The organism is Martinezella lusitana (genome assembly GCF_900094565.1).
Taxonomy (GTDB): Bacteria; Pseudomonadota; Alphaproteobacteria; order Rhizobiales; family Rhizobiaceae; genus Rhizobium; species Rhizobium lusitanum.
Window position 1 is genome coordinate 1 of sequence record NZ_FMAF01000038.1, and the last position, 47,035, is coordinate 47,035.

Genomic DNA, 47,035 nt, shown 5'->3' on the forward strand with positions numbered 1-47,035 from the left:
CTCCAATGAAAGAACACAAGGGGCAAAACACCAGCATTTGCAGGCTTTTCCTTGGGTTCATTTGTTATTTGACCGGCATTTTCGCCGATCGGCTAAAGGTCTATCTTCCGCAGGACAAAGATGTCCTTCGGTTCTCGAACCATGCTCCAATTCGTGATCCTGATGCCTCTCGGCTTCGGTCACAGAGTGGCGTTCGGCTCCCGGTTTCCCATTCTCCTTGAAGAGCGCAGCCCAGTCCTGCCGGGCTCGCTAGCACGACATCAGGACAACCGGGATATCGTCGACGCGCCTTCCGTGGTGCTGGTGCCGCGCGGCTCGTAAGCGCGCTGGTCACGCAGGATCTGGAAGGCGATCGTCAAAAGCTTGCGCGCAATCGCCACGCGCGCCTTGTTGGTTCCTTTGATCTTCAGGTGGTCGTATTGGGTTCGAAGCTGCGCATCTGTAGCGATGGCGGGAGAAACCGCTTCCACGAAGGCCCAGCGCAGCCACTTGTTGCCCTGCTTGATGATCTTGCCGTGGAAGGTCTTGCCGCCGCTCGAATAGGTCGACGGCACAAGCCCGGCATAGGCGGCAAGCTTCTTCGGGTTACGGAAGCGGGATATATCGTCAATCTCCGCGTCGATCAGCCGGGCGAAGAACTCGCCAATGCCGGGGATTGTCTTCAACACCTTCACATTGGCATTGGCCTTGGTCATCGTCCGGATCGTTGCGTCCGACTGCTTGATGCGCACGTCAATGTCGCCGATGAAGTCGAGGCCACGATCGATCTGGACGCGGTCGATCTCTGAGACGTTGACCTGCGCCAGCTGAATGCGGCCGGCCTTGCCGAACAGATCGCCGAGCTTCTTCAGCTGTGCCGTCTGCTCCGGATAGCGGTCGAACACCGTGACGATGCGGTTCTTCGTCATCGTGCGTAGTCGCACGTAAAACATCCGCTCGCGCAGCGCGACACGCAGCTCTCGGGCCTCGTCGCTCGGAGCCCAGGCCTCCGGAACAAGGTCGGCTCGAAGCAGATGCGCCAGCACCGTCGCATCGATCTTGTCGGTCTTGATCTTGGCGTCGGCGATCGCCTTGACCTTCAACGGATGGGCGAGAACGACATCATCACAAATTTCGTCGAGCCAGTCGTACATCACCATCCAGTTGCGGGTCGCCTCGACAACCGCATGCGAGTTCTCGCGGTAGCGTTCCAGAAACCCGCCCAGCGACTGGCGCTCGTTCTTCACCCGGCCGGAGCGTAGCGTCTTGCCGCTGCTGTCCTGCACCACCAGGTGGCTATAGGATTTGTGGTAGTCGACGCCGATATGGTAATCATAAGAGGCAGTCATGCTTCCAACTCCTTTGTTGAGATTTTCGAAACCCCAATAAGGTAAGCCGAAAGGCTGGAGGTGCGACTGTCCCTCGATCATCACTTGCATCTGAGTGATCCGTTCTCTCAATGGGCGCCGCCTCTTTCATGCCACCTCCTTTCGATGGCGGGGTAACACTTCAGACATCAGACGGTTCCGATAGGCGCCTGGAGGGAAAGATGTCGGTCTCTGTTCTCACCGTCCGGTAGACTGTGAGTCGGAGCCGAGGCTGACCCCTCGTGACGTGAGTCTAAGGCTTTGATCTACAGACAGAAAATGACAATTGGGTGGGGTCATGATCGGCGCCGATGATGACTCCACCCATGCTATGGATTTGCCAGCAAATTCATGTAGTTAATGGTAGTCGGGGCGCGCCCCAAAGTGTGTTTATCACGTTTGTCCAGCATCCGGATCCCACGCGGCTTCATCGAGGATCTCCTATTCCGGTGCGCACCCTCGCGGAATGCCATGTCGGAGCCATCACGGCGCGGGCTTCCAAGAACTATGCGGAATTAGGTAGCAACTGCCACCAGACTTCCTGTCGGTGAAAAAGCAGGCAGAGATCGGTCTTCGCCAACATCGCTTCAATTGGTTCGCAGCTATTGAGCCTTGCGTGATGCCTGCGTCTAATTAGTGTGTTGCAAATACAGCAAATTAGTGCGAGACAAATACGTCTAATTAGTGTTGGCGCAAAGCGCCGGATTAGTGCCGTCGTCGCACCTGTAGGATTTACGAAATGTCAGGACGCCCGCCAAATGACTTGCTTGCCTCATCGCTTCGGGAGCTTCGAGGTGCAACCGAACAAGGGGCTCGATCAGTTCTGAAGAGCGACCTCTTGAGCAGGGTTCATCGCGAGCGTCTCGCCAAGGCGGGATTTGTGGAAGAGATAATGCGCGGGTGGCTCGCGGTTAATTCCCGACCTTCCGATAGGCGTCGGATCGACTCCGAGTGGAGCACCGTCTACTGGGAATTCGTACGGAGCTATCTTGACGATCGCTTCGGAAGCGATTGGTGCTTCTCGCCGGAAACGTCGGTGACTTTGTGGGCCGAAAACTGGTCTGTCGCGCCGCAGATTGTCGTTCGCAGTCCTGCAGCCAATAATCAGGTTCTTCCAATGCCGGGCGGAACGTCCCTTTACTTGTTGCGGGTTCCACAACCCGACCAATCTGTCGTTCACAATGGTGTCCGGGTGCTCACCAAGGAAGAGGCGATCATCAACAGTGCAAAGAATAGCTGGACCGCAATACCGACCAACATGATCGCCGTCATGGGGTCTATTCGCGGTTCTGCATCGCTTCTTCGCGTTCTCCTTTCCGGCGCAAGAAGCACCATGGCCGGAAGGATAGCCGGTGCCCTGCGCCATCTTGGAAGGATCCGCGACGCCGATAGCATCCTGTCAACGATGAGCGCGGCCGGATATGTCGTTCACGAAGACGACCCATTTGACGACAGTGGCCACGCTCTGCTTGACGAACGAAGAGCGGCGACACCTGCGGCCACCCGCATCAAGAATCTGTGGGCGAAAATGAGCCGGGATGCTCTGGACAGCATCGATATAGAAGGCACGCGTTTCAACGACATCGACGCCTACATGGAGGAGATCGAAGAACGATATGTCGCGGATGCGCTGAATTCCCTTTCAATCGAAGGTTATCAGGTGTCGGAAGAACTCATTCAGAGGGTTCAGTCGGGTACCTGGAACCCCGAAGAGCATGCAGGGGATGCCGATGCCCGGAACGCCTTGGCTGCGAAAGGCTACCGCCTCGCGTACGAAGAGGTAAGAAAGGATATCCGGTCGATCCTTGAGGGAGAACCATCGGGACCTCTTCTATCGCACCGACATCAGGACTGGTTCAGGGAGATGTTCCGGCCATCAGTGCAAGCTGGCATCATAGAAGCGTACAAGCTCGCGGGTTATAGGAGTAACAACGTGTATCTGCGGGGTTCCTCTCATGTCCCCCTACCACCGCATGCGATAGCTGATGCCATGGACGCTCTGTTCGAGTGCATCGAGGATGAATCCGATCCACGGGCCAAGGCTATTGTTGCCCCTTTCCTCTTCACCTACATTCACCCCTTTCCAGCTGGAAATGGACGCTCAGGTCGCTTCCTCATGAATGCACTGCTGGCTGAATCCGGACTACCTTGGACGGTAGTACCTGTCGATCAACGCGACAGGTATATGTCATGTCTTGAGGAGGCCAGCCGGAACGAGAATATCCGCCCGCTTGCACTCTTTATTGAGGAACTGGCCAAAGCACCACCGCCGCCACGCCCACGAACGACAGCATGGGCGAGCAAAAAATAGGAGATCTGAACTCGGGCAGACGAAGCCTCGTTTTCGCGACCAACGCTTCTCGAGTGCGGGCCGCCGACGGCCTCCGCGACAACCCACCTTCTCCCAGACATATACTGGTGGCCGTTGCTACCTAATTCCGGAACTATGCGGGTTGGCGCTGTTGAAAGGATCTGAACCGGCGACCACTCTGTTGCTGATCAACTGAAATCCCGTGTCTTCACCTTGATGATGGCATCGAGATGCAGATAAGGATCGACGATATCCCGCGCCCGCGGCCCCTTCGGAATCCCGCGCGGATCCGGCACCGGCGATCCATGATGAAACTCATCCCCTCGTCCATGCGGCAACGGAAACGCCACCCCGACACTTGCCACCTCCGCCGGCAGATCGGCGAGCCGATGTGCCACAAGATGCACGACCTCCCCTGCCCGCCGGATGCGTACATGGACGCGGATCATCCCGGCCCCGAGCACCACACGGCGGTATTTTTTGAAGGTTTTTAGCCAGACGAAGAGGTTGGCGATGCCGGTCTCGTCCTCGATGGCGATGAACATCACACCCTTGGCCGAACCGGGCCGCTAGCGAACGAGCACAGGGCCCCGCAGCCTCGAGAGCCATGTGCCATCGCTGGCCCGCATCGCCTTGCGACAGGTGACGATACGGCCCCTCCCCAGATCCGCGCTCAGGAAGGAAAGCGGATGGCTGCGCAGGGTCAATCCGACATGACCGTAGTCCTCGGCCATCTCGCCATTTCCCAAAATCGAATACAAACGCGCTTGGGCAACCTGGATTTCGTGAAGATTGGGGACCATGGCATCTACCGTTCCGGAGGACCCTATCACGATTGCTTGTGACGGTTTGGCCTACTGCAGCAGCCGTAATAGCTTCCTGGTTCAGCATCATCATCCGCACTGTCGCCAAACCGCTGGCGGTCAGGCTACATCCCCCTCCGGAAAATGCGCGTGCCTTGAGTTGAGTCAAAGTCAATGAATCCTAAGTGCTATAATAAATGCATTACTCCCTGCGTCTCGGCCGCAGCGAGCAGTTGTTCCGCGGACCTGAAGGAGAAGCATGATGGAAATCGAAGATACCAAGGGTGACCTGACCACGCGTAGCGGATTTCACTTTCACGTTCGGGGCGCCGAGCCGAAGGATGAGGCAATTGTCGCTGATTTTTTCAATCATGTGACACCAGAGGACGTCAGATTTCGTTTCCTATCCGGAATGAAATCCGTTTCTCATGAAAGGCTCGTTGAAATGACAAGCGCTGGCGATGACAAGCGCGTCAACTTCCTTGCCTTTTCACCCGATCAGACTTTGCTGGCGGTGGCAATGCTGGCGGTCGGCAAGGATGCTCAACGCGGAGAGGTCGCGCTGACCATTCGTGAAGACTACAAGCATCAGGGTATAAGTTGGGAAATGCTCGCGCACATCTGCCGCTATGCGGAACGACATAATTTCAAAAGCATCGAATCCATAGAAAGCCGCGAAAACCATGCCGCAATCGAGCTGGAGCGCGACATGGCTTTCCAGGCCCATGACGACAAAGACGATCCTACGATCGTCGTGCTGCGGCGAGATTTTGGATGATGACCGTCGGTGTTCATCATCTAAACATGGTTGATCGCCGTCATTGGTTGGTCGAGACCATATGCCGCTCAGACGGCCGCGGGCTTGCCCCTTTGCCTTGATCCCGGCCAGAGATGACAATGCGATTGTCCACCGTTTCACGACTTGCTTCCGAAGTCACGAGCTGGGACATGTCGCCGGTTGGCCAATTTTGGTGTCGTATCCGTTTTTTCCTTGCATTCGATCGCCGTCGAGAGGTCAAAATCTTGGAGACAAGGCAAAGACATATGGGGTTCCATTCGTAGGAACGATCGGACATGAAGAAGAGCGCCGGCATCCTAATGTATAAAAAGGCGCAGGACGGTATTTTGGTTCTGCTTGTCCATCCAGGCGGCCCATTCTGGCGCAAACGTGATGACGGCGCGTGGTCCATTCCCAAGGGCGAATACGGCGAGGCTGAAGCACCTGAAGCGGCCGCTCGACGGGAATTCGCCGAGGAAACAGGTTCCGCGCCTGAAGGTGCGCTGCAGCCTCTTGGCGAATTGCGCCAGAAGAGCGGAAAGACCGTCACCGCCTTTGCCCTTGAGGGGGTATTCGACACATCCTGCTTGCACAGCAACCTGTTTGAAATCGAGTGGCCGCCACGAAGCGGACGCTTCGAGTCCTTCCCCGAGATCGATCGTGCCGAATGGTTCACCCTTTCCGAGGCGGGCCAAAAGATCGTCGGCGGTCAACGTCCCTTCCTGGAACGTCTGGAGAGACTGCATTGCCCGGGCGCGCAAGGTACTGTCAGCCAGACGGACGGTAGGTGATGCCCGCATTGTAGCTGCGGCGAGCTCCGCGATCGTCGGCCAACATTCTAGCGGTGCTGTGTCCAAGCCTGCGAAAAATGACAACCGTCTTGACCAGGATCAAGGTTTGTCGCCGCCTCCCGGTGTCCAGTGTCTCCCATAGATATTTTCGATCCTTGGGAGAAGACGATGACTTCGATCGGCATAAAGCTTGTCACCTCGACCGAGCCGGTGGCGGTTAGCAGGAAATTGCGGCTGGGTTCGTTAACGGCGTTAGTCATCGGCTCGATGATCGGCTCCGGCGTCTTCAGCCTGCCGCAGAACATGGCGGCAGGCGCCGGCCCGTTGGCCATCGCAATCGGCTGGGGGATTACGGCGATCGGCATGCTGGCGCTGGTCTTCGTATATCAGTCCCTGGCCACCCGCAAACCAGACCTTAACGTCGGCCCCTATGCCTATGCAAAAGCCGGGTTCGGTCCATTTATCGGCTTCAACAGTGCATGGGGCTACTGGCTGAGCGCATGGATCGGCAATGTCTCCTATGCGGTTATCGTCTTCAGCGCGCTATCCTATTTCTTTCCGTCCTTCGGCGACGGAAACACCTGGCAGGCCGTGCTTGGTGCGTCCATCTTGCTGTGGTTGATTCATGCTATTGTGCTGGCGGGCATTCGCGAAGCGGCGGTCGTGAACCTTATCGTCACCGTCGCAAAAATCGCACCGATTCTATTATTCATCGGCGTCGGCGTCGTCGCCTTCAAGCTGAACGTCTTCTCGCTCGATTTTACCGGTCTGGGCAACGCAAGCCTCGGCTCGATCACCACGCAGGTCAAGAGCACCATGTTGGTCACGCTCTGGGTGTTCATCGGCATAGAAGGCGCCAGCGTGTTCTCCGCCCGCGCCGAGCGGCGGCGCGACATTGCGACGGCAACGGTCCTTGGCTTTTTCACCTGCCTTGCTTTCTACGCGCTCGTGTCCCTGCTTTCGCTCGGCATTCTGAACCAACCTGAACTTGCTGCCCTGAAAAATCCTTCCATGGCTGGGGTACTTGAGGTGGTGGTCGGTCCCTGGGGTGCGGCTCTCATCAACATCGCGCTTGTCATCTCGGTGATCGGTGCCTTTCTGAGTTGGACGCTTCTGGCAGCCGAGATTCCCTTCGCGGCGGCGAAGGACGGGACCATGCCGAAATTCCTCGCCTCGGAAAGTGAACGGGGCGTCCCATGGGCCTCGCTCCTGATCACCAATCTTCTCGTCCAGGCGTTCCTTGTCGTTACCCTCTACGCCCACAGCACCTATCAGGCGTTGTTTTCCATCGCATCAACCGCGATCCTCGTGCCCTACATCTTCTCGGGCGCCTATGCCGCAAAGCTGGCCATAACCGGAGAAGGCTATGCACCGGACGAACAGCGAACAGCTCCGATGCTGGTCGGGCTTCTGGCAACGCTTTACGGGCTGTGGCTCGTCTATGCCGCCGGCCCGGCTTACCTGTTCATGTGTGCGATCCTCTATGCGCCGGGCATTCTGTTCTTTTTTCTTGCGCGTCGAGAAGCGGGGCAAAGACCCTTCCAGCCGTTCGAGGCGCTCCTGGCCGTCGCGCTTGTCGCGGTAGCCTTCCTTGCTGCCTACGAAATGTGGGCCGGCATTGTCAGCCCGTTTTAACAGGGATCAGCGTCATGAATATTCTTGGGGTTCATTCGGAAGTTGGTCGTCTTCGCGAAGTCATGGTTCACCGCCCTGACCTAAGCCTGCAGCGCCTGACACCGGACAATTGCAAGGCCTTGCTTTTCGACGACGTGCTGTGGGTCAAGCGTGCCCGGCAGGAGCACGACATCTTCGTTGATGCCTTGCGCGAACGCGGCGTGGTTGTGCAGTCGTTGGGCGAATTGCTCACGGAAACGATGGCTTTGCCCAAGGCGCGCCGCTGGCTGCTTGATCGCCGCGTCGAATCCGCGGTTGTCGGAGGTGACATGGTCGATGAACTGCGCGGCTGGCTGAACGAGATGCCGGCGGATCGTCTGGCAACCTACCTCGTGGGCGGCATTGCTCGTGCCGAATTGCCATTCGAGCCCCTCGGGCTGACCGGACGCACGCTGGCACCGCAGGATTTCGTGCTACCGCCGCTGCCGAACCAGCTCTTTACCCGCGACAGTTCCTGCTGGATCTATGGTGGCGTTTCGGTCAATGCCATGTATTGGCAGGCGCGACGGCCAGAGGCTGCAAATGTCGAGGCGATCTATCGTTTTCATCCTCGCTTCGACGCCGCCGACTTCACATTCGTCTCGCCTGAGAACCCGGTCACCGGAACCAGTCTTGAAGGTGGGGACGTCATGCCAGTTGGCGACGGGGTCGTCCTGATCGGCATGGGTGAACGCACCACCCCGCAGGCGGTCGGCGCGCTGGCCCGAAGTCTTTTTGCCGCTGGTATCGCGAAACGCATTATCGCGGCACTAATGCCGCGCGATCGCAGCTTCATGCATCTCGATACCGTGTTTACCTTCTGCGACCGGGATCTGGTGACGATGTATCCTCCCGTCGTCGATCGGTTGCGGAGCTTCTCGCTGCGACCAGGTGATGTCGAAGGTTCGGTGGACACCCGGGAGGAGACATCTCCATTTACGGACGTGGTTGCGCAAGCGCTTGGATTGAAGAGCTTGCGTATCATTGCGACTGGCGGCGACCGCTACGAAGCCGAACGCGAGCAGTGGGATGACGGCAACAATGTGATCGCCGTCGAGCCCGGCGTCGTCATCGCCTACGACCGCAACGTCTACACCAATACGCTGCTGCGCCGCGCAGGCGTCGAGGTGATCACCATCGAAGGGGCAGAACTCAGCCGTGGCCGTGGTGGCGGACACTGCATGACGTGCCCGATTGATCGCGCCCCCCTTTAGCTACAGAGGAACTTGTCATGCCTATCAATCTCCATGGTCGCAGCGTTCTGTCCCTCGATGATCTGGAAGCCGAGGAGATCCGCCACCTGCTGCGCCTTGCGGCCGATCTCAAGGTCGCAAAACTAGGCGGATACGAAGTGCCGCGCCTGACACGAAAGAATATCGCACTTATCTTCGAAAAGGATTCGACCCGCACCCGAACCGGGTTCGAGGTGGCAGCCTATGATCAGGGTGCACACGTCACCTACATGGGTCCCACCGGCAGTCATATCGGCCACAAGGAATCGATGAAGGATACCGCGCGTGTTCTCGGCCGCATTTATGATGCCATCGAGTATCGCGGTTTCGCGCAGAGTGCGGTCGAGACCCTGAAAACCTATTCCGGCGTGCCGGTCTATAATGGGCTCACCGACGTTTCTCATCCGACGCAAATTCTCGCGGATCTCATGACGATGCGCGAATTCACCCACAAGCACCTGTCGGACATGGTCGTGACCTTCCTTGGCGACGGGCGCGACAATGTGGCGATGTCGCTTGCGCTCGGCGCTGCCAAGGTCGGAATCGATTTTCGTCTCGTCTCGCCGACGGCCCTGTGGCCGGACCAAGCTTTTGTCGATCATGTGAAGTCGCAAGCCTGGAAAAGCGGCGGCAAGTTCGCTTTGATGGAACATGTCGGCTCCGGAGTGCTGGGAGCCGATTTTATCTACACGGATGTCTGGCTTTCAATGGGCGAGAATGAATCGGCTTGGGCGGAGCGCATCCGGCTTCTTTCTCCCTTCCGGGTCACCGCCCAGGTGATCGAGGCGACCGAAAATCCCTATGTGAAATTCATGCATTGTCTTCCGGCGTTTCACAACACCGAGACGGAAGTCGGTGCCCGCATCGCCAAGGAATACGGCATCGATTGCATGGAGGTGACGGACCAGGTTTTCGAGTCCCACGCCTCCATTGTCTTCGATCAGGCCGAAAACAGAATGCATACGATCAAGGCGCTGCTCGTTGCGACGATCGGAAGCTGAGATGTTGATCGTCGCAGCATTGGGAGGAAACGCGCTTTTGCGTCGCGGCGAGCCGATGACGGCTGAACACCAGCGGGCGAATGTCCGGCTTGCCGTCGCTGCCTTGGCCGAACTCATCCTTGCCGGTCACTCTCTGGTCATCACCCATGGCAACGGCCCTCAGGTTGGGCTCCTTGCCTTGCAGGCAGAAGCCTCCAACGGCAATGGTATTCCGTTGGATGTTCTCGGTGCCGAAACAGAGGGGATGATCGGCTATATGATCGAACAGGAGCTCGGAAATGTCCTGAAGAACCATCCAATTGCAACCTTGCTGACGATGGCACGGGTGGAGGCAGGCGATCCCGCCTTTTCACATCCGACCAAGTTCATCGGCCCGGTTTACGACGCGCCGACCGCCCGCCGGCTTGGCAGAGAGCGCGGCTGGAGAATCGCGCCCGACGGTGAAAGCTGGCGGCGTGTCGTCGCGTCGCCAAAACCCTTGGCAATCATCGAGGCCAAAACCATCGCCTTGCTCGTCAATCACGGCGTGACCGTCATCTGCACCGGTGGCGGCGGCATCCCCGTGATCGAACAGGCGGACGGCGGACTTACCGGGATCGAGGCCGTCATCGATAAAGATGCCGCCAGTGCGCTCCTGGCGCGACAGCTGAATGCCGACATGTTGCTGCTTCTAACTGATGTCGACGCAGTCTATCTGGATTACGGGACACCGAAGGCTCGAAGCTTGGGTCGTATTGCTCCGGAGATGTTATCCGGCGCGAGGTTTCCACCAGGCTCGATGGCGCCCAAAGTCACTGCCGCAATCCAGTTCGCAGTGGAAATGGACAGACCGGCTGGCATCGGCAAGCTCGAGGACGCCAGCGCCATCGTCCGCGGCGAAAAGGGAACCTTGTTCGATCCGCATCTGTCGGCAAATGCCCGATCGGCTCGCTGACTTGGCCATGATGTTAAAGGGCTGGACCGCCCTCAAATCCCTCTAACGGCAAGGCGAGGCGAAATACCTGCGTCCGGCAATTTTGGCTGGCGCTGAAGCGGTGCGAAATCTGCGGGCGTGATGGTCTCCCTTTCAAGCAGAAGTTTTGCGCCGGCTTTCAGATTCTCGATGTTGGCCGAAAGCATCTCCTTCGCCATCTGGTATGCTTCGTCGATCATCTCCCTTATCGCCAGATCGACTTCCCGAGCGGTTGCTTCGGAATAGTCGCGCGGACGGACGCCGAGCTGATTGTCGTCGAGCCACTGTGCTCTTTGGGGTTCAAGGACCGCCTGACCGACCGAGGCATTCATCCCGAATCGAGTGATGCTTTCACGCGCGATATCGGTGGCCTTGCCAAGATCGTCGGCAGCACCGGTCGATACCTCTCCAAAGACCACCTCCTCTGCCGCGCGACCGGCCAGCAAGGCGATCATGCGTTCCTTCAATTCACTCGACGTGATGAGAAAGCGATCCTCCGTCGGCCTCTGCAAGGTATATCCGAGCGCACCGATCGACCGCGGAATGATCGAGACCTTTTGAACGGGATCCGTCTTGGCAAGCGAAGTCGCGACCAGCGCATGCCCCATCTCGTGATAGGCAACGCGTTCCCTCTCGTTTGCATTGAGCAGCCGGCTTCGGCGCTCCGACCCCGCAACGATACGCTCCGTTGCCTGCACAAAGTCCTCGGTGGTGACGGTATCGCCGTGACGCCTGGTAGCGATGATGGCAGCCTCATTGACGAGGTTTGCGAGATCTGCGCCGGTAAAGCCCGGCGTTAGTGCGGCGACGTCGTTTATGTCGAAGTCGGCGGCAACCGCGATCTTCTTGATATGAACCTTGAGAATGTCGGCGCGACCTTTCCGGTCGGGACGATCGATGACGATCTGGCGGTCGAACCGGCCCGCTCTCAGCAAGGCTGCATCGAGAACTTCGGGGCGATTGGTTGCGGCGAGCAGCACGATACCGACGCGCGGGTCGAATCCGTCAAGTTCCGACAGCAGCTGATTGAGCGTCTGCTCCTTCTCGTCGCCGCCGCCATAACCTGCAAGCGGGCTGCGAGCTCGGCCGAGTGCATCCAGTTCATCGATGAAAATTATGCAGGGAGCAGCCTTGCGTGCTTGTTCGAACAGATCGCGGACGCGGGCGGCGCCGACGCCGACAAACATCTCGACGAATTCGGCGCCGGAGATGGAAAAGAACGGCACGTTCGCTTCCCCGGCGATAGCTCGCGCCAGAAGCGTCTTGCCTGTACCGGGTGGGCCGACCAACAGCACACCCTTGGGAATCCGCGCGCCGAGCCGACCGTAATTATCCTGCTCCTTCAGAAAGGAAACGATTTCCTGCAGTTCGGCTTTGGCCTCGTCCGCGCCTGCCACGTCGTCGAACGTGACTCCGGTCTTGCGCTCCAAATAGACCTTCGCCTTTGATTTTCCGATATTGATCAAGCCACCCACGCCTTGTCGGTCGATCATTCCGCGAAAGAAGAAGACCCAAATTCCAAGGAAGAAGAGTGTCGGCAGCGTCCAGGAGAGGATGGTTGTCAGCCAATTGCTGTCGGTGCCGCCGGAGACTTGAACCCCGGCCTTTTCGAAGGTCGCAGCAACGGCTGGGTCCACGCGGTTGGATATGAAGAGCGTTTTGCCATCTTGGGGAACCTTGAAGACACCTTGGACCATCGTCTCAGTCAGTGTGACCGATTGAACCTTGCCGTCGGCCACCATGTGCATCAGGTCGCTGTAGGATATCTCGGCCGTGTCGCGATAGGCGAACCATATCTGGAAAAGGCTGAGCAGCAGGAACGCCACGAGAAAATAACCGATGCTGAAGGTGTGTTTCCGGTCCATGGGTGCCTCCGGGCGTAGCGTATCGACACCTCATTGGTTTCATGCGGCCGCTGCCACGTCCTTGACACGGATCAAAGACCGGCTTGGCGCCTGGTGGTAGCTCTCTCAAGACGCTTTCCATGGCGTGCGGCCTTATTGGCCATCAGCTTGCTCAGCGTCATGACCCCTTCGGAAAACCCCAGTTCACGAGATGACTATGGCCCAAGATCGCTTCGTCCCCGCAACATCACTTCGCCACGACCGGTCCGCAAATGACAATGTCGATCTCGGGCTGCGGCAATTTCTGCTGCAAGTCTATAATTATATGGCCGGAGCGCTGTGCCTGAGCGGCCTTACCGCATATCTGGCAATCGAGACCGGCTTCTATCAAAGGATCGCCGGGACTGGCTTCATCTGGTTGGTTATTTTCGCTCCGCTGGTGGCACTGCTGTTTTTGACCATCCGGCTGGAGAAGATGCCCCTCGCCTCAGTCATGGCGCTGTTCTGGATCTATGCTTGCCTGATGGGACTATCGTTCGCCGGCATTTTCCTGATCTACACCAATGAAAGCATTGTGCGGACCTTTTTCATCAGCGCAGCGATCTTCGCCGCCACGAGCCTTTACGGCTACGCCACGAAAGCCGATCTTTCGCGCTTTGGTTCCATTTTGACAATGGCACTCCTTGCAACCATTGTTGTTAGCTTCGCAAACATTTTGCTGGCCTCGACCATTCTGCAAATTGCCGTCTCGGCAGTGGCCGCCGTTCTCTTCGTCGGGCTGACTGCCTACGACACACAGCGCCTCAAACAGATCTATCAGGCCTGTTATCCGTCGGAACCAACTGTGAAGATGGCGCTAATGGGCGCCCTCACACTTTACCTTGATTTCATTAACCTTTTCGTCTTGCTCCTTCAATTCAGTGGCGACAGGCGCAGATGAAGCTTCAAAGCGACGAAAGAAATCTGCGGCCGTCCAAGCGGCGGCAGGCGCGACCGCAAGACACCAACCCGCCGATGCGTGAAGACGGTCAGTCTGGTCGTAGCATTCGACATCGTGCCAACAGGAGCGAAAGATGGAAAAACACAGAATCCCGAGAGACAGTTGGGTATTGGTTTGTGACGGCGTCAAGGCGCTGTTTCTGCGCAACGATGGCGATGCCGAACTCATCAATCTGATTCCAGTTGAGATCTACGGTGACAAAACAGCCTTTCAGGCGCCCGCCTCGGATCGCCCCGGTCGGATTTATCAATCACAAGGCCGATCGCGCAGCTCCGTTGAGGCGGTCGATCTAAAATGGCAAAGCGAAGAGGCGTTTGTGAGCGATGTCGCCCGCAGACTTGATCAACTGGTCCGCAACCGCACAGTCAAGCATTTGATCATCATCGCTCCGCCGAAAGTCCTGGGCGTCCTTCGAGCGCATTTGACACCGACGGTGCACTCCGTCGTCAAAGGCGAGGTAGCAAATGATTTCACCATGCTTCCCATTCCGGAAATTGAGCAAAGGTTGAAAGGTTGACCCCAGGATGCCCGCGATTGCAAAGATAGAAACGAGTTGTGAGGGATATCGTCCCAACGTTCTATGCGAATAGAATCGTGATGTTGACCCAAGACAATGCGCATCAGCGGGAATTCGGTGAGGATACCCTTCATCAAGGAGGCCTACCATGAGCTTTATCCCTTCCCAGACCTTCTCGGATTCTGCGCACCAAGCCGAAATCTGGGTCGTAGAGTTGTCAGAGTATCTCCATTGTGAACGGAATGAGGCCTACGATTGCCTGCGGTCCGTCCTGCACGCGCTTCGAGATTCAATGGATCTGAAGGCGATGGCCGATTTTTCATCGCATCTGCCGCCATTGATCCGGGGAATATTCTACGAAAACTGGCAGCCTCAACACGCCCAGCCGTGCTCAGATAGAATGGACTTCTTTGCAAGCATCGGCAGGCGGTCAGTGAAGCTGAACGACATTGGCGTCGAGCAGGCAGCACAGAATGTCTTCAAGTTGCTGGATCATCACTTGAGCCTGGCTGTAATTAAAAGAGTCAAACTGGCGATGAATCCTTCTCTCGGGACGCTCTGGCCCGAGCGCCCGCAGCAATCGAATAGCGCCGCGTAGCTTAAAAAGAAGAACACCGGCAAACGGCGATGTGAGAACCGAATAGGCTTGCCGCGCTCCCTTCATTGCGGCCGATTACGGCCGTGCGCTGTCATCTCATGCTCGCCATGCGACGCAATCGGCGGACCGTCTCGCAGCCACCGGACTTCGCAGAGTTTCCAGCTTGGTTGCCTGCAACCTCGGTTGCTGCATCAAGCAGCTCCAAGGCATATGCTACCGCCGCATCGGTATCCTCGCGACAAAGGCTTGCGTTTGTGCAGCGCGCATCAAGGGCCTGTCTGATCCTACTCTTGAGCGAGAGCATTCCGTTGCTACTGGAATAGGCCAAAAGCTCGTGGAGGCAACTTGTGGCGACAATCTCCGAGGCGATAAGCTTGCCCTCGACCTCTCCGAGTGTCGGAATGGCAAATCGCTGCCCTCCCCTTCTGCAATCGCGATCCGTCGTCAGCATGGTCTTACTCCTTTGCGGCTAGCTTCCACGTCCGTCTTCCTCAAGAGCTCTTTTGACGCGCCGAAGAATAACGGAGCGCGCCTTCCTGTCGGCGGTTTTACGCAACCGCTCCTCCAGATCGAGGACGATCGATTGATAGTCATTGTGCCAATCCGAATGGCCGACATCCTGGGGCACGAGGCGCGGGGGCGGCGTGACGCGTGCGAGCGATACGGCGGCTGTTTTCGTCAGGCTGTAGCTGTCGTCGAGCGATGGTACGATGATGGCTGTGTCTGGCTTCCCGACTAACAGACGGGATTTCAAACTGTCGCGTGCGCCAGGCTCGCCGTGAACCAGAAACAGTCCTGATCGAATCGGCTCTCTGGCTTCTATCCAAGCTCTCAATTCGCTAGCGTCGGCGTGACCGCTATAGGCATCTAGTGATCGCACAGTCGCGCGGACGATGATTTCCTCACCCTGGATTTTAACGGTGCGCGCACCCTCTTCAAGAATTCTCCCAAGCGTGCCCGCTGCCTGGAATCCGACCAGCAATACGGTGCCTTCATCCCGCCAGAGCCAATTCTTGAGACGATGACGAATGCGGCCGGCTTCGCACATGCCGCTGGCAGCAATGATGATATGGAAGCCGCGAATGAAATCGATTGCTTTTGATTGCTCGGCCGTTTCCGTGAAGCGCACATTTTTCGCATTCAGCGCTTTGATCAGCAGGTCGCCATTGGGGATGGAATGTGCGTGCTGCTTGAAGATCGCCGTTGCGCGGGATGCTAGTGGAGAATCGATGATCATCGGACACCGCGATATCTCGCCCGCATCCATGAGGACGTTGAGATCGGCGAGCAATTCCTGCGTGCGTTCCACCGCAAATGATGGGATCAGCAGGGCGCCGTTGGAATGATAGGCATTGAGAAGGATCTCCCGAAGTTGCCCGCGACGGGCGACGTCCGAGACTTCGTCTCGTTCCCGATCCCCATACGTGCTTTCACAGATGACATAGTCAAAGTCCTGCGGAGCATCTGGTCGGCCCTCCAACAACTTGTGCTGCGGACCGACATCTCCAGAAAACAGAATGCGGATCGTTCCAGTTTCGGTCGCCAACTCGATCTCGACCGAGGCCGAGCCGAGCAGATGTCCGGCGTCCCAAAGCCGAAACCGCAGACCACCTTCCAATCTTTGCCATTCTTTATAGGCAACCGTTCGAAACTGCGTCATCGCGGCGCGCGCGTCTTCTGCTGTGTAAATGGGTTGCAACATGTCACGCGATCGGTGCCGGTTGCGGCGGTTCAGCTGCTCGACTTCCGATTCCTGAATGTGTCCCGAATCTTGCAGCATGATCGAACACAGATCCAAGGTAGCCGGCGTACAATGGACGGCCCCCTCGAAACCAGCTTTGACCAGTTTCGGGATGAGGCCCGAGTGATCGATGTGGGCATGGGTCAGGATGACGGAGTCAATCAGAGCCGGTTCGAACGGGAAAGGCCGGTAATTCAACTCCTTTTCGGTCTTCGAACCCTGAAACATGCCACAATCGATCATGGTGCGAGCGCCGGCGTGCTCAAGCACGAAACACGATCCGGTGACCGATCCGGCTGCACCGTAGAAATGTAATATGGGGTCCGTCATCAGTTTTCCTCGTATGTGTCTCGACTTTAATGCATGCCGGATCGCCTTCGCTTTGATGAGGATCAAGGAAACGGGGATGCGATGGTGACTATCTTTGCCGACCTCCGAATGAGAAAGGCGATCCGACCATGTCCATCAAAACCGTCTTGTGTATCCTCGACGTCAATCAATTTAAAAATGACTTGAAGGGCGCCGTTGACTTTTGCCAGACACATGGTGCGCACCTAACCGCGCTGATCGTTTCAATGGGTGGCACGCCTCCCCACAGCGCATACGATGCTCTCTCCATCACCAAACTCAACGAGCGACAGCGTGAAATAGATAGTCTGACCGAGAAGGCAGCCGATATCAGATCCCAGCTCAGCGGGAACATCGCATCCTTTGACGTGCAGGAAGTCTATACGGAATTTCCCTGGGCTGACGAGGATATCGCGGACCGCGCCCTTTATGCCGATCTCGTCCTCATCGGTCCCCAGGCGGCCCGTAACGAGGAGCTTCAGCAAAGGGTAATCGATGGGGCATTGTTCCAGTCGCCGACGCCGGTACTTGTCAACGCGAGCGGCAAAACGCTGCAGTTTGCGTCAAAAGTAATCTTACTGGCTTGGGATTCGAGCGAGGAGGCTGCGCGCGCCGCGCGGCAGTCGATCGATTTGTTGCAAGCCGCCGGAAAGGTGCATGTTACGATCGTCGATCCGCTTGCCCCACAGTCTGTCAACGGCAAGGAGCCCGGCGCGGATATCGCCGTCTTCCTCGCCCGGCATGGCGTAAACGTCGGTGTCGATTGCATTGCGAGCGGCGGCCGACTGGTCGATGAAACGCTGCGACAACACGCGGTCGATATCGGCGCCGACATAATCGTCATGGGAGCCTACAGCCATCTACGACTGCGGGAGCGCCTTTTCGGCGGAGTGACGCGATCGATGCTGGAAGACTCGGACATTCCGCTGTTTCTTGCGCATTAGCGACAAGCGCCGACGGCTTTCTTCGATGCTTGCCCGGTATTTCTCAATCACCAGCGACCTCTCCGACAGATAGACCGCAAGAGACTAGGTAGCGATCGACCGTCGGCAGAGCTGCGACAACCCATCTCCCCTAGTCCCGGCGCAGAGGGCCTGGATCCACACTCGCCTGCTAGTCATGACGGAGCCCCGCCAGACTGGGGTGTGAGCCTCAATCAATATCGTCTTCCTTCTTGAATGGCATTCAACACTGGCACGACGGTTCCAGCCCATCAACAGGGGCCTGGCCGACGCTGCTCCGTGCCAACACATTGCCATTTCGAATTTGCGTCATCCTCATCGCCATCGCTATGACCTCCGACGTGGCGCTCCCAGTAGCCGCCGCCCTTACCGGCGCCAATGCCAGGATTGTCCCAGGTGTTATCTTGAGGTCTGTAGCGACCTGACTTATCAGACGCGCCAAACAGTATCTGAAATATATTGAGCTTCGGCTCATTGAGCGTCATTGCGACGAAAATCCGGAAATGACCGATTTCATCGGCCGTATATTCGCGATCGAGTTCATATCGGACATACAGTCCGTCAAGGACATCACCGGTTTCTTGAAGGAACAGTACCCGGCTGAGAGTTTGGTTGAGCGAGGAAAAGCCCGTTGAGATCACAAACTGAATGTCATCGCCCCAACGAGAGAAGAAACTGGCCTGTTCGGCTTCCGAAAGCACAATCCCAAGAGATTGAGAGCGGGTTGCAAACCCGTCGACAGCGTCTAGAGCGATGCGAATACGTTCGCGGTCCATAATCTCGCACCCCGCAAAACCTTCTTCTTTGGTGAAGCCGATCAACGTGGTTTCCTCGGTCACTGTCAAATCGGGATTGGTGAGGAACACAAAAATCTCCGGCTTGGGCAAAACCTGCCCATCCGGCGTTGTCAGATCAGGGAGGGTGGAGTGGACGTCAGATTTAAATTTCTTATAGATCGCTTTCTTTTGCTCGGCTGAGTCGTTTGCGCCGGCCATGAAACCGATGGCAAAGGAGCGGATTGGGGGGCTCCCACTTTGGCCCTGCCCCTCAAGTTCAATATTGGGCTTGAGGAATAGTCAAATAATTCGTATTATTCGCTTAAGTCATAGGAGGCGCTTTTATGCAGAAATTTTCGACAGTGGAATTATTGCGCGATATCAAGACCGTTACCATGGCGGCGGACCGCCAGCCAGTGGCCATCACGCAGCACAGAAAGGCGCGCTACGTTCTCATGACCTATGAGGACTTTGCCGCGATGAAAGAAAACAGCGATCCGCGCCGGGTTTTCGGCCCTGGCGAGACACCGACAGAACTGGCTGAATTGATCGTTCCGGAACTTGACCGGCTAATCGCGGAGGGTAAGTCTGGCGATGAGTGACAATCGCATGCCACCCAACGGTTCAGTCTTCCAGTATCCCTACCTGTGGAAATGGCAGCAAGACCGCGGGGAAACAGAAGGTCGCAAGGAGCGTCCAGTGTGCATGATGCTCGCTATCCCACGCGGGAAGCAGACGCATTTGATCCTTCTGGCAATATCAGGAACACCACCTCGCAGCGATCAGACCGCGCTGGAAATCCCGGCTCTCGAGCGCCGTCGTTCAGGTTTGCGCGAGTGGAAAGACGGCTGGATTACGGTTTCCGAATACAATTATGATGTGGCGGAAACCTCGTTTTACTACGATCCGAATGCCGAAATTTTGGGGCAGTTCAGCAAGGCGTTCTTGGGAAAGGTTGCGGAGGCTGCCAAACCATTCATCACGCAGAAGAGCGCGCAGATCAAGCGGCGTTGATGTGCCGTCATTCGCAGCTGACCGGTCTTTGAAACCTCGCAACGTGTCGCCGATCGGCTCCGTGACCTTAGCGGCTTGACGCTTGAGATCGTTTGTTGGATGTCATTCATGGCGACGCCGAGAGATGCGGCAGAGCTTCAGGCCGGGTTTTTACGAGGAACCCGACCGCCTTCGAAGGGCTCCCCTTGCGCGCCATATGCGCCAACTTATACGCCGCCTCGCTAACGTTGACTCGCAATGCGCCGGCGATGTCCCCCAGCCAGTCCGCCGAGCCGCGCAATCGCTTCAAAAGAGCAACATCGGAAATCGCGGCCACATCATTCGGGCCCGCCCAAGCGGCCGCAGAGCGTAAGCTCATGCCGCCAGGCCCATAAGCCAATGCCAGCCGCAGCAAGGTCGCGGCGTCACCAACCCCGCGTCGTCGCACAAGCGCCTTGGATGTACGCGCTGTCGTGCCGAGATCGATGACGTGCTCCAGCTTCGATAGCAGTCTGGACCAATCGGGGTCGATGGAATCAGTCGTTCGCATCCACCTTATGAATCACAGACAGATTCGCCCCGTCCAGCCCTTAAGTTAGCGCATATGGGGCGAGCCCCTCCCTTCCTGTGCCGCCGGCCCCCTTGATAACCCACAGCTGAGCCGCGACGGACACCGGATTGAGGCCAGATGGGTTAGCCTGCCTTGATCGCAATTTTCCGGTCATTCTTCTGCGCATTGGCTGTCTTCGGCAGAACGACCTTCAAAACACCATTTGCGAAGTAGGCATCGATCTTCTCGGCATCGACGCCGTCGGGAAGCTGGAGGCTGCGCTGGAACGATCCATAGCGCCGTTCGGAGAGGTAGTATTCCTTCTCCTTTTCCTCCTTGCTTTCATGCTTTTCGCCTTTGACCGTCAGGATGCCGTCCGCGAGCGTCAGTTCCACGTCCTTCGCATCGATACCTGGAAGCTCTGCCGTGAGCTTATAGGCCTTATCGGACTCGACGAAGTCGATGGCCGGCATGCCACGTGCGAAAGCATTCGGGAAACGTGCGAGTGTGCAATCGAAAAAGCCAGGGGTTAAGTCATTGAAGACGCGATCAATTTCCGATCGCAGGCTCTCGAATGGCGCCCAGCGCTCCATAGCGGGTGCCGCCTTCTTCTCCGTGCTCACAGGGAACTTCCTTGCCATATCGGCCATATCATTTCTCCTCTTCGTTGCGAGGACCATTGGAGTACGACCTTGCCCCGGCCCTTTTCCAAATCGTCTTTGCAGGACGCGATATCATCAAAGACGGTGTTGCGACGCTGTTCATTGATCAGCATCAAAATGGCGCGCTGTCGCGCGTCCCGAGGCGATCGCGATCGTCATCTTGCCGGTCATGAAATCGATCGGCGCCCCCTTCGGGGCCGGACAACCTTGATCTTCATCAAAGCGGCGGTGGGGCAGCGACGCGATCATTATGTCAGCCTGTTGGAGGACACTGACATGAAACCGCAATTCCATCTGCCATTGATCACCTATCCCAGTGCCAGTTCGCTTTCCGTGGTTCAAAACGCAGTCGACTTGGCGCGACATCAAAAAGCAGATCTCACCGCGAGCGTTCTGCAGATCAAGACGCCGCTCGTCGGACAATCATCCCCATGGGTGGACGACGTTGAACGATTGAGTTCGCAGGCAAAGCGCTTCAGCCGCGACAGCGGTGTCGCATTGAGCGAAGCAGTGTGCGACTACGCCAACAAAGCAGACATAAGGGCCGTCATTCAGACATTCGAAGCGTCGGAGCCGCTGATCCCGGATACTCTGGTGGAAATCTCGCGCGCTTATGATCTCTCAATCGTCGAAGCGTCCGAGACCATGATGCCTTTGCTTGAGAACCTTCTGTTCGAAAGCGGCCGACCTCTCGTCCTGTTCCCTGCAAACCATGTTTGTAGCCGGATCGATACCGTAGCAATCGCCTGGGATGGGAGCGCGCCGCTGTCAACTGCGTTGACCGGTGCCAGATTATTCCTGGAAAGTGCTTCGAAGATCATCTTGATCTCGATCACCAACGAGGCTCCAATGAACGAGAAGGCTCGGGACCGATACGCGAATGTCCTTCGCAACAGCGGCCTGGATGTCGAAGTTGTCGTTGCTCGTGCAAATGGCGAAGAGGTAGCCGTTGCTATCCAATCGGCCGCCAGAGCCCTTCACGCGGATCTGCTTGTCGCCGGTGCCTACGGGCATTCCAAAATGCGTGAATTGGTCCTTGGCGGCGTCACCCGATCATTGCTGGCCGATCTCGAAATGCCGGTTCTTGTCGCTCACTGATCAAGCAATGGAAGGTCGGTAAGGCGTTTATTCCTCCATGCCGGCCTGGCGCGCGGATTGCCGGTAGGTGGGCAGGGAATTGCTCCGTCGCAGCCAGCTTGACGCTTGGCACTCAACCCATTCCCGCAGCCAACGCGTTCAGACGATCGCCTGTTGACAAAGGTCAAGGCGCGCGCGCCGTGCAATGGTTAGCAAGGCATCAGAGGTGAACGCTGATGCCAACTGAAACTGACGAAACCACCAAAAACTCCGCGGAGAAATCGATTGAACCCGCCGTCAACAAAGCGGAGGGGATCGATCGACAGAGGGATATCGCGACGATGAAGATCGCACCCGCCCCCGATGGATCACCGCATGATCCAATCACTGGACGAGCTGCAGATCATAGGGCTGGAGAGCGAATGCGTCGAAACCGTCGCTTGGCTGGGGGTGTCGCGATCATCGTTGCAATGGCCGGTTTAGGCTTCTGGTATCGGCAGCCGCTCCAAAATGCCCTATTCGGCCCCTCCCTCGCAGTTGACCACATCACGATCTCCGGCAATATCGAAGCACATCAGAGCGTCCTGAGTTTTACCCAAGTACAGGCTCCGATCATTGAGCTTCCTTTCGACGAAGGGGCGCGTGTCGAGGCCGGCACGGTGCTCGCACGGATCGACGACCGTCTTTATCGACAGCAGCTGGCAATAGACCACACCAATCTCAACGTCGCAATTGCCCAGGTCAGCGTCAACCAAAGTAATCTCTCGGCTGCCCAGCATAGCGTTGTGAGCGACACATTCGATCTTGCCGAGAAACAGCGCGACTTCGCTCGCGCGGAAACTCTGGCAAAGAGTGACGTTGTCTCGCAGCAGACACGAGATCTCGCATTGACCGCGCAACAGCAATCTTCAGCGCTTCTTGCGCACGATCAAGCCCTGGTCGGGGTGGCAGAAGCCAACGTCCGGCTCGCTACGGAAAGCGTCGCGACAGCTGAAGCGAGGATCAAGCTGGACGAAATGACTCTAGCCTACGCCACGCTTCGCGCCCCTTTCACCGGGGTTGTCGCCGTTCGCGAAGCCGAACTCGGTCAACTTGCCGCTCCGGGCGTCGCCATCCTCACACTTGATGACCTCGATCACATCTGGCTTCGCGCTTATGTGAACGGCCCCGATATTGGCAAGGTGCGGCTGGGTGAAGCGGTGGACGTCGTCACCGATACCTATCCTGCTAAAATCTATAAGGGCCGAATTAGCTTCATCTCCCCGCAGGCTGAGTTCACGCCGAAAACCGTCGAGACCCACGCCGAACGCATCACGCTTGTCTACCGGATCCGCATCGAGATCGACAACCCGACACATGAATTGCTGCCAGGCATGCCGGCCGATGCGACCATTTCTCTCCTGGCGTCAGGCCAATGATCGGCGCGGCAACCGACATCGCTGTCCACGTGCAGGGCCTCATTCGCCGTTTCGGTTCGCTGTCGGCCGTGAGTAGCGTCAACCTCGACATCGCGCGTGGCGAGATATTCGGGCTGGTTGGGCCGGACGGTGCCGGCAAGACCACCATCATGCGCGTGCTCGCCGGTGTGCTGCGTCCGAATGCAGGCACCGTCACCATCGAGGGTATCGACGTCGTTGCAATGCCGGAGCTGGCCAAATCGCAGATCAGCTATATGCCGCAGCGCTTCGGGCTTTATGAGGATCTGACCGTTGCCGAAAACATCTTCTTCTATGGGGAGCTGTTTTCCGTTCCGCGGGCGATCCGCCGAGAACGTACCGGGGCACTTGTGGATGCAGCCGGCCTTCGTGGCTTCGAACACCGTCTTGCCGGTCAGCTCTCCGGCGGCATGAAACAGAAACTGGGGCTCATATGCGCACTCATACACACCCCGAAAGTCCTGCTCCTCGACGAGCCCACAACTGGAGTCGATCCTGTCTCACGCCGGGACTTTTGGGCGATCCTTTATGGCCTGCGCGAAGAAGGCGTCACCATCATCCTTTCAACGGCATACATGGATGAGGCCGAGCGCTGTTCGCGCCTGGCGCTCGTCAGTGGCGGCGAAATACATCATTGCGACACGCCGGCGAAATTGAAACAAGCGATGCCGGGTGCCCTTCTTGCCGTCTCTGCCGACAATCCTCGCGCTGCACGCGATGCCTTGGTGGGCGCTCCTGGCGTTCTTGGCCTGCTTCTGATGGGAGACAGGGTCAATGTCCGGGTAGACGACGCCGACATGCGAGAACCCGAACTGCGTGAGCGGCTCGCCGGGCGCGCTATCCCCGTGATGGCGATCACGCCGGTCGAGCCGGCGATCGAGGATGTCTTCGTCGCACTTCTGGGCAAGGAGCGGCGGGATGGATAACATTGATCCGACACCATCGGCACCAACCGTCCAGATGCAGGGACTTACCAAACGGTTCGGCACATTTGTGGCCGTCGACGACCTTGATCTTACCATCACCAAGGGTGAAATCGTCGGATTCATCGGTCCGAACGGCGCGGGCAAATCGACGACGCTGCGCATGCTTTGCGGCCTGCTACGGCCGAGCGCCGGATCGGCATTCGTCGCGGGTTATGACGTTGCACGCCATCCTGAAGATGTTCGCGCGCATATAGGTTACATGTCGCAGAAATTCTCTCTTTATTCCGATCTTACGGTCAGGGAAAACCTGCGATTCTTCGGTGGGATGTATCACGTTCCCCGCCGGGAAATGGCCTCGCGAATGGCGCAGGCGATAGCCACCGCCGGCCTAGAAGGCCGTGAAGACGCTCTCGTCGCAACGTTGGCTGGTGGCTGGAAGCAGCGGCTGGCGCTCGGCTGCGCTATTCTGCACCGTCCGCCAGTCCTGTTTCTCGACGAGCCCACCTCGGGTGTCGAGCCTGAAGCACGGCGTCATTTTTGGGACATGATCCACAATCTGGCCGGTAGCGGCGTAACCATCCTCGTGTCGACGCACTACATGGACGAGGCCGAGTATTGCAACCGAATTGCGCTGATCAATGCGGGCAAACTGGTTGCTCTCGGAAGCCCGGGCGAACTGCGAGGGCGCGAACTCGGTGGCGAATTGTTCGAGATCTCCTGCAACATGTTGGGAGCCGGCCTTGCAAAGCTGCGGCAGGCCCCAGGCGTGATCGATGCAGCAATTTTTGAAGACAAATTGCATGTTTTGCTCCGCGATAGCGCCATGGCGATAGGTCTTCCCTTATTGCTTAGCCAAGGCGGCATCATCGCCGGCTCCCCCAATCGCATCTCGGCAAGTCTGGAGGACGTTTTCGTCCAGCTTGTCTCCCGCGGCCACGTCGAAGGCGCTCATCCATGAATGGACGTCGATTGTTCGCCATTGCCTACAAGGAGACACTGCAAGTCTGCCGTGATCCACGCAGTCTTGCGATAGCGTTGTTGATGCCGCTGTTGCAGATGGCGCTGCTCGGCTACGGCGTCAGCCTCGACATCAAAAACGTCTCCCTTTGCGTCTACGATCAGGAAAACAGTCAGACCAGCCGTGATCTCACCAGCCGTTTCGTAGCATCGGGATGGTTTGAAGCGGTCCACGCGCTCGACAGCGACCGCGCGATTCGACAGGCCATCGACCGCGGCACCTGCATCGGCGCGCTGGTCATTCCCGTAACCTTCACGAAGAGCATGAGCTCCGCCGGCAAGGCCAACATCCAAACGATATTCGACGGCACCGATGCTAATACCACGAATATAGCGACGGGTTATGCAAAAGGGGTGATTGCCGAGGCCTTGACCGATTTCAAAAGCCGATGGGCGCAAGCGCACGGCCTACAGCCTGACGCCATCGGCCAGATCGATCTGCAACTGCGTGTCTGGTTCAATGCCGGCCTGGAAAGTCGTAATTTTATCATTCCCGGCGTGGTGGCTGTCATCCTTGCCGCCGTCGGCGCTCAGCTGACCTCGCTCACCATATCGCGCGAGTGGGAAAGGGGTACGATGGAACAGCTTATCTCCACCCCTGTCACTGCATTCGAAGTCATGCTCGGGAAATTGGTTCCCTATTTTCTGATTGCACTGATCGACGCCGCCTTCTGTCTTCTGGTTACGATTTTCTGGTTTCAGGTACCGTTCGGGGGCAGCGTCACGACCTTGGTGATGACGACCGCGCTGTTTGCCGTCGTGGTGCTGGGGATCGGATACCTGTTGTCGGTTCGCATTCGCAGCCAGCTCGGCGCCAGCCAGATTGCATTAATCCTTACGATGCTGCCGACCACCATGTTATCCGGTTACACTTTCCCGATCGATCAGATGCCCGCACCCGTCCGCGCCGTGACTTTCCTCGTTTATGCCCGGTACTATGTCAGCATCCTTCGTTCCATATTTCTGAAGGGCAGCTCCCTAGCGGATCTGGCAGGCCCGCTTCTCGGGCTGGTGATCTTTGCAACCGTGATTGCCTATCTGGCCGCCATCGCCTTTCGCAAACGGTTGGATTAGCCATGCTCGAGCGCCTATACGTTATGCTGATGAAGGAGTTCATCGAACTCAAGCGCGATCGTTGGGCGATTTTCCGGCTGGTCGTCCCGCTGGTCCTCCAGGTGGTCATCTATGGATATGCCGCAACGTTTACCGTCAATCATGTGGCGACCGCCGTACTCGATCTGGATCGAAGCCAGGCGAGCCGCAATCTCATCTCCCATTTCGCGGCTGCGGGGCGTTTTGACATCGTCGACCGCACGGACGATGAACGCAGGATCACCCATGATATCGACACGGATCAAGCAACCGTCGCGGTTTTGATCCATCCCGGATTCGAGCAGGACCTGAACAATGGACGCTCCGCAGCTCTTGAAGTCGTGGTGGACGGCACCAATTCCAACACGGCACTGATCGCAGCCGGCTATGTCAGTCAGATCGTTGCCCAGTTTGAAGCAGAAAATTCCACAGACGACAGGCGCCCGGACACCCAAGTGGCACCTCGCACGGTCACCGTGTCGCTGCAAGAGCGCCCCTGGTTCAACGAGAGCCTGGACGATCGCTGGTTCTTCATTCCCGGCGTTATCGGCACGTTGACATTGATGCAGGTGATGAGCCTCACGGCGTTTGCGATCGTGCGTGAACGCGAAGTGGGAACACTCGAACAGGTCATGGTCAGCCCCATTCGCCCCTTCGAATTCATCCTGGGCAAAACCTTGCCGTTTTTCCTGATCGGCCTCGGCGACATCGCTCTCGTGGCGACGATCGGGGTGCTCTGGTTTCGCGTGCCATTTGTCGGAAGTCCCTGGATCATGCTTCTGGGCGCCTGTCTCTTCCTCTTGGCAGCACTCGGCCTCGGCCTTCTGTTGTCGGCTTTTTCGCGGACGCAACAGCAGGCCTTCGCGTTGAATTTCTTTCTGCTCAATCCATTGTTCATTCTTTCAGGATTTGCATTTCCGATCTCAGCCATGCCGAAAGTCCTGCAATGGCTGACCATCATCAATCCGCTGCGCTATTTCCTGGTCGTCATCCGCGCCGTGTTCCTCAAAGGAGCCGGTATCGATGTTCTCTGGCCCGATTTCGCCGCGATGGCAATCCTCGGAACTGGAATGCTGACACTGAGTGTGATGCGGTTTCGCAAGTCGCTCGATTAGCGCCCGCTTCGACCTATTCGGCGTTTTCTCCCGCGCGACGTCTCTGAACGGGAAGACGTCGAACACTATGAACCGCGAGTTTTGATGAGCGTCAATGAAGCGATGGGGATGGACCGGCTAACGTCAGTTACACTCAAGGGGTCAATTGACATGAACGCTCCGCTTAAAGATCGGGCTTCCGCAAGCCAAGATACAACGACGTCGACCTCGCCCTATTGGTCGAAGGCCGAAGACCTCCTGCTGCACGATCTCGGCTCACAGGCAAGGGGTCTTTCGCCCGAGGAGGCAGCGTCCCGGTTAAGGAACTACGGCCCGAACACCGTCGTCGCTACGACGCACACGAATGCGCTTCATATTCTGGCACGGCAATTTCTGAATCCCCTCGTTCTCATTCTTATCTTCGCCGCGACGGTATCTTCGCTGGTCGGGGAGATGCATGATGCCATCATCATAAGCCTCATCGTCCTTGCGAGCTGTCTGCTCGGCTTTTCTCAAGAGTACGGAGCGACGAAGGCGTTGGAGGCGCTGAAGAAAAGCATTTCGTTGTCCGCAACAGTTGTAAGGGGCGGAATAGAATCCCTCGTGCCGGCAAACACCATCGTCCCCGGCGACATCATCAAGCTTGCAGCTGGCAGTCTTGTTCCGGCCGATGGTGTGATCCTTTCGTCGCGTGACTTGAACGTCAGCGAGGCCACCCTGACGGGCGAGACCTTCCCGGTCGGCAAGCTTGCCGGTGTCTGTCCACCCGACGCTCCGATCGCCGCCAGGTCCAATTGCGTTTTCACCGGCACGTCGGTTCGCAGCGGCACGGCAACCGTCGTCGCTGTCGAAACAGGTGGACGCACCGAGTACGCGACCATCGCCGGCGCAATCGCGAAACAGATACCCGAAACGGATTTTTCACGAGGTATACGTCGCTTCGGCTATTTGATGACGCGCATCATGTTGGTGATCGTCATTACCGTCTTTGTTGCCAACCTGCTCCTGCACCGGCCGCTGATCGACTCACTGCTATTTTCTCTGGCGTTGGCTGTCGGGCTGACTCCTGAGCTTCTGCCTGCGATTATCAGCATGACACTCGCCCGCGGCGCGCGCGCCATGGCTGCCGGCGGCGTCATCATTCGTCGGCTCGACGCCATTGAAAATCTTGGGAGCATGAACCTTCTGTGCACCGACAAGACCGGCACGCTGACGGAAGGCATCATAAAACTCGACGATTGCGTCGATCCGGGCGGCAAGCGCTCGCAGCAGGTCCATTTACTCGCCGTTTTGAACGCATCGCTGCAGGCCGGCCTCAAAAACCCGCTCGACGATGCCATACTGGCATCCGGCGAAATTGGCGCAGATCTGAAAGCCTTTGTGAAGAAAGACGAGATTCCATACGATTTCATGCGCAAACGCCTATCGGTCATCGTCAACAGCGCCGGCCAGGATACGATGATGGTCTGCAAAGGTGCCGTCGCCAATATCCTTTCCGTCTGTACCTCCGTCAGGACAGGCGATGCTGTCGAGCCTCTCGATGACCGGTCGCGTGCGGCCGTCGACGCGCTTTATCGCAAATGGGGCGAGGATGGCATTCGCGTGATCGCAATCGCCACTCGGCGCTTCGCTCAAGACAAGGGATCTTATGACGTTGGCGACGAGCGCGAGCTCTGCCTCGAGGGCTTTCTCCTGTTTCTTGATCCGCCGAAGGCAGGCATCAAGGATGCGCTGGCAGGACTGAAACATCGCGGCATCGGTATCAAGATCATATCCGGCGACAATCGCTACATCGTCAAACACCTGGCCGACACGATCGGGCTGAGAACGAAACATGTTTTGACCGGCGGAGAGCTGGCATCGATGAGCAGCGATGCATTGTTCGCCCGTGCGCCCAAAACAGATCTGTTTGTCGAGATTGATCCCAACCAGAAAGAGCGCATTATCAAAGCGTTGCGGCGTTCCGGTCATGTGGTCGGTTATATGGGTGACGGTATCAACGACGCTCCAGCCCTCCACGACGCCGACGTCGGCATTTCTGTCGACGGCGCGGTCGATGTCGCCCGGGAGGCTGCTGATCTCGTGCTGTTGCAACAGGACCTCAACGTGCTGATCCGCGGCGTGGACGACGGTCGGCGAACCTTCGCCAACACCATGAAATACATATCGATCGCGACGAGCGCGAACTTCGGCAACATGATCAGCATGGCGATCGCCTCTCTATTCCTCCCGTTCCTGCCGCTGCTCGCCAAACAGATCTTGCTCAACAACCTGCTTGCGGACATTCCATCTATGGCAATCGCCACGGATAGGGTCGATCGACAGCAAGTGCAGCGTCCGAGGCGATGGGACATTCGTGGCATCCAACGATTTATGATCTTCTTTGGCCCGGTCAGCTCGTTGTTCGATTTCGTGACGTTCGGATTTCTGTTGTTTGTCGTGCACGTGACAACCAGTCAGTTCCGCACGGCCTGGTTTGTCGAATCACTCATTACGCAGCTCGTGACCATGCTGATCGTTCGCACGACCATGGCGGCATGGAAGGACAGGCCTGGTCCCCTACTCCTTTGGTCGACTGCGCTTATCACGCTCATCGCCCTCGTGTTGCCCTATTTTTCGCTGGTCGCGAGCATATTCGATTTCACACCGCTCCCCATTCCGTTGATGGGAGGGCTGATCGCGATCTCGGTAATCTACGCGGCGACGCTTGAGCTGGTGAAACGAATTTATTTCCGCCGGGGATGATGGTGTCGGCAGTATGGTAAAGCCCATTTTCATATCCGGTCAGCTTGCCCTGGGCACCAATACCGCTGCACCGACAAGACGCCCGGCGCGCAGATCGGCGAGCGCCTCATTGGCCCTCTCGAGTGGATAGGCCGTGGTGTGGGTTCGCACGCCGGCGCTCTGGGCAATCGGAAAAAACTCAGCTGCGTCCGCGCGTGTCAAATTGGCGACCGAGACAAGCTCGCGTTCCCCCCATAGAACAGCGTAGGGCATGGACGGTATGTCGCTCATGTGAATTCCGCCGCACACGACTACCCCGCCCTTGCGAATAGCCTTGAGCGCTGTCGGCACCAGATCGCCTGCGGGTGCAAAGATGATGGCTGCGTCGAGCAGAATTGGAGCGTTCTCTTCCGACGAGCCGGCCCATACCGCGCCCAGCTCCAGCGCAAACTGTTGCGCTGCATGGTCGCCGCTGCGCGTAAACGCATAGACGTCACGCCCCTGCCAGATGCAGATCTGGGTCAGGATATGCGCGGCGGCACCAAAGCCGAAGAGACCGATGCTCTTGCCATTGCCGGCCTTCTTGAGCGAACGCCAGCCAATCAATCCGGCACACAGAAGTGGCGCGAGCGATACCGGATCGGCGTCCGCATCGAGATCGAACGCAAAGGCTGCGTCGGCCACAACATGCGTCGCGAAACCGCCGTCGCGGGTGTAGCCGGTGAATTGCGGCCGGTCACATAGGTTCTCAGCCTTCATTTGACAGAAAGAACATGTTCCGCATGTGTGGCCAAGCCAGGGAACGCCGACGCGGCGACCAAGTTTGGCGCTTTCGATGCCGGAGCCCACAGCATCGACAATACCCACGATCTCATGACCCGGTACGAGCGGAAGCTTTGGATTGTCGAGGTCACCGTCTACAACATGAAGATCAGTACGACAGACGGCGCAGGCCTCAACCTTGATCCTCAGCTCGCCTGGGCCAGGCCTTGGATTATCACGTTCGACAAATTCCAGCGGTTTCCCGATTTGTCGAAGAACCATCGCTTTCATGGCTGAAGCCCATCCAAATTGGGGCTCGTTTCGAAGCTCAATGTCGGAAGAAGAAGCCGAGAAACGGCGCGTCCATCTGCGTTTCAAGCAACCTTTTCCGCCACTGGATCACTCCGGCGAGCAGTTTGATCTACCACCCTTCTCCTCCCACACAAATGCTGCCTCGGCTTTGACCCGGATCAACGCGCGCATAGCAAGAACGTGAAAACGTCCAAAGACAGGCCAAATTGTATGGCACGCCAGGAGGGCATCGGTGCAAAAGCTATTGCTGATCATATTGATCGTCATGATTGCCACGATCATCGGCATTCTATGGGTGGAGCCGATCGCCGGTACCGGGCGACAGGCGGCGCTTGAGAAATCGGCAACGCAATGACCATCCTGAAAAAATTTCGAGGTTCGAAGGCGGCGACATCGCGCCAGATCCCGAAAGAAATAGTTCTGCCCCGGACGCTCTACGGTTTCGTCTTTCGAGTATCGGGATGGCATCAGCTTGCCGTCGCAATGCTGTCCATCGTGCTCTTTACGGCAGGAACCATACCGCTGGAGATACAGCGACGCATCGTGAATGCAGCAACAGAGAATGGTTCCTATAGAACGATCGCTATTCTAGTGCTGATATACGTCCTTTTGGCTCTGATCGAGGGAGCCGTGAAACTTGGGCTCAATATCTACAGCAGTTGGATCGGAGAAGCGGCCGTCCGATGGCTCCGTCTCCAAGTATTCGAGGCATCACAAACATCGTTGACGGACGGCACCATGATGGCCAGCGAAGGTGTCCAGCTCTCGATCATCCTGGCCGAAGCCGAGCCTGTCGGTGGCTTCGTTGGCACGAGTGTCTCGGAGCCTTTGTTGCAGATCGGCATATTAACAGCTGTTTGCGGCTATCTGGTTTATCTGCAGCCACTCATGACGATCATCGTCGTCACGATCTTTCTTCCGCAAAGTGGCTTCGTCCCGATCATGCAGGCAGCGATCAACCGGCGCGTCGGGAAAAGGATCGGCATCATGCGCAACGTCAGCGAGGATATCGTCCAAATGGGGCAAGCAATTGACACAAACGGCCTTCAGGCGTCGCGTATCGGAGGTGTCTTCCGCATCAACATGAGCATCTACAAAATCAAGTTCACGATGAATTTCATGATGAACCTGATGACCCAGATGGGTTACGCAGGAATCTTCGCGATGGGCGGGTATTTCGTGGTCAGCGGGAAGACCGAAATCGGGACTGTCGTCGCCTTCGTATCCGGCCTGTCAAAAATAAACGACCCATGGGGCGATCTCGTCAACTGGTATCGCGATCTGCGTGTGACACAGGTGAAGTATGGCCTCATATACAATTCCGCTCAGGTTGGCACCGCTATAGCGGGCGAATTACCAGGCTCTACCCCATTTCCAGCGGCTCGCTCCTGAGACTTGAAAATGGCTCGTTGCCTCCGCAGGTGATCTCGGACACCGGGATCAGGATATTGCGGAAAGTGGCAAACCTGTATCTGGATTGATCGGTCGAGCAGCCGTGCTGCAAACTGCACTTCTCGCCGATGTTGATCGGGGATCTCGCGTCCGACCAGTTCTGTCTGAGACAGCTGCCGCAACCGCGCAGCGAACGTGTTCGCGTGTATATTGAGAGAAAAATCGATGATGCACAGCGATAGCGTGCCTGAGGAGGTCCCCGATATCGATAGGGACCGTATTCCCCGCCTGTGTGTCTTAGAAATTCGGCCGATGGCTGTGAAGATTGCAGTGCCTGATGTGGATGACCTGAAGATCGATAGGGCGTCAGGCTTCGTCAGAAGCCTGGGCTCGGGCATTCAGCCACGGCAAACGAGCTGTCACATCGTTGGAAGGAACGGCCGACAGATGGAGCACCCGACGAGTTCGCAGATTTTGCGTATTCGAGGGAGACCCATCTGGTGGACGGAAGTTCGAAGTCTCGGATAGGCTCCTGGCCAATCTCGGCGCACGGGGGCGCTGACGCTTGATCACAATAATCGGGCTACGTATTGACATTATCCAATCCCTTGAATGTCGTCAGAAGTCAAAAGCCATTACCCTTTGTCGGGGGAATATAGGGATCGGGGTAGCCGAGCTTAGGCTTGGCAGCACCGTTACCCGTGTTGGTCGACGACTGTTGGCTCGGTTCTTTTGGTTTGTCGGAGCCGCTGGATTGGTACGCGTAGGCACCGAACATAGCACCTGCTATCACGGCGATCAGCAAAGCTGCACGCATGTTCTTCTCCTTGTCACGAATCTATCGTCCTGAAGCCACAGCAAACAATGAGATTTCCGCTGAGCATTCGTCATTAATTGATAGGCGATCTTGGGACTTGGGGCCTTGATATACATCAACAGGCCAAAGTTCGGCGTCGTTGGGTGAAGCGAGTAAGCCTCGTGTGCGCAAAGCCTCGTCATTTGATGACCGAAATATACAAGATCCGCTCTTCTGCAGCGGCGCGGATGAGAGCTTCCCTGACCGCTTCCGGGGGGATGACGTCATGCAAGGCATCTAGGCATGCCCTGATCGCCACGACATATTCCTCGCCATCGTCGGTTGGCCAGTCCGAGATTAAAGTTACCGCCGCATCCCAAACGGTTTTGACGACCCTGCATTTCTCACCGGAGCGCACGACAAGCCTCAGCGCGGGAAACTGATGCGATGTATGCCATTTCATAGCGCATGGTCTCCACAGCGCGATAACATCAGCAACCACGCAATGGCGGGCAAATCCCAGCGGAATGGTTGCGCATGTCATGCTTAGCAAGGCGCTTGAACGGACACTTTGACATGTCTCAATGAGGTGCAAGGCCGGCGATAGCATTCAGATCGGCGACGGATGGCCCGCATTGACTGAACACAAGATTGTTGAGGCACGGTGATCCTGTCGACGTCCGCACTTGCTGTTGTCTGGCGGCGTATCGCCACCTCGTCTGAGGTCAAACCATATGTCTTGAGATCGAGGGCCGTGAATGGTCGCAACACACGCCATCAAGCCTACGCTTGTACGATCGAATGGCCAATGCGACGACGCAGTCCAGCATCTGAATAGATTGGATATTTATTGTCTCGGCGCCGGCGGAATCCGATCGATGTGAACGGAGCATTTTGCATGGTGGACAATGTGATCGACCGTCGATCCAAAGACATGATCGAGAATGTCGGGCTCGTGAGCGGCCACGACAATCAGATCGGCCTTCACGTCGGCGGCAATCGCCAGGACTGCGTCGGCGGCACGGCCGGTGGAAACATGGACGGGCGCCGGCATTGGAAGCTTCCTGCAAAGCTGCGAGAGCTTTTCTTCCGCCTCGCTGATGATAGAGACAGCCCGATCATCCGGTCCTTGCATGCCAAGAGACGGAAAACGCTCGACGGAGTGAGCGAGATGCAAGGTGCCATCGGCATCGAGAAGCGCGTGGGCAGTACGCAGGAGATGCTCGGCCCTCTCCTTCGATCCAGGACCAATGGCACAGACGATTGTCTTATACATGCCCCCACCTCTCAAAAGAGATCCTTACCGCCCGTGCCGACAAATTCGGTTCGAAATCCGCGCGCGCGCGCCTGCTTCAGAAACCGGTCCGCACTCAGTATGTCCACCTTGAAGCTGCCGCCCAGAGATTGGCCGAGAGGATAGCACAATTCGTCGCGAACCCACGCTTGGGCGCAAGGCGACAGGACCGTAATCTCCCATTCGTCGCTGTCTGCTCGGTCGAGGCGAAAGTCGCAGTCCTGGTGGTGCGGGAGGGGATATCCTGCACCTGCAAGCAGAGCCTCCCCCGTTCGTGTGCAATCCGTGCTCATGATTTTGCATCCTCTCTTAATGTCGAAGGCGGATCAGCTGATGGACAGCTGATCATCGAGCGTGTGGACGCCGGGAGCCGACCATGCGGCACGTTCCGCCGCACGACGCTCGGACAAGGTCCTGACGTTGCCCTTCAAGGTGACTTTGCCATCGGAAACATCGACCCGGATTGCCTGGGCTTCTAATTCCGCGTCGCGTTCCAGCGCATTTTCAATGCGCCTCTTGACGTCGTCGGCGCTGATGCCGGGAACGACATCTATGAGATTGGAGACGCCGACGACTCCGGCGAGATCCCTGACAGCGGCAGTGGCAGCATTCTTTTGGTACTGCCATTCCACCTTGCCGGTAAGCGTGACGACGCCCTTGCATACGCGGATCTGCACCATTTGCTTTGGAATGGAGATATTCCAGTCCACCATTTTGACAGCGCGACGGGCAATGTCGTCGTCGTCGGTGCGCCTTGGACCCAGGATTCGAACGTCCATTTCCTGGGCTATGGCGCGGACGCCTTTGACGCGTCTCACGGCCTTCTCGGCAGCATCCTTTTCCGCATATGTGCCAACATGTCCGGTGAGAGTGACGATGCCGTCGCGTGCGACGACACCAATATCGGCCGCATCCACTCTCGGCTCGAATTCCAGTTCATCCAGAATATTCTGTCTGAGAGCGATGTCGTCCATGGCCGTCTCCAATGAAAGAACGCAAGGGGCAAAACACCTTCAACTGGCGGCTTTTCCTTGGGTTCGGTTGTGTTTTGACCGGCGTTTTGACCGATCGGCTAAATCTCTTCCTTCCGCTGGACAGGTCGTTCCCGTCCTTCGGTTCTTGAACCATGCTCCAATGCGTGACCCTAATGCCGTCCTGGCTTCGGTCACAGAGTGGCGTTCGGCTCCCGGTTTCCCATTCTCCTTTAAGAGCGCAGCCCAGTTCTACCGGGCTCGCTAGCCGGCCATCAGGACAACCGGGATATCGTCGACGTGCCTTCCATGTTGCTTTCGCCGCGCGGCTCGTAAGCGCGCTGATCACGCAGGATCTGGAAGGCGATCGTCAAAAGCTTACGCGCGATGGCCACACGCGCCTTGTTGGTTCCTCTGATCTTCAGATGCTCGTATTGGGCCCGCAGCTGTGGATCGCTGGCGATGGCAGGAGAAACCGCCTCGACGAACGCCCAGCGCAGCCACTTGTTGCCCTGCCGGATGATCTTGCCGTGGAAGGTCTTGCCGCCGGAGGAATAGGTCGACGGCACCAGGCCGGCATAAGCGGCAAGCTTCTTCGGATTGCGGAAGCGGTTAATATCATCGATCTCCGCATCGATCAGCCTTGCAAAGAACTCGCCGATGCCGGGGATGGTCTTCAACAGTTTGACGTTGGCATTGGCCTTGGTCATCGCCCGGATCGTTGCTTCCGACTGCTTGATCCGCACGTCGATGTCGCCGATGAAGGCGAGGCCGCGGTCAATCTGGATGCGGTCGATCTCCGAGACCTTCACCTGCGCCAGCTGGGTGCGGCCGGCCTTGCCGAACAGGTCGCCCAGCTTCTTCAACTGTGCCGTCTGCTCCGGGTAGCGATCAAACACCGTCACGATGCGGTTCTTCGTCATCGTCCGCAGCCGCACGTAAAACATCCGCTCGCGCAGCGCGACGCGAAGGTCTCGCGACCTCTCGCTTGGTGCCCAGGCCTCCGGCACCAGGTCAGCTCTGAGCAGATGTGCCAGCACCGTCGCATCGATCTTGTCGGTCTTGATCTTGGCATCGGCGATCGCCTTCACCTTCAACGGATGGGCGAGAACGACATCATCACAAATGTCGTCGAGCCAGTCGTAGATCACCATCCAGTTGCGCGTCGCCTCGACAACCGCATGGCTGTTTTCTCGGTAGCGTTCGAGAAACCCGCCCAGCGACTGGCGGTCGTTCTTCACCCGACCGGATCTGAGCGTCTTGCCGCCCGAATCCTGGACCACAAGGTGGCTGTAGGATTTGTGGTAGTCGACGCCGATATGGTATTCATAAGTGGCAGTCATGCTTCCAACTCCCTTGTTGAGATTTTCCGAACCCCAATAAGGTAAGCCGAAAGGCGGGAAGTGTGACTGTCCCTCCATCATCACCTGCATCTCAGTGATCCGTTCTCTCAGCGGGCGCGGCCTCTTTCATGCCATCTCCTTAAAACTCTATTGACTGAAGAAGCATAGGCCGAGCGAGGATCGCTTCATTGATCAAGGTCAACCAGCCGTGACACGCGAAAGGCGATCAAAAAAGAAGTTCGATACTTGGCAGAGAGGGAGCCGGCCACATTGCGACGGATCAATGTCTGTTCCGAGGAATCCGGCTTCAATGAGCCGATTGGTTGAGCCGCATATCCGCTACAGGCAGCCACCGGAGCAAAACATGCCATTCGTCGGAGTGATCAGCATTCTCACATCCTCGCTAAAGATCGAAGGGGCATTATTGGTGCTGACCGCAGCATCTGGGCTTCTCGCAGGCCTGACCCTTCTATCGATCGACAGCGTTGCGCTTGCCTCTCTTATCTGGACTTTCGCTACCTTGCCGATCCTGGCTACATTGCTACTGCAGGCTTTCCGTTCCTTGCGGCGCGGCGATTTTGGGCTGGATATCTTGGCCGCTCTGTCAATGGCATTCGCGCTCTTCTTTGGTGAGTATCTGGCCGCCAATGTCGTAGCCCTGATGTATGCGGGCGGACAGATGTTGGAAGGATATGCATCCGGCCGCGCCGCTCGTGAAATGGCAGCCCTTGTCGGACGAGTGGCACGAACTGCATTTCGTTATTCTGGCGACCAATTGGAACTGATACAGATCGAGGCGATCGGCGCAGGCGATCGCATCATGATTCGCCAAGGCGAAGTTCTGCCCGTTGATGGCATTCTCCTGTCTCCCCGAGCTGTCCTCGATGAGTCAGCGTTGACGGGCGAGGCGCTGCCCGTGGATCATCTGACCGGCGAAGAGGTTCTAAGCGGGAGCGCATCGATAGGTCCTGTGTTTACCCTCAAGGCACTGCGCCCCGCGTCTGAGAGCACCTACGCTGCGGTCGTGCGCCTCGTCGAGACGGCGCGGAACAGCAAGGCGCCCATGACACGCCTCGCCGACCGCTATGGCTTGGTATTTCTGCTCATGGCGGTGACGATAGCGTCGTCGTCTTGGCTGTTGTCCGACGATCCGCGGCGCGCCTTGGCGGTACTGGTCATAGCGACGCCATGTCCGCTTATCCTGGCGGTCCCGGTCGCGCTTATGTCGGGCATCTCGCGCTGCGCCTCGATCGGCTGCCTGGTAAAAGACGGTGGCGCTCTTGAAGCTCTCAGCCGAGTGCGGGTTGCCGTGCTCGACAAGACCGGCACGCTCACACACGGTAGGGCACAAATCCTGGCCGTTCACTCTAGCGAGTGGATTGATGAAAACGAGTTGTTGCGTCTTGCCGCTTCAGTTGATCAAGCCTCGAGCCATGTCATGGCGGCCGCGCTGATTGCAGAAGCGCAGGCGCGCCATCTGACACTCTCGCCGCCGACCGACGTCGAAGAGATCGGTGGAACCGGGCTCGAAGGAACGGTCGACGGACGCCGAGTTGTGGTCGGCGGCGACCGGTTTGTGAAAAGTCGAAGCTCTGAGCGCCCATCCTACACCGTTGAAGGTCATCATCGCGCCGGCGAGGTTGTTGTGACGGTCGCGATCGACGGTATGGTTGCAGGAAGTATCATCATGGCCGATCCGGTGCGTGCGGAAGCGGTGGGCGTTCTGCAGCGATTGCGCAGCGCTGGAATCGAGAAAATCATTCTTGCTTCCGGCGATCGTTTGGATGTTGCCTCGCATGTCGGCAGCATACTTGGCATTGAACGGGTGCTCGGCGAACAGACGCCCGCTTCGAAAGTTGACGCTGTCGTTGCGGCGAGAAGCTTCGGCCCGGTCATGATGGTGGGGGATGGCGTCAACGATGCTCCGGCGCTGGCGGCCGCGGACGTGGGTGTTGCCTTAGGCGCACGCGGAGCAGCAGCGTCTTCGGAGGCGGCATCCGTCGTCCTGCTCGTCGATCGGCTCGATCCTCTGGCAAATGCGCTGGTCGTCGCACGCCGGACCGTTACGATCGCGCGCGAAAGCATCATGGTGGGGCTTGGCCTCTCGGTCGCCGGCATGATCGCCGCAGCGTTTGGATATCTGCCGCCGCTGCATGGGGCTCTGCTGCAGGAAGCCATCGACGTCGCGGTCATCTTGAATGCATTGCGCGTTTTGGGATTATCGTCTGAATTGGAGAATGGTTCATCCAGGCACCGCAGGAATACCGAGGCAAGACCAGCCTCCAATACACAGTTGTCCTAAGAGATAAATCGCCTGACTAACACTTTCGGGTGGCCGGAAGATTCCTTGCATCATTGATACCGATCAATGCCGCTGCAACGATTGTTGGCAAACTGTTTCATGCAAACAACCCATGAAGGAACAAGCCAATGCTCAGAGCCAAGCGCGATAGCCTCGGCGGTGCAGCTTCTAGAGCCATCCCCTCCCTCGGCGATGTAGAAGGCCGCATGATGATCCTCGAACTCATCGCGCTGACGGCGCTCACTCGGCTGATAGGCCTTCATGACGTCGGCGAGAGAGGCGATCTCATGAAAGCGATGCGGCACGCCATCGATCGAAAATGCCATGATGCCAGATTGTGCGGAACCGACACTGAGTCCGCCGAGAAATATGCGGAAGGTTTGCTGGCTTGCGCACAAGAACAAGCGATCGATCTGGAGAAAACCCGAAAACATGCCTGCTGATCGCTCGGAAGATCGAGCGGCTCGGGGAACGCCTGATGTTCATTTCGCCGCGCTACAGCCTCCGTAAGCACAACTGTAACAGGAATATCCGTAGAAACCAGGGATGAGAGCAATGCAAGCGAAGGACATCATGACACGGAACGTCATCACGGCAACGCCGAGAATGAATGTTCGAAATGCGGCATTGCTGATGCGCGCCAATGACATCAGCGGCTTGCCGATAATAGATGACGATGGCAAGGTTTGTGGCATGCTGACCGAAGGGGATCTCATGCGACGCTTTGGCAATAATTGCGCGTCGGCTGTGAATGGCACCCTGAAGCATGAGGATCAGCATGGTTTGAACGCTTATATTCAAATGTACGGCTGGTCGGTCGGCGAGGCCATGAGCCACGACGTTATAAGCGTCACCCCCGATACGGATGTCGGGCGGATTGGCGGCCTGATGTTATCTCACAAGATAAAACGAGTCCCGGTCATCAATGACCATCGCCTTGTCGGTATCGTCAGTCGGAGCGATCTGCTCAACCTGATCATTGACGCGCCTGTTCAAAATGTCGCCATTGGTGACGATGCCCTGAGGCTCGCCATCAGAACCCGGTTGGTAACCGATCTTGGGATCGGGAGCGACAGGGTCGATGTCACCGTTAAAGACGGACAGGTGGAGGTGCGCGGAAACCTCGATTCCGATATCCAACGTCAGGCGATCCGGATACTTGTGGAGAACATTCGAGGTGTCGGCGGATATGTTGATCGGACAATAGTCTCGCCTTCGAACGTTGTCAGCTTCTCAGCTACGCCCGACGATGGCCGATGACACAGGAACTCACCACTGTTGGACAAACCTCGTGGCGTTCGTGCATATCGGGTCGGCTGGCTCGCCTGCGCGAGCACCCGCTCGCCAGCGTCGGGCCGGGTCTCATTACCGGCGTTGCCGACGATGACCCGAGCGGCATCGCGACTTACTCGCAGGCAGGCGCGCAGTTTGGCCTGAACATGCTTTGGACCATGCCGGTGTCGTTTCCGATGATGGCTGTCGTCCAGGCAACTTGCGCGCGGATCGGGCGTGTGACTGGGCGGGGCTTGGCTGCAAACATAAAGGAAACCTTCCCGCCCTTCGTGCTCTATGCCGTGGTGTTCTCGCTTCTGATCGCCAATATTCTTAATATTGCCGCAGATGTTGCGGCCATGGGTGAAGTCGCGGAGTTAGTCACAGGTTTCAACCGGCATCTGATGACGATGTTCTTCGTCTTCGGGACGCTCGCGCTTCAGGTCTTCATTCCATACCACCGCTACGTCGCGTTCCTGAAGTGGCTGACAGTTTCGCTCCTGGCCTATGCGGCCGTCCTTTTCACCGTCCATATCGACTGGCAGCAGGTCGCCTTGAGAACCATCTGGCCGACCATCACCCCGACACCAGCCTACGCCGCTGTGGTCGTCGGCGTCTTCGGGACCACAATCAGCCCCTATCTTTTCTTCTGGCAAGCATCTGAGGAGGTGGAGGATATGAACGCGCAGCCCGATGCGACGGCGTTGTCCAAAGACAATGCGTCAGCCCCCAAAGAGCTCCGACGGATTGGCTGGGATACCTGGAGCGGCATGCTCTACTCCAACCTCACGGCTTTTTTCATCATACTGGCAACCGCCGTGACGCTGAATGTCGCCGGCATCACGCAGATCGACACGGCCGCGCAAGCGGCAAGTGCGCTGCGGCCACTGGCCGGACCGTTTGCCGCTCTTATCTTCGCGCTCGGAATTTTAGGTGTCGGCCTCATCGGCGTGCCTGTTCTCGCAGGTTCCGCCGGTTATGCACTTGCAGAGGCCATGGGATGGAAATTCGGACTGGAGCGCACTCCCAATGATGCCCGAGGCTTCTACGGTGTGATCGCCATAAGTGTGCTGCTGGCTCTGGTCATTCAGTATTCGCCGATCAATCCGATGAGCGCACTGTTCTGGAGCGCCGTCATAAATGGGCTGCTAGCGGTTCCCCTGATTGCCGTCATTCTATTGTTGGCGGCAAACCCAAAGGTCATGGGTCCGTACACGATAGGGATATTGGCAGCATGCATCGGCTGGGCCACGGTCGCATTGATGGCGGTCGCAGCCGTAATGATGTTCGTCTCATAGCAGCCGTCCCGCGATTCTTCCGCTGTGGTCATTTGAAGTTGCCGCACTGCTTTCAAGCAAGCGGTCGGTTGTCGCGCAAACAAAGCTTGCCGATGACCTCAACTAATCCTGCTCATTTGATGTCGATCAAAGCATAGCCATCCTGCACGCCATAACTTTCTCGCCATAGATCAATCACCCCTATCGGCAACCACAAGCCAAATCATCGCCCGGAGACGACCATGCTCATTCAAGAAATCATGAACGCGCCAGCTATCACCGTAAGCCCCAAGACATCTGTTGTGGACGCGGCCACAATTATGCTCGACCGTCACGTCAGCGGTCTTCCGGTCGTCGATGCCGGCGGACAGCTTGTTGGTATTGTCAGCGAAGGCGATTTCCTTCGCCGCGGGGAATTGCAGACGGAGCGCAAGCGATCCTGGCTGCTCGAGTTTCTGACCAGCCCCGGCAAGCTTGCTGATGAGTATGTTCTTTCGCATGGCCGTAGCGTTGGAGAAGTGATGACGTCGGAAGTTGTCACTATTGCCCCCAAAGCCGCGCTCACCGATGCCGTCGATCTGATGGAGAAGCATGGGATCAAGCGATTGCCCGTCGTCGTACAAGGCAAAGTGATCGGCATCGTCTGCCGATCGGATCTGTTACGGGCATTGGCCAACATACTGCCAAAGGAGAAGGCGCAGGCCAGCGACGATCAGATCGCCGACGCGGTCATTGCGGAACTGTCGCATCAGAGCTGGAGCCAGAATGGCTTCATAAAGGTGAGCGTTCAGAACGGCGTTGTCGAACTATCCGGTAGTATCTTCGACGAACGAGAACGACTGGCTGCCAAGGTTGCGGCGGAGAACGTGCCAGGCGTCAAGTCTGTTACCGATCAGATCGCATGGATCGACCCCTATCTTGGCGTTGCAATGCCGGCGCCGACTGAAACAGTCTGAACCGTGCAATCTCTATCGGCGTAAGGGAGGACGGCGGGGCGGGTGGCGATCGATTAGCTCGAACCCCGTCCCGACCGTTTAGTCGCTATTCGGGCGCCTAGTGCGACCAGAACCTATTTGTTCATGACGACTGGGATCTTGCGGCAATGGTGGGCGCGCGTGGCAAGGCCTATCTCTCCCATAATTCTCGAGGTTGACCTAAGTCAAAGCGAGGTCCGCTCAGGCAAACTAGAAAACGTCAAGACCAATACGCAAACGGCCTGGACCGACGCATGAGTGACATCACATTCGCCAAAGCTTTCGAACGAAATGCCCGGTCTTCTGAACCGGCGGAAGGCAAGGCAGCAATGGCAATCACCGCGAAGCCTCCGCCTTTCGTCCAATCCTTCATTCCTCATTTCGGACTTGTCGAGGAGCTGAACAAACCCATGGTTTCGCTCAGCCGGAGGCGCACGAACAACACACCCACCGACAAGGGGTAACGTGATGACCAGCGCTTTCTTCGACCTAGGAGCAATACCCGAAGCCGGACAAGAGCCTGATACCGAGGTCGCCAAAGTCTCGACCCGATCGGGATCTACGGAGGTCCCATCGCGAAGGATAGTTCCCGCCAAGCTGTCACTGGCTGCGCTCGTGCAGACCCTGTCAGCCCTTCTCTGGATTCCCCAGGCTGCCTTGCTTGCCAGCGGGATAGGTGTGATCGCCGACAGACATAGCATACCCGCCATGGCGATACCGGCCCTGCTCATCTTTCTTCTTGGCGCGCTCCGCGCTGGGCTGGATGCGCTCGGCGGACGCTTGGCCTTTAAAGCAGCGCGCACCGAACTAACCCTTCGGCGCAACATTGCGGCGACAGCCCTTGCCGCCCGCTCACCATTGGACAGTAACCGTGCGGCATCCGGTTTTGCCGCCAGTCTCATCGCCGAGCAGGCCGAAACCATCGTGCCCTACCTTGCCCGCTTCCGTCCCGCAAAGCTGAAGGCGAGTGCGGTACCACTTGTCATTCTTATCTGCGTTGCGCCGGTTTCCTGGATAGCCGCATTTATTCTGCTCTTCACGGCGCCTTTGATCCCGGTATTCATGGCCCTGATCGGTTGGCGCGCCAAGGCGGCAAGCGAGAAACAACTGACCGAGGCCGGCGGGCTCAATGCCTTCCTGCTCGACCGGCTGCGCGGGCTTGCCACCATTCGCGCACTCGGCGCTGTCGACCGTACCGCCTTGCGGCTACGGGCCGATGCCGAACAGCTCAGAATAAGAACCATGGCGGTGCTCAAAATTGCCTTTCTATCCTCCGCGGTACTGGAGCTTTTCGCCGCGCTGGGCGTTGCCGCAGTAGCCGTATATGTCGGCTTCAGCCTGCTCGGCGCGATCGATGTCGGCACATGGTCCGGACGGTTGAGCCTGACCCAGGGCCTATTCATTCTCTTGCTGGCTCCGAGCTTCTTCGAGCCGTTGCGCGAACTGTCGGCAGTCTGGCACGACCGGGCGGCCGGAGAAGCGGCGCTGGAGGCGCTCGACGCACTGTCCGGTACTGGTATGGTTATGTCGGGCTGGCGCGACGAGAAGGCGATGGAAACCGGCCGAGATCGTCCATTGCCGACAATCAACATCCGTGGCCTTTGTTTCCGGCATAGTCCCGACCTTGCGCCTGTTTTTGATGATCTCAGCCTCGCAATCGCAGCTGGCGAACACGTGGCGCTCCTGGGAGCAAGCGGTGCGGGCAAGACAACGATGCTGTCGTTGATCGCGGGTCTGGCCCCTCCACAGAGCGGTACGATCCATGTCGGCGCAGAGCGGCTTGATGACGAGTCCGCCGCGACACTGCGCGCCCGGATGGCCTGGATCGGGCAACGGCCGCATATTTTTGCCGGCACGATGAACAGCAACGTCACGCTCGGCCGCCCCGAAGTCAGTCCATATGACGTACGACAAGCAATCGATCTTGCCTCTCTCCGGCGGATCGCAATTCAGCGCGGCGGGGCGCCGATCGGCGAAGGTGGGGCGGGGCTGTCCGGAGGCGAGGCCCTACGGCTGGCGATTGCCCGCGCTGCCGCGACCCCGCATGCCGACATCATCCTCGCGGACGAGCCGACCGCTCATCTCGACGCAGAAACCGCGCGCGATGTCACCGACGCATTGTTGGTCGTTGCGCATGGACGGACGCTTGTTGTTGCCACCCATGACCCGGTTCTGGCCGCAAGGATGGACCGGATCATCCATATTGACGCATCGACCCGGGAGAAAGCGGCATGACATCGACATTCTCCGCCCTCTATCCCGTATTGCGCCTTTTCCTGGCAGCGCGCGGGCGCGCATTGCTTCTCGGCGCACTCTTGTCAGCCCTGACCGTGTTCGCCGGCATCGCACTCCTCGGGCTCTCAGGCTGGTTCATCACGGCGGCGTCGCTCGCTGGCCTGACGGCGACAGCCATCACCTTCGACGTCTTCGCTCCATCGGCCGGCATCAGGCTACTGGCGATCCTTCGCACCGCTGCACGGTATGGCGAACGGCTGACCACCCATGATGCGACACTCGGCGTGCTTGCCGCGTTGCGTGAAAATCTTTTTCGCGGTTGGGCGGAACCCAATGCGGCAACGATGTTGATGCGCCGGCCAGCCAAGCTGCTTTTCCGGCTGACGGCGGATATCGATGCGCTCGATTCCCTCTATTTGCGCGTCCTAGTGCCGGCCGCCGTCGCTATCGTCTCGGGCCTGGCGGTCAGCATCGCGCTGATGCTTCTGTCGGTTCCGTTCGGTCTGCTCGCCGGCCTGTGGTTGCTCGCTGCCGGTCTCTGCATTCCAATCATTGCGGGACGCTTGGCACTGAAACCGGCGCGGCGGCGCGCACATGCGATCGAGGCGCTCCGCTCGCGCGCTGTCGATCTCGTCGCCGGACAGACTGAACTCGTTATGGCCGGCAGATTGCAGGCCCAATGCTCAGCGATCGCTGCCGCCGATCGGCGCCTGCGCGAGGCAGACGACAGACTGAACCGGATCGAAAGCGGAGTAACAGTGGGGTTTGGCCTCGCCTCCGCAGCGCTGCTGTCCGGCAGTTTGCTTATAGTCGCCTCGCTGGCCGAACGCGGCATTATCGGTGCACCGGTTGCCGCACTCGGCCTACTGATTGCCCTCGCGACGCTCGAACCCTTTGCAGCACTGCGCCGTGGGGCGCTGGAACTCGGCCGTACCGTGCTTGCCGCCCGCCGCCTTTCACCTCGCCTGGTACAGACTGCTCACCCCCTTGCACATCTGATGCCGCCAGAAGGCCTGGCCGTCCGGGTCTCCGGTGTCTCCGCCCGATATGACGGAGCGGCGATGGCTTCGCTTGAGGATATCACGCTTTCTCTGGCATTGGGCGAGCATCTCGCGGTGATCGGCCCGAGCGGAGCCGGAAAATCAACCCTCTTTGCCATTCTCGCCGGCGAACTCGGCACCGAAAGAGGCACGGTCGAAACCGTAACGGCCGCGATGCTGACCCAGCGCACGGAGCTGTTCCAAGACAGTCTGCGAGATAACTTGCGTCTTGCTGCTCCGGATGCAAACGACGAGATGCTCTACACCGCGCTTGCGGATGCCGGCCTCCTTGAAGATGCACTGGCCCTGCGGAAAGGCATCGACACGCGCCTGGGTGAAGGCGGCCTTGGTCTGTCCGGCGGACAATCCCGTCGCCTGGCGCTTGCCCGTCTGTTCCTGCGCGGCGCCAAACTCTGGCTGCTCGATGAGCCGACCGAAGGTCTCGACCGCGAAACCGGACGGGATGTCATGCGGCGCCTTGCCGGTCACGGTTGCGGCCGGTCGCTCGTAATCGCCACCCATATTCGCCGTGAGGCAGAGATCGCCGACAGGATCGTCGTTCTCGACAACGGCCGCATCGTCGCGACCGCGCGGCGAGGAGAACCCAAATTCGACGCAGCGCTCGCCCGGCTGAGGCAGGACTGAGACGTCTGATCGATCAATCATAACCGAGGCCGTTCAAGGCTAAGGTGCATCAACCACCCTTTGAGGCGTTGGAGAAAGACTATGGAACTTGATATCGTGGTGCTATCGCGTCTGCAGTTTGCCATGACGGCGCTGTATCACTTCTTGTTCGTGCCGCTGACACTCGGCCTGTCCGTGCTGCTTGCCATCATGGAAA

General features: G+C 57.8%; 44 protein-coding genes and 2 pseudogenes. 31 read left to right on the forward strand and 15 right to left on the reverse strand.

Translation table 11 applies throughout. The annotated features are described in order from the left end of the window. Nucleotides 1-260: 260 nt before the first annotated feature. Nucleotides 261-1,328 carry an IS110 family RNA-guided transposase gene (locus GA0061101_RS34585; RefSeq protein ID WP_092577030.1) on the reverse strand — a complete coding sequence of 356 codons (1,068 nt, stop codon included), beginning with the start codon at nucleotides 1,326-1,328 and terminating at the stop codon, nucleotides 261-263. An 856-nt stretch (nucleotides 1,329-2,184) separates the two neighbouring features. Here GA0061101_RS34585 and GA0061101_RS34590 point away from each other — a divergent pair. Beyond that, nucleotides 2,185-3,657 carry a Fic family protein gene (locus tag GA0061101_RS34590; RefSeq protein WP_245297640.1) on the forward strand — a complete coding sequence of 491 codons (1,473 nt, stop codon included), beginning with the start codon at nucleotides 2,185-2,187 and terminating at the stop codon, nucleotides 3,655-3,657. A 188-nt stretch (nucleotides 3,658-3,845) separates the two neighbouring features. Here GA0061101_RS34590 and GA0061101_RS40585 read toward each other — a convergent pair. After that, nucleotides 3,846-4,466 (reverse strand): annotated as a pseudogene (locus GA0061101_RS40585) (OB-fold nucleic acid binding domain-containing protein); the annotation flags it as partial. 256 nt (nucleotides 4,467-4,722) lie between these two features. On the opposite strand from GA0061101_RS40585, the gene GA0061101_RS34605 reads away from it, so the two are divergent. The 6 genes from GA0061101_RS34605 (at nucleotide 4,723) to arcC (ending at nucleotide 10,849) form a co-directional block, all read left to right on the forward strand. After that, nucleotides 4,723-5,238, forward strand: coding sequence for a GNAT family N-acetyltransferase (locus GA0061101_RS34605; RefSeq protein ID WP_092576983.1), 516 nt, complete (start codon nucleotides 4,723-4,725; stop codon nucleotides 5,236-5,238). 296 nt (nucleotides 5,239-5,534) lie between these two features. Next, complete coding sequence (locus GA0061101_RS34610; RefSeq protein WP_047561961.1) at nucleotides 5,535-6,029, forward strand: NUDIX hydrolase; 495 nt, start codon at nucleotides 5,535-5,537, stop codon at nucleotides 6,027-6,029. Between the two features lie 168 nt (nucleotides 6,030-6,197). Beyond that, a complete protein-coding gene (arcD, locus tag GA0061101_RS34615) occupies nucleotides 6,198-7,664 on the forward strand; it encodes an arginine-ornithine antiporter (protein ID WP_092576987.1) in 1,467 nt (488 codons plus the stop codon). Nucleotides 7,665-7,678: 14 nt separating this feature from the next. After that, entirely contained in the window at nucleotides 7,679-8,896 is a 1,218-nt protein-coding gene (locus tag GA0061101_RS34620) for an arginine deiminase (protein ID WP_047561964.1), read from the forward strand. A 17-nt stretch (nucleotides 8,897-8,913) separates the two neighbouring features. Beyond that, the gene (argF, locus tag GA0061101_RS34625) at nucleotides 8,914-9,915 is read left to right on the forward strand and encodes an ornithine carbamoyltransferase (protein ID WP_047561967.1); all 1,002 of its coding nucleotides are present in this window, start codon (nucleotides 8,914-8,916) and stop codon (nucleotides 9,913-9,915) included. A gap of 1 nt (nucleotide 9,916) precedes the next feature. Continuing rightward, nucleotides 9,917-10,849 (forward strand): carbamate kinase, encoded by a 933-nt coding sequence (arcC, locus tag GA0061101_RS34630; RefSeq protein ID WP_047561968.1) that lies wholly within the window; start codon nucleotides 9,917-9,919, stop codon nucleotides 10,847-10,849. Between the two features lie 32 nt (nucleotides 10,850-10,881). Here the strand turns inward: arcC and ftsH are convergent, their stop codons facing one another. Further along, nucleotides 10,882-12,732: an ATP-dependent zinc metalloprotease FtsH gene (ftsH, locus tag GA0061101_RS34635; protein ID WP_092576990.1), complete on the reverse strand. Its 1,851-nt coding sequence runs from the start codon at nucleotides 12,730-12,732 to the stop codon at nucleotides 10,882-10,884. Nucleotides 12,733-12,928: 196 nt separating this feature from the next. Here ftsH and GA0061101_RS34640 point away from each other — a divergent pair, with 196 nt between their 5' ends. The 3 genes from GA0061101_RS34640 to GA0061101_RS34650 all read left to right on the forward strand — a co-directional run bounded on the left by GA0061101_RS34640 (nucleotide 12,929) and on the right by GA0061101_RS34650 (nucleotide 14,826). Then, nucleotides 12,929-13,651, forward strand: a complete 723-nt coding sequence (locus GA0061101_RS34640) for a Bax inhibitor-1/YccA family protein (protein ID WP_092576992.1) — start codon at nucleotides 12,929-12,931, stop codon at nucleotides 13,649-13,651. 133 nt (nucleotides 13,652-13,784) lie between these two features. Then, a complete protein-coding gene (locus tag GA0061101_RS34645; protein WP_037200766.1) occupies nucleotides 13,785-14,228 on the forward strand; it encodes a host attachment protein in 444 nt (147 codons plus the stop codon). Between the two features lie 148 nt (nucleotides 14,229-14,376). After that, nucleotides 14,377-14,826: a DUF2267 domain-containing protein gene (locus GA0061101_RS34650; RefSeq protein ID WP_047561974.1), complete on the forward strand. Its 450-nt coding sequence runs from the start codon at nucleotides 14,377-14,379 to the stop codon at nucleotides 14,824-14,826. Nucleotides 14,827-15,295: 469 nt separating this feature from the next. Here GA0061101_RS34650 and GA0061101_RS34660 read toward each other — a convergent pair whose 3' ends face one another. Further along, nucleotides 15,296-16,897 (reverse strand): MBL fold metallo-hydrolase RNA specificity domain-containing protein, encoded by a 1,602-nt coding sequence (locus GA0061101_RS34660; protein WP_092576994.1) that lies wholly within the window; start codon nucleotides 16,895-16,897, stop codon nucleotides 15,296-15,298. Nucleotides 16,898-17,025: 128 nt separating this feature from the next. Between GA0061101_RS34660 and GA0061101_RS34665 the strand changes: the two genes are divergently transcribed. Further along, complete coding sequence (locus GA0061101_RS34665) at nucleotides 17,026-17,859, forward strand: universal stress protein (RefSeq protein ID WP_092576996.1); 834 nt, start codon at nucleotides 17,026-17,028, stop codon at nucleotides 17,857-17,859. A 269-nt stretch (nucleotides 17,860-18,128) separates the two neighbouring features. On the opposite strand, the gene GA0061101_RS34670 is transcribed toward GA0061101_RS34665, so the two are convergent. Beyond that, the gene (locus tag GA0061101_RS34670; RefSeq protein WP_092576997.1) at nucleotides 18,129-18,872 is read right to left on the reverse strand and encodes a hypothetical protein; all 744 of its coding nucleotides are present in this window, start codon (nucleotides 18,870-18,872) and stop codon (nucleotides 18,129-18,131) included. Nucleotides 18,873-18,997: 125 nt separating this feature from the next. Between GA0061101_RS34670 and GA0061101_RS34675 the strand changes: the two genes are divergently transcribed. Together GA0061101_RS34675 and GA0061101_RS34680 are read left to right on the forward strand one after the other, a co-directional pair. Next, the gene (locus GA0061101_RS34675; protein ID WP_047562281.1) at nucleotides 18,998-19,255 is read left to right on the forward strand and encodes a prevent-host-death protein; all 258 of its coding nucleotides are present in this window, start codon (nucleotides 18,998-19,000) and stop codon (nucleotides 19,253-19,255) included. Then, on the forward strand, nucleotides 19,248-19,667 hold the full coding sequence (locus tag GA0061101_RS34680) for a hypothetical protein (protein WP_092576999.1): 420 nt from the start codon (nucleotides 19,248-19,250) through the stop codon (nucleotides 19,665-19,667). The genes GA0061101_RS34675 and GA0061101_RS34680 overlap by 8 nt, the downstream gene beginning before the upstream one ends. A gap of 244 nt (nucleotides 19,668-19,911) precedes the next feature. Here GA0061101_RS34680 and GA0061101_RS34685 read toward each other — a convergent pair. The 3 genes and pseudogenes from GA0061101_RS34685 to GA0061101_RS39680 form a co-directional block, all read right to left on the reverse strand. After that, nucleotides 19,912-20,196 (reverse strand): annotated as a pseudogene (locus GA0061101_RS34685) (IS4 family transposase); the annotation flags it as partial. A 143-nt stretch (nucleotides 20,197-20,339) separates the two neighbouring features. After that, nucleotides 20,340-20,846 carry an Hsp20/alpha crystallin family protein gene (locus GA0061101_RS34690; protein ID WP_092577001.1) on the reverse strand — a complete coding sequence of 169 codons (507 nt, stop codon included), beginning with the start codon at nucleotides 20,844-20,846 and terminating at the stop codon, nucleotides 20,340-20,342. A gap of 111 nt (nucleotides 20,847-20,957) precedes the next feature. Further along, on the reverse strand, nucleotides 20,958-21,107 hold the full coding sequence (locus GA0061101_RS39680) for a hypothetical protein (RefSeq protein ID WP_167669629.1): 150 nt from the start codon (nucleotides 21,105-21,107) through the stop codon (nucleotides 20,958-20,960). A 27-nt stretch (nucleotides 21,108-21,134) separates the two neighbouring features. On the opposite strand from GA0061101_RS39680, the gene GA0061101_RS34695 reads away from it, so the two are divergent. From GA0061101_RS34695 to mgtA, 7 genes are all read left to right on the forward strand, one after another. Beyond that, nucleotides 21,135-21,956: a universal stress protein gene (locus GA0061101_RS34695; RefSeq protein WP_092577003.1), complete on the forward strand. Its 822-nt coding sequence runs from the start codon at nucleotides 21,135-21,137 to the stop codon at nucleotides 21,954-21,956. A gap of 215 nt (nucleotides 21,957-22,171) precedes the next feature. Continuing rightward, the gene (locus tag GA0061101_RS34700) at nucleotides 22,172-23,353 is read left to right on the forward strand and encodes an HlyD family secretion protein (protein ID WP_208865051.1); all 1,182 of its coding nucleotides are present in this window, start codon (nucleotides 22,172-22,174) and stop codon (nucleotides 23,351-23,353) included. Next, nucleotides 23,350-24,297: an ABC transporter ATP-binding protein gene (locus GA0061101_RS34705; RefSeq protein ID WP_092577006.1), complete on the forward strand. Its 948-nt coding sequence runs from the start codon at nucleotides 23,350-23,352 to the stop codon at nucleotides 24,295-24,297. Before GA0061101_RS34700 ends, GA0061101_RS34705 begins: the two co-directional genes overlap by 4 nt. Beyond that, nucleotides 24,290-25,255 carry an ABC transporter ATP-binding protein gene (locus GA0061101_RS34710; RefSeq protein ID WP_092577008.1) on the forward strand — a complete coding sequence of 322 codons (966 nt, stop codon included), beginning with the start codon at nucleotides 24,290-24,292 and terminating at the stop codon, nucleotides 25,253-25,255. Before GA0061101_RS34705 ends, GA0061101_RS34710 begins: the two co-directional genes overlap by 8 nt. After that, nucleotides 25,252-26,388 (forward strand): ABC transporter permease, encoded by a 1,137-nt coding sequence (locus tag GA0061101_RS34715; protein ID WP_092577011.1) that lies wholly within the window; start codon nucleotides 25,252-25,254, stop codon nucleotides 26,386-26,388. The genes GA0061101_RS34710 and GA0061101_RS34715 overlap by 4 nt, the downstream gene beginning before the upstream one ends. Nucleotides 26,389-26,390: 2 nt before the next feature. Next, nucleotides 26,391-27,521, forward strand: a complete 1,131-nt coding sequence (locus GA0061101_RS34720; RefSeq protein ID WP_047562077.1) for an ABC transporter permease — start codon at nucleotides 26,391-26,393, stop codon at nucleotides 27,519-27,521. A gap of 150 nt (nucleotides 27,522-27,671) precedes the next feature. Further along, nucleotides 27,672-30,245, forward strand: coding sequence for a magnesium-translocating P-type ATPase (gene mgtA / locus GA0061101_RS34725; protein ID WP_092577014.1), 2,574 nt, complete (start codon nucleotides 27,672-27,674; stop codon nucleotides 30,243-30,245). 39 nt (nucleotides 30,246-30,284) lie between these two features. Here the strand turns inward: mgtA and GA0061101_RS34730 are convergent, their stop codons facing one another. Then, the gene (locus tag GA0061101_RS34730) at nucleotides 30,285-31,277 is read right to left on the reverse strand and encodes a zinc-dependent alcohol dehydrogenase family protein (RefSeq protein ID WP_047562079.1); all 993 of its coding nucleotides are present in this window, start codon (nucleotides 31,275-31,277) and stop codon (nucleotides 30,285-30,287) included. 253 nt (nucleotides 31,278-31,530) lie between these two features. Here GA0061101_RS34730 and GA0061101_RS40850 point away from each other — a divergent pair, with 253 nt between their 5' ends. Beyond that, nucleotides 31,531-31,653, forward strand: a complete 123-nt coding sequence (locus GA0061101_RS40850; protein WP_280518139.1) for a hypothetical protein — start codon at nucleotides 31,531-31,533, stop codon at nucleotides 31,651-31,653. After that, the gene (locus GA0061101_RS34735; protein WP_342587934.1) at nucleotides 31,650-32,690 is read left to right on the forward strand and encodes an ABC transporter transmembrane domain-containing protein; all 1,041 of its coding nucleotides are present in this window, start codon (nucleotides 31,650-31,652) and stop codon (nucleotides 32,688-32,690) included. The genes GA0061101_RS40850 and GA0061101_RS34735 overlap by 4 nt, the downstream gene beginning before the upstream one ends. Before the next feature lie 625 nt (nucleotides 32,691-33,315). Here the strand turns inward: GA0061101_RS34735 and GA0061101_RS34745 are convergent. From GA0061101_RS34745 to GA0061101_RS34770, 6 genes are all read right to left on the reverse strand, one after another. Next, entirely contained in the window at nucleotides 33,316-33,507 is a 192-nt protein-coding gene (locus GA0061101_RS34745) for a hypothetical protein (RefSeq protein WP_037201044.1), read from the reverse strand. A 178-nt stretch (nucleotides 33,508-33,685) separates the two neighbouring features. Next, nucleotides 33,686-33,949 carry a DUF982 domain-containing protein gene (locus tag GA0061101_RS34750; RefSeq protein ID WP_092577017.1) on the reverse strand — a complete coding sequence of 88 codons (264 nt, stop codon included), beginning with the start codon at nucleotides 33,947-33,949 and terminating at the stop codon, nucleotides 33,686-33,688. Nucleotides 33,950-34,333: 384 nt separating this feature from the next. After that, a complete protein-coding gene (locus GA0061101_RS34755) occupies nucleotides 34,334-34,762 on the reverse strand; it encodes a universal stress protein (RefSeq protein ID WP_037201039.1) in 429 nt (142 codons plus the stop codon). Between the two features lie 11 nt (nucleotides 34,763-34,773). Then, on the reverse strand, nucleotides 34,774-35,073 hold the full coding sequence (locus GA0061101_RS34760) for a hypothetical protein (protein ID WP_037201038.1): 300 nt from the start codon (nucleotides 35,071-35,073) through the stop codon (nucleotides 34,774-34,776). Between the two features lie 33 nt (nucleotides 35,074-35,106). Next, the gene (locus GA0061101_RS34765) at nucleotides 35,107-35,754 is read right to left on the reverse strand and encodes a BON domain-containing protein (RefSeq protein WP_037201037.1); all 648 of its coding nucleotides are present in this window, start codon (nucleotides 35,752-35,754) and stop codon (nucleotides 35,107-35,109) included. A 272-nt stretch (nucleotides 35,755-36,026) separates the two neighbouring features. After that, the gene (locus GA0061101_RS34770) at nucleotides 36,027-37,094 is read right to left on the reverse strand and encodes an IS110 family RNA-guided transposase (protein WP_092577019.1); all 1,068 of its coding nucleotides are present in this window, start codon (nucleotides 37,092-37,094) and stop codon (nucleotides 36,027-36,029) included. A 364-nt stretch (nucleotides 37,095-37,458) separates the two neighbouring features. On the opposite strand from GA0061101_RS34770, the gene GA0061101_RS34775 reads away from it, so the two are divergent. The 9 genes from GA0061101_RS34775 to GA0061101_RS34815 all read left to right on the forward strand — a co-directional run. After that, on the forward strand, nucleotides 37,459-39,396 hold the full coding sequence (locus GA0061101_RS34775) for a heavy metal translocating P-type ATPase (RefSeq protein ID WP_092577022.1): 1,938 nt from the start codon (nucleotides 37,459-37,461) through the stop codon (nucleotides 39,394-39,396). Nucleotides 39,397-39,524: 128 nt separating this feature from the next. Further along, nucleotides 39,525-39,839 (forward strand): hypothetical protein, encoded by a 315-nt coding sequence (locus GA0061101_RS39095; protein ID WP_167669630.1) that lies wholly within the window; start codon nucleotides 39,525-39,527, stop codon nucleotides 39,837-39,839. 112 nt (nucleotides 39,840-39,951) lie between these two features. Then, nucleotides 39,952-40,656 (forward strand): CBS domain-containing protein, encoded by a 705-nt coding sequence (locus GA0061101_RS34785; protein ID WP_037201034.1) that lies wholly within the window; start codon nucleotides 39,952-39,954, stop codon nucleotides 40,654-40,656. Continuing rightward, nucleotides 40,653-41,966 carry an NRAMP family divalent metal transporter gene (locus tag GA0061101_RS34790; protein ID WP_051964300.1) on the forward strand — a complete coding sequence of 438 codons (1,314 nt, stop codon included), beginning with the start codon at nucleotides 40,653-40,655 and terminating at the stop codon, nucleotides 41,964-41,966. The genes GA0061101_RS34785 and GA0061101_RS34790 overlap by 4 nt, the downstream gene beginning before the upstream one ends. A gap of 221 nt (nucleotides 41,967-42,187) precedes the next feature. Next, a complete protein-coding gene (locus GA0061101_RS34795) occupies nucleotides 42,188-42,901 on the forward strand; it encodes a CBS domain-containing protein (protein WP_092577024.1) in 714 nt (237 codons plus the stop codon). A gap of 272 nt (nucleotides 42,902-43,173) precedes the next feature. Further along, a complete protein-coding gene (locus tag GA0061101_RS34800) occupies nucleotides 43,174-43,383 on the forward strand; it encodes a hypothetical protein (RefSeq protein ID WP_092577026.1) in 210 nt (69 codons plus the stop codon). Nucleotides 43,384-43,387: 4 nt separating this feature from the next. Continuing rightward, complete coding sequence (gene cydD / locus GA0061101_RS34805; protein WP_037201060.1) at nucleotides 43,388-45,154, forward strand: thiol reductant ABC exporter subunit CydD; 1,767 nt, start codon at nucleotides 43,388-43,390, stop codon at nucleotides 45,152-45,154. Then, on the forward strand, nucleotides 45,151-46,839 hold the full coding sequence (gene cydC / locus GA0061101_RS34810) for a thiol reductant ABC exporter subunit CydC (protein WP_092577028.1): 1,689 nt from the start codon (nucleotides 45,151-45,153) through the stop codon (nucleotides 46,837-46,839). Before cydD ends, cydC begins: the two co-directional genes overlap by 4 nt. 81 nt (nucleotides 46,840-46,920) lie before the next feature. Next, nucleotides 46,921-47,035, forward strand: a 115-nt coding sequence (locus GA0061101_RS34815) for a cytochrome ubiquinol oxidase subunit I (protein ID WP_141694156.1), incomplete at its 3' end; no start/stop codon positions are given.

Excerpts from the sequence above, each read along its gene's own strand:
- GA0061101_RS34765 (WP_037201037.1), bottom strand. The coding sequence starts at position 35,754 with ATGGACGACATCGCTCTCAGACAGAATATTCTGGATGAACTGGAATTC.
- arcD (WP_092576987.1), top strand. The coding sequence starts at position 6,198 with ATGACTTCGATCGGCATAAAGCTTGTCACCTCGACCGAGCCGGTGGCG.
- GA0061101_RS34790 (WP_051964300.1), top strand. The coding sequence starts at position 40,653 with ATGACACAGGAACTCACCACTGTTGGACAAACCTCGTGGCGTTCGTGC.
- GA0061101_RS34610 (WP_047561961.1), top strand. The coding sequence starts at position 5,535 with ATGAAGAAGAGCGCCGGCATCCTAATGTATAAAAAGGCGCAGGACGGT.
- GA0061101_RS34755 (WP_037201039.1), bottom strand. The coding sequence starts at position 34,762 with ATGTATAAGACAATCGTCTGTGCCATTGGTCCTGGATCGAAGGAGAGG.
- argF (WP_047561967.1), top strand. The coding sequence starts at position 8,914 with ATGCCTATCAATCTCCATGGTCGCAGCGTTCTGTCCCTCGATGATCTG.
- GA0061101_RS34715 (WP_092577011.1), top strand. The coding sequence starts at position 25,252 with ATGAATGGACGTCGATTGTTCGCCATTGCCTACAAGGAGACACTGCAA.
- GA0061101_RS34620 (WP_047561964.1), top strand. The coding sequence starts at position 7,679 with ATGAATATTCTTGGGGTTCATTCGGAAGTTGGTCGTCTTCGCGAAGTC.
- GA0061101_RS39680 (WP_167669629.1), bottom strand. The coding sequence starts at position 21,107 with ATGATCGCGTCGCTGCCCCACCGCCGCTTTGATGAAGATCAAGGTTGT.
- GA0061101_RS34770 (WP_092577019.1), bottom strand. The coding sequence starts at position 37,094 with ATGACTGCCACTTATGAATACCATATCGGCGTCGACTACCACAAATCC.
- arcC (WP_047561968.1), top strand. The coding sequence starts at position 9,917 with ATGTTGATCGTCGCAGCATTGGGAGGAAACGCGCTTTTGCGTCGCGGC.
- GA0061101_RS34775 (WP_092577022.1), top strand. The coding sequence starts at position 37,459 with ATGCCATTCGTCGGAGTGATCAGCATTCTCACATCCTCGCTAAAGATC.
- GA0061101_RS34680 (WP_092576999.1), top strand. The coding sequence starts at position 19,248 with ATGAGTGACAATCGCATGCCACCCAACGGTTCAGTCTTCCAGTATCCC.
- GA0061101_RS34730 (WP_047562079.1), bottom strand. The coding sequence starts at position 31,277 with ATGAAAGCGATGGTTCTTCGACAAATCGGGAAACCGCTGGAATTTGTC.
- GA0061101_RS34670 (WP_092576997.1), bottom strand. The coding sequence starts at position 18,872 with ATGGCCGGCGCAAACGACTCAGCCGAGCAAAAGAAAGCGATCTATAAG.
- GA0061101_RS34695 (WP_092577003.1), top strand. The coding sequence starts at position 21,135 with ATGAAACCGCAATTCCATCTGCCATTGATCACCTATCCCAGTGCCAGT.
- GA0061101_RS34720 (WP_047562077.1), top strand. The coding sequence starts at position 26,391 with ATGCTCGAGCGCCTATACGTTATGCTGATGAAGGAGTTCATCGAACTC.
- GA0061101_RS34785 (WP_037201034.1), top strand. The coding sequence starts at position 39,952 with ATGCAAGCGAAGGACATCATGACACGGAACGTCATCACGGCAACGCCG.
- cydD (WP_037201060.1), top strand. The coding sequence starts at position 43,388 with ATGACCAGCGCTTTCTTCGACCTAGGAGCAATACCCGAAGCCGGACAA.
- GA0061101_RS34760 (WP_037201038.1), bottom strand. The coding sequence starts at position 35,073 with ATGAGCACGGATTGCACACGAACGGGGGAGGCTCTGCTTGCAGGTGCA.
- GA0061101_RS34745 (WP_037201044.1), bottom strand. The coding sequence starts at position 33,507 with ATGCGTGCAGCTTTGCTGATCGCCGTGATAGCAGGTGCTATGTTCGGT.
- GA0061101_RS34660 (WP_092576994.1), bottom strand. The coding sequence starts at position 16,897 with ATGACGGACCCCATATTACATTTCTACGGTGCAGCCGGATCGGTCACC.
- GA0061101_RS34675 (WP_047562281.1), top strand. The coding sequence starts at position 18,998 with ATGCAGAAATTTTCGACAGTGGAATTATTGCGCGATATCAAGACCGTT.
- GA0061101_RS34705 (WP_092577006.1), top strand. The coding sequence starts at position 23,350 with ATGATCGGCGCGGCAACCGACATCGCTGTCCACGTGCAGGGCCTCATT.
- GA0061101_RS34640 (WP_092576992.1), top strand. The coding sequence starts at position 12,929 with ATGGCCCAAGATCGCTTCGTCCCCGCAACATCACTTCGCCACGACCGG.
- GA0061101_RS39095 (WP_167669630.1), top strand. The coding sequence starts at position 39,525 with ATGCTCAGAGCCAAGCGCGATAGCCTCGGCGGTGCAGCTTCTAGAGCC.
- GA0061101_RS34690 (WP_092577001.1), bottom strand. The coding sequence starts at position 20,846 with ATGGCCGATATGGCAAGGAAGTTCCCTGTGAGCACGGAGAAGAAGGCG.
- GA0061101_RS34710 (WP_092577008.1), top strand. The coding sequence starts at position 24,290 with ATGGATAACATTGATCCGACACCATCGGCACCAACCGTCCAGATGCAG.
- GA0061101_RS34795 (WP_092577024.1), top strand. The coding sequence starts at position 42,188 with ATGCTCATTCAAGAAATCATGAACGCGCCAGCTATCACCGTAAGCCCC.
- mgtA (WP_092577014.1), top strand. The coding sequence starts at position 27,672 with ATGAACGCTCCGCTTAAAGATCGGGCTTCCGCAAGCCAAGATACAACG.
- GA0061101_RS34700 (WP_208865051.1), top strand. The coding sequence starts at position 22,172 with ATGCCAACTGAAACTGACGAAACCACCAAAAACTCCGCGGAGAAATCG.
- GA0061101_RS34645 (WP_037200766.1), top strand. The coding sequence starts at position 13,785 with ATGGAAAAACACAGAATCCCGAGAGACAGTTGGGTATTGGTTTGTGAC.
- GA0061101_RS34585 (WP_092577030.1), bottom strand. The coding sequence starts at position 1,328 with ATGACTGCCTCTTATGATTACCATATCGGCGTCGACTACCACAAATCC.
- ftsH (WP_092576990.1), bottom strand. The coding sequence starts at position 12,732 with ATGGACCGGAAACACACCTTCAGCATCGGTTATTTTCTCGTGGCGTTC.
- GA0061101_RS34800 (WP_092577026.1), top strand. The coding sequence starts at position 43,174 with ATGAGTGACATCACATTCGCCAAAGCTTTCGAACGAAATGCCCGGTCT.
- GA0061101_RS34750 (WP_092577017.1), bottom strand. The coding sequence starts at position 33,949 with ATGAAATGGCATACATCGCATCAGTTTCCCGCGCTGAGGCTTGTCGTG.
- cydC (WP_092577028.1), top strand. The coding sequence starts at position 45,151 with ATGACATCGACATTCTCCGCCCTCTATCCCGTATTGCGCCTTTTCCTG.
- GA0061101_RS34665 (WP_092576996.1), top strand. The coding sequence starts at position 17,026 with ATGTCCATCAAAACCGTCTTGTGTATCCTCGACGTCAATCAATTTAAA.
- GA0061101_RS34605 (WP_092576983.1), top strand. The coding sequence starts at position 4,723 with ATGGAAATCGAAGATACCAAGGGTGACCTGACCACGCGTAGCGGATTT.
- GA0061101_RS34735 (WP_342587934.1), top strand. The coding sequence starts at position 31,650 with ATGACCATCCTGAAAAAATTTCGAGGTTCGAAGGCGGCGACATCGCGC.
- GA0061101_RS34650 (WP_047561974.1), top strand. The coding sequence starts at position 14,377 with ATGAGCTTTATCCCTTCCCAGACCTTCTCGGATTCTGCGCACCAAGCC.